Source organism: Streptomyces sp. NPDC002057 (genome assembly GCF_040296665.1).
In the GTDB taxonomy this organism is placed as follows: domain Bacteria; phylum Actinomycetota; class Actinomycetes; order Streptomycetales; family Streptomycetaceae; genus Streptomyces.
This window is the reverse complement of sequence record NZ_JBEOXR010000024.1, coordinates 1-56,926: the sequence shown is the minus strand read 5'-3', so window position 1 is coordinate 56,926 and position 56,926 is coordinate 1. Positions and strand designations below refer to the sequence as shown.

General features: G+C 73.6%; 49 protein-coding genes and 1 pseudogene (1 of these 50 cut by a window edge). 22 read left to right on the top strand and 28 right to left on the bottom strand.

Annotation, left to right across the window (positions count from 1 at the left end; all coding sequences use genetic code 11):
* Positions 1–569: the 5' portion of a TIGR04282 family arsenosugar biosynthesis glycosyltransferase gene (locus ABT129_RS19935; protein WP_351902874.1), read on the bottom strand. It extends 94 nt beyond the left edge of the window; only the first 569 of its 663 coding nucleotides appear in the window; its start codon is at positions 567–569; its stop codon lies off the left edge, out of view.
* Entirely contained in the window at positions 566–1,243 is a 678-nt protein-coding gene (locus tag ABT129_RS19930; RefSeq protein ID WP_351902871.1) for a glycosyltransferase family 2 protein, read from the bottom strand. Before ABT129_RS19930 ends, ABT129_RS19935 begins: the two co-directional genes overlap by 4 nt.
* A 134-nt stretch (positions 1,244–1,377) precedes the next feature.
* On the opposite strand from ABT129_RS19930, the gene ABT129_RS19925 reads away from it, so the two are divergent.
* The gene (locus ABT129_RS19925; RefSeq protein WP_351902868.1) at positions 1,378–2,112 is read left to right on the top strand and encodes a response regulator transcription factor; all 735 of its coding nucleotides are present in this window, start codon (positions 1,378–1,380) and stop codon (positions 2,110–2,112) included.
* Complete coding sequence (locus ABT129_RS19920; protein WP_351902865.1) at positions 2,109–3,221, top strand: sensor histidine kinase; 1,113 nt, start codon at positions 2,109–2,111, stop codon at positions 3,219–3,221. Before ABT129_RS19925 ends, ABT129_RS19920 begins: the two co-directional genes overlap by 4 nt.
* A 23-nt stretch (positions 3,222–3,244) precedes the next feature.
* On the opposite strand, the gene ABT129_RS19915 is transcribed toward ABT129_RS19920, so the two are convergent.
* Positions 3,245–4,405, bottom strand: a complete 1,161-nt coding sequence (locus ABT129_RS19915; RefSeq protein ID WP_351902862.1) for an NAD-dependent epimerase/dehydratase family protein — start codon at positions 4,403–4,405, stop codon at positions 3,245–3,247.
* Positions 4,406–4,542: 137 nt separating this feature from the next.
* Between ABT129_RS19915 and ABT129_RS19910 the strand changes: the two are divergent.
* Positions 4,543–4,824, top strand: a pseudogene (locus ABT129_RS19910) (DM13 domain-containing protein); the annotation flags it as partial.
* An 81-nt stretch (positions 4,825–4,905) separates the two neighbouring features.
* On the opposite strand, the gene ABT129_RS19905 reads toward ABT129_RS19910, so the two are convergent.
* Positions 4,906–5,553 carry an HdeD family acid-resistance protein gene (locus ABT129_RS19905; protein ID WP_351902859.1) on the bottom strand — a complete coding sequence of 216 codons (648 nt, stop codon included), beginning with the start codon at positions 5,551–5,553 and terminating at the stop codon, positions 4,906–4,908.
* 290 nt (positions 5,554–5,843) lie between these two features.
* On the opposite strand from ABT129_RS19905, the gene ABT129_RS19900 reads away from it, so the two are divergent.
* Positions 5,844–6,416 carry an antibiotic biosynthesis monooxygenase gene (locus tag ABT129_RS19900; RefSeq protein WP_351902855.1) on the top strand — a complete coding sequence of 191 codons (573 nt, stop codon included), beginning with the start codon at positions 5,844–5,846 and terminating at the stop codon, positions 6,414–6,416.
* A 335-nt stretch (positions 6,417–6,751) separates the two neighbouring features.
* Positions 6,752–8,152, top strand: a complete 1,401-nt coding sequence (locus ABT129_RS19895) for a sulfatase family protein (RefSeq protein WP_351902852.1) — start codon at positions 6,752–6,754, stop codon at positions 8,150–8,152.
* Between the two features lie 103 nt (positions 8,153–8,255).
* Here ABT129_RS19895 and ABT129_RS19890 read toward each other — a convergent pair whose 3' ends face one another.
* The gene (locus ABT129_RS19890) at positions 8,256–8,810 is read right to left on the bottom strand and encodes a helix-turn-helix domain-containing protein (protein ID WP_351902849.1); all 555 of its coding nucleotides are present in this window, start codon (positions 8,808–8,810) and stop codon (positions 8,256–8,258) included.
* A 191-nt stretch (positions 8,811–9,001) separates the two neighbouring features.
* Between ABT129_RS19890 and ABT129_RS19885 the strand changes: the two genes are divergently transcribed.
* Together ABT129_RS19885 and ABT129_RS19880 are read left to right on the top strand one after the other, a co-directional pair.
* A complete protein-coding gene (locus ABT129_RS19885) occupies positions 9,002–10,126 on the top strand; it encodes an aryl-sulfate sulfotransferase (protein WP_351902846.1) in 1,125 nt (374 codons plus the stop codon).
* Positions 10,123–11,505 carry a uracil-xanthine permease family protein gene (locus ABT129_RS19880; RefSeq protein WP_351902843.1) on the top strand — a complete coding sequence of 461 codons (1,383 nt, stop codon included), beginning with the start codon at positions 10,123–10,125 and terminating at the stop codon, positions 11,503–11,505. The genes ABT129_RS19885 and ABT129_RS19880 overlap by 4 nt, the downstream gene beginning before the upstream one ends.
* A gap of 30 nt (positions 11,506–11,535) precedes the next feature.
* On the opposite strand, the gene ABT129_RS19875 is transcribed toward ABT129_RS19880, so the two are convergent.
* The 16 genes from ABT129_RS19875 to pgfA all read right to left on the bottom strand — a co-directional run bounded on the left by ABT129_RS19875 (position 11,536) and on the right by pgfA (position 28,316).
* A complete protein-coding gene (locus ABT129_RS19875) occupies positions 11,536–12,174 on the bottom strand; it encodes a contact-dependent growth inhibition system immunity protein (protein WP_351902840.1) in 639 nt (212 codons plus the stop codon).
* Between the two features lie 8 nt (positions 12,175–12,182).
* Positions 12,183–12,542, bottom strand: coding sequence for an RNase A-like domain-containing protein (locus tag ABT129_RS19870; RefSeq protein WP_351902837.1), 360 nt, complete (start codon positions 12,540–12,542; stop codon positions 12,183–12,185).
* Between the two features lies 1 nt (position 12,543).
* Entirely contained in the window at positions 12,544–12,891 is a 348-nt protein-coding gene (locus tag ABT129_RS19865) for a WXG100 family type VII secretion target (RefSeq protein WP_502981821.1), read from the bottom strand.
* Positions 12,888–13,298, bottom strand: a complete 411-nt coding sequence (locus ABT129_RS19860; protein ID WP_351902834.1) for a WXG100 family type VII secretion target — start codon at positions 13,296–13,298, stop codon at positions 12,888–12,890. The genes ABT129_RS19865 and ABT129_RS19860 overlap by 4 nt, the downstream gene beginning before the upstream one ends.
* Positions 13,299–13,334: 36 nt before the next feature.
* Positions 13,335–13,973 carry a hypothetical protein gene (locus tag ABT129_RS19855; protein WP_351902831.1) on the bottom strand — a complete coding sequence of 213 codons (639 nt, stop codon included), beginning with the start codon at positions 13,971–13,973 and terminating at the stop codon, positions 13,335–13,337.
* Positions 13,974–14,010: 37 nt separating this feature from the next.
* Positions 14,011–14,667 (bottom strand): hypothetical protein, encoded by a 657-nt coding sequence (locus ABT129_RS19850; RefSeq protein WP_351902828.1) that lies wholly within the window; start codon positions 14,665–14,667, stop codon positions 14,011–14,013.
* Positions 14,668–14,677: 10 nt separating this feature from the next.
* Positions 14,678–16,636 carry an RNase A-like domain-containing protein gene (locus ABT129_RS19845; protein ID WP_351902825.1) on the bottom strand — a complete coding sequence of 653 codons (1,959 nt, stop codon included), beginning with the start codon at positions 16,634–16,636 and terminating at the stop codon, positions 14,678–14,680.
* Between the two features lie 211 nt (positions 16,637–16,847).
* A complete protein-coding gene (locus tag ABT129_RS19840; protein WP_351902822.1) occupies positions 16,848–17,600 on the bottom strand; it encodes a tRNA-dependent cyclodipeptide synthase in 753 nt (250 codons plus the stop codon).
* Positions 17,601–17,724: 124 nt separating this feature from the next.
* Positions 17,725–17,934: a Trm112 family protein gene (locus tag ABT129_RS19835; RefSeq protein WP_351902819.1), complete on the bottom strand. Its 210-nt coding sequence runs from the start codon at positions 17,932–17,934 to the stop codon at positions 17,725–17,727.
* On the bottom strand, positions 17,843–18,880 hold the full coding sequence (locus ABT129_RS19830) for a hypothetical protein (protein ID WP_351902816.1): 1,038 nt from the start codon (positions 18,878–18,880) through the stop codon (positions 17,843–17,845). The genes ABT129_RS19835 and ABT129_RS19830 overlap by 92 nt, the downstream gene beginning before the upstream one ends.
* A gap of 5 nt (positions 18,881–18,885) precedes the next feature.
* A complete protein-coding gene (locus tag ABT129_RS19825) occupies positions 18,886–19,581 on the bottom strand; it encodes a class I SAM-dependent methyltransferase (protein WP_351902994.1) in 696 nt (231 codons plus the stop codon).
* Positions 19,582–19,685: 104 nt separating this feature from the next.
* Positions 19,686–20,993: a condensation protein gene (locus ABT129_RS19820; protein ID WP_351902813.1), complete on the bottom strand. Its 1,308-nt coding sequence runs from the start codon at positions 20,991–20,993 to the stop codon at positions 19,686–19,688.
* Positions 20,993–25,231 (bottom strand): alpha-(1->3)-arabinofuranosyltransferase domain-containing protein, encoded by a 4,239-nt coding sequence (locus tag ABT129_RS19815; RefSeq protein WP_351902810.1) that lies wholly within the window; start codon positions 25,229–25,231, stop codon positions 20,993–20,995. Before ABT129_RS19815 ends, ABT129_RS19820 begins: the two co-directional genes overlap by 1 nt.
* Entirely contained in the window at positions 25,228–25,947 is a 720-nt protein-coding gene (locus tag ABT129_RS19810; RefSeq protein WP_351902807.1) for a class I SAM-dependent methyltransferase, read from the bottom strand. The genes ABT129_RS19815 and ABT129_RS19810 overlap by 4 nt, the downstream gene beginning before the upstream one ends.
* Positions 25,944–27,146 (bottom strand): glycosyltransferase family 4 protein, encoded by a 1,203-nt coding sequence (locus tag ABT129_RS19805; RefSeq protein WP_351902804.1) that lies wholly within the window; start codon positions 27,144–27,146, stop codon positions 25,944–25,946. Before ABT129_RS19805 ends, ABT129_RS19810 begins: the two co-directional genes overlap by 4 nt.
* 216 nt (positions 27,147–27,362) lie before the next feature.
* Positions 27,363–28,316, bottom strand: coding sequence for a cell envelope lipid trafficking protein PgfA (pgfA, locus tag ABT129_RS19800; protein WP_351902801.1), 954 nt, complete (start codon positions 28,314–28,316; stop codon positions 27,363–27,365).
* A 181-nt stretch (positions 28,317–28,497) separates the two neighbouring features.
* On the opposite strand from pgfA, the gene ABT129_RS19795 reads away from it, so the two are divergent.
* Both ABT129_RS19795 and ABT129_RS19790 read left to right on the top strand, forming a co-directional pair.
* Complete coding sequence (locus ABT129_RS19795; protein WP_351902798.1) at positions 28,498–28,650, top strand: hypothetical protein; 153 nt, start codon at positions 28,498–28,500, stop codon at positions 28,648–28,650.
* Positions 28,647–29,861: a PucR family transcriptional regulator gene (locus tag ABT129_RS19790; RefSeq protein ID WP_351902795.1), complete on the top strand. Its 1,215-nt coding sequence runs from the start codon at positions 28,647–28,649 to the stop codon at positions 29,859–29,861. Before ABT129_RS19795 ends, ABT129_RS19790 begins: the two co-directional genes overlap by 4 nt.
* A 73-nt stretch (positions 29,862–29,934) precedes the next feature.
* Here ABT129_RS19790 and ABT129_RS19785 read toward each other — a convergent pair whose 3' ends face one another.
* Positions 29,935–31,074 (bottom strand): SGNH/GDSL hydrolase family protein, encoded by a 1,140-nt coding sequence (locus ABT129_RS19785; RefSeq protein WP_351902991.1) that lies wholly within the window; start codon positions 31,072–31,074, stop codon positions 29,935–29,937.
* A gap of 212 nt (positions 31,075–31,286) precedes the next feature.
* Between ABT129_RS19785 and ABT129_RS19780 the strand changes: the two genes are divergently transcribed.
* Positions 31,287–31,835, top strand: coding sequence for a YciI family protein (locus ABT129_RS19780; RefSeq protein ID WP_351902792.1), 549 nt, complete (start codon positions 31,287–31,289; stop codon positions 31,833–31,835).
* 174 nt (positions 31,836–32,009) lie between these two features.
* Positions 32,010–33,323 carry a hypothetical protein gene (locus tag ABT129_RS19775; RefSeq protein WP_351902789.1) on the top strand — a complete coding sequence of 438 codons (1,314 nt, stop codon included), beginning with the start codon at positions 32,010–32,012 and terminating at the stop codon, positions 33,321–33,323.
* 249 nt (positions 33,324–33,572) lie between these two features.
* Here the strand turns inward: ABT129_RS19775 and ABT129_RS19770 are convergent, their stop codons facing one another.
* Positions 33,573–36,947 (bottom strand): pyruvate carboxylase, encoded by a 3,375-nt coding sequence (locus tag ABT129_RS19770; protein WP_351902988.1) that lies wholly within the window; start codon positions 36,945–36,947, stop codon positions 33,573–33,575.
* 328 nt (positions 36,948–37,275) lie between these two features.
* Between ABT129_RS19770 and ABT129_RS19765 the strand changes: the two genes are divergently transcribed.
* From ABT129_RS19765 to ABT129_RS19755, 3 genes are all read left to right on the top strand, one after another.
* Positions 37,276–38,487, top strand: coding sequence for a 4-hydroxybenzoate 3-monooxygenase (locus tag ABT129_RS19765; RefSeq protein WP_351902786.1), 1,212 nt, complete (start codon positions 37,276–37,278; stop codon positions 38,485–38,487).
* A 156-nt stretch (positions 38,488–38,643) separates the two neighbouring features.
* The gene (locus ABT129_RS19760; protein ID WP_351902783.1) at positions 38,644–40,374 is read left to right on the top strand and encodes a methyltransferase; all 1,731 of its coding nucleotides are present in this window, start codon (positions 38,644–38,646) and stop codon (positions 40,372–40,374) included.
* A 264-nt stretch (positions 40,375–40,638) separates the two neighbouring features.
* Positions 40,639–41,223 (top strand): snapalysin family zinc-dependent metalloprotease, encoded by a 585-nt coding sequence (locus tag ABT129_RS19755; protein ID WP_351902780.1) that lies wholly within the window; start codon positions 40,639–40,641, stop codon positions 41,221–41,223.
* Between the two features lie 103 nt (positions 41,224–41,326).
* Here ABT129_RS19755 and ABT129_RS19750 read toward each other — a convergent pair whose 3' ends face one another.
* A complete protein-coding gene (locus ABT129_RS19750) occupies positions 41,327–41,788 on the bottom strand; it encodes an RrF2 family transcriptional regulator (protein ID WP_351902777.1) in 462 nt (153 codons plus the stop codon).
* Positions 41,789–42,019: 231 nt separating this feature from the next.
* On the opposite strand from ABT129_RS19750, the gene ABT129_RS19745 reads away from it, so the two are divergent.
* Positions 42,020–44,716 carry an FAD/NAD(P)-binding protein gene (locus ABT129_RS19745; protein WP_351902985.1) on the top strand — a complete coding sequence of 899 codons (2,697 nt, stop codon included), beginning with the start codon at positions 42,020–42,022 and terminating at the stop codon, positions 44,714–44,716.
* Between the two features lie 316 nt (positions 44,717–45,032).
* Complete coding sequence (locus tag ABT129_RS19740) at positions 45,033–45,767, top strand: DUF4232 domain-containing protein (RefSeq protein ID WP_351902774.1); 735 nt, start codon at positions 45,033–45,035, stop codon at positions 45,765–45,767.
* Positions 45,768–45,807: 40 nt separating this feature from the next.
* Here ABT129_RS19740 and ABT129_RS19735 read toward each other — a convergent pair whose 3' ends face one another.
* Positions 45,808–46,650: an SDR family oxidoreductase gene (locus ABT129_RS19735; RefSeq protein ID WP_351902771.1), complete on the bottom strand. Its 843-nt coding sequence runs from the start codon at positions 46,648–46,650 to the stop codon at positions 45,808–45,810.
* A 63-nt stretch (positions 46,651–46,713) separates the two neighbouring features.
* Here ABT129_RS19735 and ABT129_RS19730 point away from each other — a divergent pair, with 63 nt between their 5' ends.
* Positions 46,714–47,061, top strand: a complete 348-nt coding sequence (locus ABT129_RS19730) for a winged helix-turn-helix transcriptional regulator (RefSeq protein ID WP_351902768.1) — start codon at positions 46,714–46,716, stop codon at positions 47,059–47,061.
* A gap of 189 nt (positions 47,062–47,250) precedes the next feature.
* Positions 47,251–47,532 carry a flagellar protein gene (locus tag ABT129_RS19725; protein WP_351902765.1) on the top strand — a complete coding sequence of 94 codons (282 nt, stop codon included), beginning with the start codon at positions 47,251–47,253 and terminating at the stop codon, positions 47,530–47,532.
* Between the two features lie 234 nt (positions 47,533–47,766).
* Here the strand turns inward: ABT129_RS19725 and ABT129_RS19720 are convergent, their stop codons facing one another.
* A complete protein-coding gene (locus tag ABT129_RS19720; RefSeq protein WP_351902762.1) occupies positions 47,767–50,601 on the bottom strand; it encodes a tetratricopeptide repeat protein in 2,835 nt (944 codons plus the stop codon).
* A gap of 158 nt (positions 50,602–50,759) precedes the next feature.
* Between ABT129_RS19720 and ABT129_RS19715 the strand changes: the two genes are divergently transcribed.
* The 3 genes from ABT129_RS19715 (at position 50,760) to ABT129_RS19705 (ending at position 54,238) form a co-directional block, all read left to right on the top strand.
* On the top strand, positions 50,760–50,936 hold the full coding sequence (locus ABT129_RS19715) for a hypothetical protein (RefSeq protein ID WP_351902759.1): 177 nt from the start codon (positions 50,760–50,762) through the stop codon (positions 50,934–50,936).
* Between the two features lie 426 nt (positions 50,937–51,362).
* A complete protein-coding gene (locus tag ABT129_RS19710) occupies positions 51,363–52,013 on the top strand; it encodes a DUF4360 domain-containing protein (RefSeq protein ID WP_351902756.1) in 651 nt (216 codons plus the stop codon).
* A 158-nt stretch (positions 52,014–52,171) separates the two neighbouring features.
* The gene (locus ABT129_RS19705; RefSeq protein WP_351902753.1) at positions 52,172–54,238 is read left to right on the top strand and encodes a SpoIIE family protein phosphatase; all 2,067 of its coding nucleotides are present in this window, start codon (positions 52,172–52,174) and stop codon (positions 54,236–54,238) included.
* Between the two features lie 193 nt (positions 54,239–54,431).
* On the opposite strand, the gene ABT129_RS19700 is transcribed toward ABT129_RS19705, so the two are convergent.
* Complete coding sequence (locus tag ABT129_RS19700) at positions 54,432–55,166, bottom strand: TetR/AcrR family transcriptional regulator (protein WP_351902750.1); 735 nt, start codon at positions 55,164–55,166, stop codon at positions 54,432–54,434.
* 124 nt (positions 55,167–55,290) lie between these two features.
* Between ABT129_RS19700 and ABT129_RS19695 the strand changes: the two genes are divergently transcribed.
* Positions 55,291–56,514, top strand: coding sequence for a saccharopine dehydrogenase family protein (locus tag ABT129_RS19695; RefSeq protein WP_351902747.1), 1,224 nt, complete (start codon positions 55,291–55,293; stop codon positions 56,512–56,514).
* 76 nt (positions 56,515–56,590) lie between these two features.
* On the opposite strand, the gene ABT129_RS19690 is transcribed toward ABT129_RS19695, so the two are convergent.
* Positions 56,591–56,926 (bottom strand): DUF4394 domain-containing protein (locus ABT129_RS19690; protein ID WP_351902744.1); only part of this gene is annotated, 336 nt, incomplete at its 5' end.

Sequence of the window (56,926 nt, the reverse complement as noted above, 5' to 3'; positions counted from 1 at the left end):
GCCGCCAGGGCCGCCACGTCCCGCGCGTCCTGCGCGGTGTCCACGTCACGCAGGACGGGCAGGAGGCCGGTCCTGAGCCCCGCCCGGCGCAGCCGCTCGTACTGGACGGCCCCGGTGTCGGGCCGGGACATCGGCACGCCGAGCAGCAGACCGGGGTCGGGGGAGGCGAGCCCGAGGCCCCAGAAGCCGCCGTCGGCGGCCGGGCCGAACCAGGCGTCGCACGTCTCCCACTCCAGTGCGCGGCCCAGGAGCGCGGGGGTGATCTGCGGGGTGTCCATGCCGATGAGGAACGCCGGTCCCGGGCAGCCCTCGAACGCGGCGGCGAGCCGTACGTCGAGACCGCCCGCCACCTGCGGGGCGACCACGAAGCCCGCGGGCAGCCACGGGCCGGGCTCTCCGTCGAGGACCAGGACGTGCCGGGCCGCGGGCACGGACGCGGCGACCGCGAGCGTGTCCGCGAGCGCCGCCTCGGCGAGGGCGGCGGCCTCGGCCGGTGTGAACGGGGGAGTGAGCCGGGTCTTCACCCGGCCCGGCACCGGCTGCTTCGCGATGACGAGGAGCGTGGTCACGGGCGGCCCCCGCCCACGGCCGCCGGCTCGTCGAGCACCCGCCGCATGTCGTGCACGGCCTGCCAGGTGCCCTTCCACGTGCCCGTGACCTTGGAACGGCCCGAGCGCGGAAGGTACGGCACGTCGACCTCGCGCACCCGCCACCCCGCGTCGGCGGCCCGCACGACCATCTGCAGCGGATAGCCGCTGCGCCGGTCGGAGAGGCCGAGGCCGAGCAGCGCCTCGCGGCGGGCCGCCCGCATCGGCCCGAGATCGCGCAGCCGCAGCCCGGTGCGGCGGCGCAGCAGCCACGACAGGGCGAGGTTCCCGGCCCGGGCGTGGGCCGGCCAGGCACCCCGCACGGTGGGACGGCGCCGCCCGAGGACGAGCTCCGCGGCGCCCTGCGCCACCGTACCGACGAGCCCGGGCAGCAGGCCCGGATCGAGGGAGGCGTCGCAGTCGCAGAAACAGACGAACTCGGCCTCCGAGGCCAGCAGTCCGGCGTGGCAGGCGGCGCCGAAGCCGCGCCGGGACTCGTGGACGACGGTGGCCCCGAGCCCGGCGGCCAGCTCGGCCGAGCCGTCGGTGGAGCCGTTGTCGACGACGATCGGCCGCCAGCCGGCGGGGATCCGGGCAAGGACCCAGGGCAGGGCCTCGGCCTCGTCGAGACAGGGAAGGACGACATCTACGCTCATGGGTGTCACGTCCTCACCGTAGGAACCGCCGGGCCCTCCGGGGCCCTTCCACTCCTTACGAAACGCGGACGTCGCCCCACGTACCCCCTGGTGGCCGTGGCCGCGCGGGAGCGGCGGGTGCGAGGCTGTCCGCCATGAGCGAGCGCGAAGAGCCGGCGGGCACCGCCCGGATCCTGGTGGTGGACGACGACCCGACGGTGGCCGAGGTGGTCACCGGGTACCTGGAACGGGCCGGATGCGCCGTCGAGCACGCGGCCGACGGACCCGAGGCCCTACGGCGGGCGGCGGCGCGGTGGCCCGACCTGGTCGTGCTCGATCTGATGCTGCCCGGCCTGGACGGCTTCGAGGTCTGCCGCCGCCTCCGGGAGGCCGGGCCCGTCCCGGTGATCATGCTGACCGCCCGTGGCGACGAGGCGGACCGGATCACCGGCCTGGAGACCGGGGCCGACGACTACGTCACCAAGCCCTTCAGCCCCCGGGAGCTGGTGCTGCGCGTCGAGTCCGTGCTCCGGCGGACCAGGACCGCGGCCGCGGCCCCGGCCGAGCGCCGCGCCGCGCTGCGGTCCGGTGACCTCACGGTGGATCCCGCGACCCGCAGGGCCACCCGGGCGGGCGGCGAACTCGCCCTGACCCTGCGGGAGTTCGACCTCCTCGTGTACTTCCTGGAGCACCCGGGCGCGGCGCACACCCGGGAGGATCTGATGCGGCACGTGTGGGGCTGGGACTTCGGGGACCTCTCCACCGTCACCGTCCACGTCCGTCGGCTGCGGGCCAAGATCGAGGACGACCCGGCGAGGCCCCGCCTCGTCCAGACCGTCTGGGGCGTCGGATACCGCTTCGAGCCGGGGCAGGGGGAGAGCGCCGCGTGAACGACGTCCTGCTCATCGCGGCCTTCGCCCTCGGGGGAGCCGTCTGCGCCGGAGCGGCGGGCGCGGTCGTCCTGCGCCTCGTACGCCACCGCTCCGTGGCCGTCTCCCTCACCGTGGTCGCGGCCGTCACCGTCACGGCGATGCTCGCCGGCACGCTCGCCGTCGCTCGGGCGATGTTCCTGTCCTCCCACGACCTGTGGGTCGTGACCGTCGTCGTCGCCATGGCGGCTCTCGTCTCCCTCGGCACCGCGCTGGTCCTCGGCCGCTGGGTCGTGGCCCGGAGCCACGCCCTCACCCGCGCGGCACGGGAGTTCGGCGACGGCGGCCGGTTCTCCGCTCCCGAGGGCGCCGCCACCGCCGAACTCGCCGCGCTCGGCCGCGAACTGGCCCTCACCAGCGGTCGCCTCGACGCCTCCCGGCAGCGCGAACGCGCCCTGGAGGCGTCCCGCCGGGAACTCGTCGCCTGGATCTCCCACGACCTCCGCACCCCGCTCGCCGGGCTGCGGGCGATGGCGGAGGCCCTGGAGGACGGCGTGGCCGCCGACCCCGTCCGCTACCACCGGCAGATCCGCGCCGAGACCGACCGTCTCACCGCCATGGTCACCGACCTCTTCGAGCTCTCCCGCATCCACGCCGGCGCGCTGACCCTCACGCCCAGCCGCGTCTCCGTGTACGACCTGGTCGGCGACGCGCTGAGCGGGGCCGACCCCCTCGCCCGCCGGAGCGGCGTCCGGCTGGTGGGCGGCGCGGTCGAGGCCGTCCCCGTGGAGGTGGACGGCGGGGAGATGACCCGGGTTCTGGCGAACCTCCTGGTCAACGCGATCCGTCACACCCCCGCGGACGGCACCGTCGCGGTGGCGGCCGAGCGCAGGGACGGCGCCGTCGTCCTCTCCGTCACCGACGGCTGCGGTGGCATCCCCGACGCGGACCTGCCACGGGTCTTCGACACCGGCTGGCGCGGCACCGACGCCCGCACACCACCCGCGGGGGCGGGCCTCGGCCTCGCCATCGTCCGGGGCATCGTCGAGGCCCACGCGGGACGCGCGGAGGTGCGCAACGTGGCCGGGGGCTGCCGCTTCGAGGTGACCCTCCCCGCGGCGGCGGGCTGAGAGCGGACGCGGGGGAGCAGACGTCAGCCGGTACCGGTGACGACGCCGGTACCCCTGCCGACGCCGACGCCGGTACGGGTGACGCCACCGACACCGCCGCCGCCCCCTGTCCCTGGCGCCCGCTGTCCGACGGCCGACGAGGCACGCTGCCCCGCCACGGCGAACTCCGCCATCCCCTCGGTGAAACCGACCTCCGGCCGCCAGCCGAGGTCACCGCGCAGCCGGGAGGAGTCCGCGGTGATGTGCCGGACGTCGCCGAGCCGGAACTCCCCGGTCACCACCGGCGCCGGGCCGCCGTGCGCCGAGGCCAGGGCGGCCGCCATCTCGCCGATGGTGTGCGGCTCGCCGCTGCCGGTGTTGTACGGGGCGAGCCCCCCGGTCGGCGGTCCGGCGGTGGCTGCCAGGGCGAGCACGTTGGCCGAGGCCACGTCCCGGACGTGCACGAAGTCCCGGCGCTGACCGCCGTCCTCGAAGACGCGGGGCGCCTCGCCCCGGGCGAGCGCCGAACGGAAGAACGAGGCCACGCCCGCGTACGGGGTGTCCCTGGGCATCCCCGGGCCGTACACGTTGTGGTAGCGCAGCGACACCGCCGTCCCTCCCGCCGACCGCGCCCAGGCGGCCGCCAGGTGCTCCTGGGCGAGCTTCGTCGCGGCGTACACGTTCCGGGGGTCCGACGGAGCCTCCTCTCCCACCAGTTCGGGCAGCAGCTCGGATCCGCACCGCCCGCAGCACGGCTCGAAGCGGCCCGCCGCGAGGTCCTCCCGGCGACGGGCGCCCGGCCGGACGGGGCCGTGCCGGGGGCACTCGTACCGCCCCTCCCCGTACACCACCATCGAGCCCGCGAGCACGAGCCGCCGCACTCCGGTCTCCGCCATGGCGGCGAGGAGGACGGCGGTGCCCAGGTCGTTGCAGCTCACGTACTCCGGGGTGTCGGCGAAGTCCTGGCCGAGGCCGACCATGGCGGCCTGGTGGCAGACCGCGTCGACCCCGCGCAGCGCCGCGCGGACGGCCGCCGGGTCGCGCACGTCGGCGCGCACGAACTCCGCCGCCGGTGGTTCCGGGGCGATCGGGTGCGCGCCGGGGAGCAGCGCGTCGAGGACGACGGGCTCGTGGCCGGTCCCCAGGAGGGCGGTGACGATGTGGGAGCCGATGAACCCGGCTCCTCCGGTGACGAGTACACGCATGGCCCGGACGCTACGGACCCGCACCGGCTCCCGGGGCGGACCGCGCCGGGCCGTAAGACTTCCGTCATCCGCCCGGACTTCCGGGGCGCGGTGGCGGTCGCGTTGGACGGCCGGAGGAGAGCGCGCGTTCAGGAGGTGTCGTGGACGGCACCCACACGCTCCGGCTGGAAGGCCTGGACACGAGCAACGGGCCCGATCTGCGCGTTCTGTTGAGCGACGCGCCGGTCAAGGAGGGGAGGTCCGCCCGGGGCGTCTTCGACGACGGCGCGCACGTCAGCCTGGCCAGGCTCGAGGGGAACAGGGGAGACCAGAACTACCCGCTGCCCTCGGACGTCGACTGGTCCGCCTACCGGAGCGTCAGCATCTGGTGCGACCGGTTCGACGTCTCCTTCGGCGCGGCGGAGATCGTCCCCGCCTGAGGCCGGCCGGCCACCGTGTGTCGCCGCGGACCCGCGACGTGATCCGACCGTGCCGCCGCGCGCATGCCCGCGGGCCGACCGTCAGAGGGTCGGGCCGGAGGTGCCCCGGCCCGGGATTCCCGCCCTGCGCAGGGCCGAGCGCCAGCTGAGGGCGACCGCGGTCTCGGCCAGGCCGAGGAGGACGAGCCACAGACCGAGGAGCCTGGTCAGCGCGCGGGCCGACTCCGTCGGCAGCGCCAGGACCACGATGCCCGCCACGATGCCGAGGGCCGCGACCGCCATGACGACGCCGCGGTGCGGCATCTCCTTGGCGGCGATGGCGGTGTACAGGGTGAAGATGCCGGACACCAGCCAGACGGCGCCGACGATGAGAGAGAGCGCGGCGATCGTCTGCAGCGGGTTCCTCAGACACAGCACCCCGCCGAGGACGCACAGGACGGCCACGATCAGACCGGGCACGCGGTCCCCGCTGTCGCGGCCGAACGCGGCCACGAAGCGGAAGCCGCCGATCACCAGCAGGTACAGCCCGATGAGTACGGCGAGGACGTGCAGCGTAGCGTCCGGCCAGACGAGCAGCAGCACGCCCGGCACGAGTGTCGCCAGCGCGGCGCCGAGGAGCCACATCCAGGACCGGCCCAGACGCTCCAGCTGGTCCGACGCGTCGACCCCGGGGGCTGGGGGCTCCCCGCCCGGTCCGGCATGGGGTGCGGGGCCCTGTGACGTGGTCATGCGTCCTCCTCCGCTCGCCCGGGTGGACGCCTCCCTCGCGGTGCTCGGAGGCGAGGACTCCTCTCGCGGTGCCCGGAGGCGCGAGAGGCCTCTCGCGAGGGCCGGAGGCGGGCGCACGCGGGGCTTCGTGACCAGTGTGCACCCTTTGTCCCTCCGTCGCCTCACCTCGTTCCGAGGGTGGCGGCGTCCCCGATCCAGGTGGCCGCGGAGCCCGGCGGCGGAGCGCGGCGTCGCCGTGCCGGACGGCGCGTAGAGTGGGGCCGGGCGCGGTGTGATCATGAGGAGTATGGGTGACCGCCGTCAGCCTGGAGCACGCCACCGTCCCCGCCGACACCGGGGAGGTGACCCTCCTGATAGCCCGCCGCGTGGAGCCCGGCCACGAGGCCGCCTTCGAGCGGTGGGCCAAGGGGATCCTCGACAGCGCGGCCGCCTTCCCCGGCCACCTGGGGTACGGCTTCTTCCGCTCGTCCGGTGGCGACGCCCCGTGGTTCCTCGTCCACCGCTTCCGGGACGCGCGGGCATGCCGGGCCTGGCAGGAGTCGCCCGAGCGTGCCGCGTGGTTCGCCGACTGCCAGGGGCACCACCACACCGAGGTCGCCCGTCGTGAACTGACCGGCATGGAGACATGGTTCGCCAAGCCGGGATCGACACGGCCCGCTCCTCCCCGGTGGAAGATGGCGATCAGCGCGACCCTGGCGATCTACCCGATCTCCGTGCTCGGCAGCCTCTTCCTCGTGCCACACCTGACCCCGCTCCCGCTCCTGCTCAGCAGCGCTGTCGTGGCCTGCGTCTTCAACGTGCTGATGACGTACGTGGCGATGCCCGCGGTCAGCCGACTCCTGCGCGACTGGCTCACCCCCTAGCGTCCGGTGCCGGGCGCCGACGCGGCCACCGCCTCGGGGATCAGCGCTCCCTATTTCATCTGCCGTACATGGAAACGGAGTTGGGACGCCCCTAGTGTCGTGGGCATGGCATCAGGAACCCTGACCGGGCGCCGCCACGTCGATCACGGGCGTGCGGCGAGCGCCCTCTGTACGGTCGCCCAGGCGCGCTGAACGCCTTCTTCCCCGCGGGATCCCCACCCGGCGCCCTCGCCCGGGTCCCGTCGCACGCCCTCTTCCCCGAATCCCGGGCCGCCGGCCGCAGCCGACGGCCCGTCGTGCCCCGTACGCCGACGCGCCCAGGAGGAACGGACCCCATGAGTGAGAATCGACGTCCACCGGTGAGCCGCCGCGGTTTCCTCGGCGGTGCCGCCGTCGCCGCGGCCACCGCGCTGCCCGGCCTCGCCCAGATCGCCGCGGCCGGCCCCGCCGCCGCGGCGGCCCGCCCGAACATCCTGCTGATCGTCACCGACGACCAGCCCAAGCAGACCGAGTGGGCCCTGCCCAAGACCGTCGGCTGGCTCGCCGACCAGGGCGTACGGTTCACCAACGGCCATGTCACCACCCCGCTGTGCTCCCCCTCGCGCTCCAGCGTCTTCTCCGGCCGGCACGCCCACAACCACGGTGTGCGCAACAACCAGGCCTCGCACGTGCTCGACCAGAGCACCACCGTGCAGCGGTACCTCCAGCAGGCCGGCTACCGCACCGGGCTGTTCGGCAAGTACCTCAACGCCTGGGCGCTGGAGGACAACCCGCCGCACTTCGAGGAGTTCGCCCTCCTCCAGCCCGGATACGTGAACGCCCGGTGGAACATCGACGGCACCGTCAAGACGATCAACAACTACACCACCACCGTCATCAAGAACCGCACCCTGACCTTCCTCGACAAGGCCGCCACCGACACCAGGCCCTGGTTCGCGTACGTCACCCCGTACGCCTCCCACGGTCCGCGCACCCCCGAGGCGAAGTACGCGGGTACCGCCGTACCCGAGTGGAACGGCAGGCCCTCGGTCCCGGAGGGCGACCGCAGCGACAAGCCGGCCTACATCAAGGACGCCACCGGCACCCTCGCCGACGGCAAGGCCATCCGTGCCGAGCAGCTGCGCACCCTGCTCTCCGTCGACGACGCGGTGCAGGCGTTCAAGGACAGGCTCCAGGCCCTGGGGCAGCTGGACAACACCCTCGTCATCTACATCGGTGACAACGGCTTCAGCTGGGGCGACCACGGCTGGACCGCCAAGTCGGTGCCCTACCGGCCGGCGCACGAGGTGCCGTTCTACCTCTCCTGGCCGGCCGGCGGACGGGGCGCGGGGACCGTGGACAACCGCGTGGTCGCCAACATCGACATCGCGCCGACGATCCTCGACGCCGCGGGCATCACCCCGGCAGCGCCCCAGGACGGCCGTTCCCTGCTCTCCTCCTACGACCGCGACCACCTGCTGGTGGAGTGGTGGAAGCAGGGTGCCGGCGCCGGCGGGGTGCCGACCTGGTCCTCGTACGTCGCCAAGGACAAGCAGTACACCGAGTACTACGACCTGACGACCGACGCGAACGGAACCGTGTCCGGCACCGGCCAGGTGAAGTTCCGTGAGTACTACGACCTGACGAACGACCCGCACCAGCTGACCAACAAGCTCCACCAGGCCACCCCCGCCCAGGAGCAGGCCCTCGGCATTCCCGCCCTGGCCGCCCGGCTCGCCGCCGACCGCGTGTCCTGACCGCTCCACCACCGCCCCGGCCGGGCATCCGCGCGAGCGCGGGTGTCCGGCCGCCCCCCTGCCGGGCACCGCCCGCCGTGCGAAGCCGCCGGCTTCGGCCCCGTCAGGACCCCAGTACCTCCACGTGGTCGCCGATCGCGACCACCAGGACCCGCGAGCCCGGCTCGGTGGTCCGCCAGCGGTGCCGGACACCGCCGGACAGCAGCAGGCTGTCCCCGCGGGCCAGCCGGTGGATCCGGCCGTCGGCCTCCACCTCCGCCGCGCCGTCCGCCACGTACATCAACTCGTCGTTGCGGTGCCGGAACTCGCGGTCCGCCTCGTGCTCGCCGACGAACTCCAGGGCGTGCAGCTGATGGCGGCCGCGGACGACGGGCCGGACGCGTGCCTCCCGGTCGAGGCCGCTGTCGTCACCGGCCCGCACCAGATCGATCGTGCGGGACTCGTCCGAGGCCGCGAGCAGCTGCACCGCCGTGGTGCCGAGCGCGTCCGCGATCCGCTGCAGCGACCGCATGCTGGGCCGCGCCCGGTCGTTCTCGATCTGGCTGAGGAACGGGGACGAGAGCCCGCTGCGCTCGGCCACGTCGGCGAGCGTCAGATCGAGCGCCCGCCGCCGTCGGCGTACGGCGGCACCCACCCGGGGTGTGTTCACGGCCTCCATGGATGTCCCGTCCTTCCCCCACCCCGCGGCACCGTTCTCCCTGGTCGACGGCGCCTGACGGCACCTTACGCGCCCCGCGCCGGGAACCCGGAGACGGTTTCGCACTGCCGACACACGCACGTCACATAACAGCCCTACCGTCAAAGTCGATTGATCCCATCAAAGAAACTTTGACGCTCTGGAGCGCCGACATGCCCCCGATCGACCAGAACTCGCGCCGCCGACGCCCCACCGGCCTCATCGCCTGCGACGAGACGGCCGTGTACGACGGCCTCACCCTCTACGCGCCGCTCACCGGCACGGGAGAGGTCTACCTCGTCGACATCCACGGCCGCACCGTCCACCGCTGGGACCTGCCCTACCGGCCCGGCCGCCACGCCCGGCTGCTCGCCGACGGCACCCTCGCCTACAACGGCGTCCTCCCGGACGAGCGGGCCCTCTTCCCCATGTGGCACAAGTACCGGGGCGGTGTCATGCTCCGGGCGGCGCCCGACGGATGCGTCCTCCGGGAACACTGGGATCCCCTCCAGCACCACGACGCCCACCACCTCGACGACGGCCGCGTCCTCTACACCGCCCTGGAGCCCCTGACCGGGGAGGACGCCGCGACGGTACGGGGCGGCGTACCCGGTTCCGAAGCCGCGGACGGCATCGTCTGGGCCGACACCATCAGGGAAGTCGGCCCGGACGGCGAACTCCTCTGGTCCTGGCGCGCCGCGGAGCACCTCGACCCCGCGTCGTACCCGCTCCACGAGGCGTACGCCCGGGAGCACTGGCCCCTGATCAACAGCGTCACGCCCCTGCGGGACGGCAACATCCTCGCCAGCCTCCGCAGCGTCTCGGCGGTCGTCGTCATCAGCCGCGACACCGGTGAGATCCTCTGGCGCAGCCGCCCCGGCACGGTCAGCCAGCAGCACGCGCCCACCGAACTGGACGACGGGCGGCTGCTGGTCTTCGACAACGGCGTCTTCCGCCCCGGACACGACGTCCCCTTCTCCCGAGTCGTCGAGATCGACCGGACCGGCGGAGACGTCGTGTGGGAGTACCACGATCCCGCCCGCGAGTTCTTCTTCGCGCCCTTCATGGGTTCCGCGCAGCGGCTGCCCAACGGCAACACCCTCGTCACCGACTCCCCGTCCGGACGGCTCTTCGAGGTGACGAAGGACGGCTATCTCTGCTGGGAGTACGTGGTCCCCCACTTCGCCGGCTACGAGGAGAGCGAGGTCCGGGGCCTCTTCCCGTCCGAGCCCAACGCGGTCTTCCGCGCCTACCGTTACGCGGCGGCCGAGATCCCGTGGCTGGAGGCGACGGCATGACGACCACCAGAGACACCCCGTCCGGCACCCCCTCGGCCCACCCCGACACCGCCCCCGGCCACCCCGCAGAGGCCGTCGACGCGCCGGTCCCGCTGCGGCGACTGGCACCGCTGGCGGCCCAGCACGTCCTGGCGATGATCGCCGCGCCCGTCTCCACCGTCTTCCTCGTCGCCGGCACCCTGAAGATGCCGCCGGCCGCCACCGCCTCGCTGCTCAGCGCCGTCCTGCTGCTGTGCGGCGTGGGCGCCCTGCTCCAGTCCCTCGGTGTGTGGCGGATCGGCGGCAGGCTGCCGTTCGTCATGCTGCCCGGTGGCGCCGCCACCGCGCTGTTCCTCCAGATCGCCCAGGAACACGGCGCCGCGACCGCCACCGGCGCCGTCCTCCTGGCGGCGGCCCTGCTGCTCTCGGTGCTGCCCCTGTACGCCCGGGTCGTACGGCTCTTCCCGCCCCTGGTCATGGGGGTGACCGTGCTGCTCATCGGGATCGCGATGATCCGGGTCGCCGCCCGGCTCATCACCGGCCCGGACGGCACCGGCGAACCGCGCGCGGTGCTCCTGGCCGCGCTCACGGTCGCGGCGACCGTCGCCGCGTACGTCCTCCTGCGCGGCGTCTGGCGCCAGACCTCCGTCCTCATCGGGATGGCGACGGGAACCGTCGTGGCGGTGACCACCGGCCTCGGCACCTTCGGTCCCGCGGCCGGAAGCGGCTTCGCCCTGCCGGACCTCCTGCCGTTCGGAGCGCCCCGGTTCGATCTGCTCGCCGCCCTGCCGCTGCTCGTGTTCAGCCTCACCACCTTGGCCGAGATCACCGGACAGACGGTGCTCAACAGCGAGACCGTGGGCCGGACTCCCGCCCCCGAGCGGGACGTCCCGCGCGTCGCCCGCGCCGACGCGCTCGTCTCGATGGTGGGCGGGCTGTTCGGCACGTCCCTCATGGTCACCAGCGCCGAGAACATCGGCATCGGCCGGCTCACCGGAGTCCGCAGCCGCTTCGTGACCGCCGGGGCGGGAGTCCTCCTCGTCGTCCTCGGCCTGGCCACTCCGGTGTCCCGCGCCCTGGCCGGCATACCGGAGGCCGTCGTCGGCGGCTCGTCCCTCGTCGTCTACGCCGTCATCGCCGTGATGGGGGTCGAGATGCTCCGCAGGGCCGACCTGTCCGGCACCGGCACCGGCGGCCTCACGGCGGCGCTCGCCCTCACGGCGGGACTCCTGCCGCTGCTCACGCCGAACCTGTACGAGGGGTTCCCCGGCTGGGCCCGTACGATCCTGGGCAGCGGTGTCGTCGCCGGCACCCTGACGGCGGTCCTGCTCACCGGGCTCCTACGCCCCTTCCGCGGCCACCGCCCACGCGGAGCCGACGCGGACGAGGGAGGACGCTGAGGACACGGGGCCGAGGCGGAACCCCACCCGTCAGCCGCGCAGCCGTACCGCGAGGACCGCGAGCCAGGCGCCCGGGGTGTACGGCACCGGAGGCTCGACCTCCGAGCCCAGCGTCACCAGGGCCACGGCCAGGGCGCCCTCGTCGAGACCCAGGGCGAGGAGGCCGTGCAGTTCCCCCGTCAACTGGGCGACCAGGCCCGGATCGGTCCCCTCCAGGTAGTCGGTGAGCGCGGACTCGTGGTCGCCGAACTCCTCCGGCATGTCCTGTGTGAACCAGCCGCCGAGCAGCTGCGCCAGCTCGGGGAAGCGGGCCCGCCACTCCCACGGCGTCGCGGGCGGACCGGGCGGCGGGGCCCCGCCGGTCGCCAGGCTCTCGTCGAGCCGGTCGGCGAGGCCCGTGAGCCACTCCCCGACCTCCTCGGACGGCAGCCCCACGTCGGGCATCCGGTAGTACTCGCCGAGCCGCAAGCGCAGCCGCCCGGGCGGATTCTCCGCCAAGGCGCGCAGCTGCTCGGCGGCGACGGCCACGGCCCAGGGCCGGGTGCGCCAGCTCTGCCGCAGATAGCCGGCCAGCGCCTCGGGCGCGTGCGGGCCGAGGCCCAGATGGGCGCGGACGACCTGGTCGAGCTCGCCGTACTTGCGGTCGTGCTCGGCGGGGTTCAGGGACACGGGTGCCTCTACAGCTCGACGGGCAGGGAGGAGTGCACGGTGAAGGGGAGCGCGCCCGGCTCGCCGGATCCGGCCCGCAGGAGCACGACCCGGGCCGCGCGCACCGGGATCGGCTCCTGTCCGGCCAGCGCCATCCCGCCGGTGAGCAGGGTCCCCACCGGATCGGGCCGCGAGGGCCAGGCGGCCTCGATGACGAGTCGTCGCCGGGTGGACTGGGCGAGCCAGCGGTGGATGAGCTGCTCGTTCAGGGCGATCACCTGCTGGGTGGCCCACTGGGCGGTCGCCCGGTCCGGGAAGGTCGCGGCCCGGTCGGCGCGGGCGCGAGGTGCGGGAGGGAGCCCGAGCGGCGTGGGAGGTGTCGTCGTCATGTCAGGCCCCGCCCCAGCCGCGCAGCGTCGCCCGATGGGCGGCGGAGTAGTTGGCGTGCCCGGTGGCGGCGATGGCGTGCAGCCACGTCTGGGCGGCCTGGAGGTCCTCCATCTGACGGTCCCAGCGGTCGAGTTCGTCGACGAAGGCCTCGCGGGCCTCGCCCTGCCAGGCGAGGACGACCGGCACCGCACGGTCGTAGAGCGCGGTCAGGCGCTCGTTGAGCGTCTTCAGGATGGTCTCCAGGTCCCCTGCGATCTCGCGCAGCGCGACCAGGTCGACGGAGATCGAGCCGTCGTCGTTCACGTTTCCCCCTCTCTTGCGGACGGTGGCGGACTTCGGGTCGTTCACATGTCGCTGATCCTGCTGGTCGGCGCGGCTCCGCCGCCGGGGCCCGCGCCGCCCGGCCCCTCGCCGGACAGGCCGCGTACCTCCGCGTCGACGTCGACCTTCCGCGACTCGGCCCGGAACTGCCGCAGCGCGTCCAGCTCCTGACGCGTGAATCCGTCCCGGCTCATCCGTACGGCCTGCGCCAGGACCCCCAGGATCTCCCGGACCCGCACGGCGTCCGCCCCGGCCTCCCGGTGCAGCTTCCGGTACGCCGTCGCCGCCTCGCTGCGCCACCGTGCCTCGGCCCGGTCGACGATGGCGTCCATCCTGCGCACATGACCGTCGATGTGTGTCCGCATGGCGTCCAGGTCGTCCGCGAGGCGCTTCAGCTCCTCCGCGGACACGTCGAGGTTCGGGTCGGTGGGCACGGTGGCGGCTCCTTCCGAAGAGAGTGGGCGAGGGGGTCAGTGCTGCTCGGCGAAGTGGGCGTGGACGGCGTCGAGGAGCAGTCGCAGCCGGGCGCTCGTCACCGACGGCATGACAGGCGCGAAGGCCTGGTCGAGCTCGGCGGGCGAGCGGAACATGTAGAGGACCCGCTGCAGCTGGCCGGCGAGATCGGCGATCCGGCCGTGGCAGTCGGGGTGGTCCATCGCGACCAGCGCACGTGCCGCCGCCTCCGGGTCGCTGCCGTACTCACCGGTGGGCAGCTGCGACGCGAACTCGTTGACGACGTCGAAACGGGCGAGAGCCTCCCACTGCGCGAGCGGCAGTTCGTCGTAGCCCGGGCAGACGCCGAACCAGGGGTCGCGCACGAGCTCCGCCAGGGAACGCAGGAAGGCGTCGACGGGTTCGTCGCCGGCCGCCCGGGCGAGCCGGTCGCGGCCGGCGGCCGGCCGGTCGCCGAACCGCTCCGTGCCGTACTCGTCCGCCAGGGCGTCGAGGAGCGCGGCCACCGTGCCGAAGGGCATCACCCAGGCGAGGGCGTGCGAGTCCTGCATCAGCCGGGAGAAACGCTGGAGCTCGTCCTCCAACGGCGCGGCCCCCGGATTCCGCGAGGCCACGGCGAGGTCGACGAGACGGGCCAGCGCTCCGCCGGTGGGCACGGTGGCGGCTCCTTCCGAAGAGAGTGGGGGAGGGGGGTCAGTGCTGCTCGGCGAAGTGGGCGTGGACGGCGTCGAGCAGGTAGCGGACGCGCGCCTCGGTCATGTGGGGCATGACGTGGGCGAAGGCGGCATCGAGTTCGGCGGGTGTGCGGAACAGGTACAGGAGCCGCTGCAACTCCCCTGCCAGGTCGCCCAGTCGCTCGTGGCAGTCGGGATGCTCGCTGGTCAGGATCTCGTCGACCGCTTCGGCCACGCTGTCGTACTCGCCGGAGACCATCGACGAGATCACGGCCGAGGACAGCGAGAATCGCGCGCCGGCCTCCCAGCCGGAGAGCGGCAACTCCGTCATGTCCGGGTACAGACGGAGCCTGGGATCACGCATGATCGCGGCCAGCGCGTGCAGGAACTCCGCCGGGGGTTCGTCGCCCGCCGCCCGGGCCAGGTCCCGGCGGTACCTGGCGGGCCTGTCCTCGAACGCCTTCGTGCCGACCTCATCGGCCAGCAGATCGAGCAGCGAGGCCAGCGCGTCCGGCGGCATCGCCGCCGCGGTCGCCCTGGAATCCAGCAGGAAGCGGGCCATCCGCTGGAGTTCGTCCTCCAGCGGTGCGGCCCCCGGATTGCGCGACGCCAGGGCGACACGCAGGAGGAGCCCCACCGCGCTCGATGTGAGGAAGTCCTGGTGCTTCGAGGTCATGGTCCGCATGCTACGGGGGGCTCGGGTAGGCGGTCCGGACGTAGAACGTGCCGGAATCCGGGGAGTAGGCGAGAAGCAGCTTCACGCTGTGCACCTGGGTGGGCTGGACGCCGAAGCCATGCGCGTCGAAGTCGGAGCGCAGCACGGAGGTTCCCGTCACGACGTTCGCCCCGTTCGCGTCCTGCACCGTGATGATCTTGAGCTCCGGCGCGGAGGCGGTCCGGAACGTTCCGTTGGCGACCCGCTGCTTCTGCTTCTCCATCCAGTCCTCGATCGTGCGGATGTTGTCGGGGTCGTTCAGCGCGGCTTGGACGGATTTCTGGGCCACCGGCAGATTCGGGAAGGCAGAGGAGTCGACGCCCTGGTCCCGCACCCGTACGTTCAGCTGCTCCGGGGTGAGGCCGACGTGCTTGTCGATCGTGTGGGCGTCATGTCCGGGCCTCATCGTGAAGGGCGGCGGGGGCTGGAAGGGGTTGGTCTCCCACTCCATCGACGCGAGGTCGATGCCGAAGCGGTTGTTCGGGTCACGGGACTGCTCGTTGAGCGGGACGATCGAGCGGTTGAACTCGAAGAGCGAGCGCGCGCCGAACGCCTCGGCCCTCGCCGACTGCGACTGGAAGGTCGGTACCGCTCGCGAGGCCTCCCGCAGCGGTTCGAGCAGCTTCTCCACCACGTTGATCTGGGTCCGCAGCGCGGCCTCGTACGTGTCGACGGCCTTGTTGATCGCGGCCGTGTCGATGTTGAGGAGCACCGCGGCGAGCAGTCCCTTCGACAGCTTCCTGAGGCGGTCGAAGAAGTCCTTGATCGTGCCCTTGATGTCCCCGAGGTCGAGGATGACGACGGCCGCCTTGAACGCCCTGTACAGGATCCCGCGCAACTCGGTGCGGACCTTCTCGGCCGCTTCCGCGTACGAGCGGAGGGCCTGGGCCAGCATCTGGCCGGTGGTGCTGAGGACGGCGAAGACCGGCAGGCTGGTGCCCGCGCCGGTCGGCGGATCGTGCCTCCACTCGTAGCCGACGGTGTTCTTGCCCCAGGCCGTCGATCCCCACAGCGACGACACGAACTGGAGCATGGCCCCGTGCCAGTCCCCGTTGGCGTGGTTCGTGATGGAGTCGACGGTGGCGGTGAGCTGCCCCTGGACGATGCCGAGACCCGTCTGGTACGGGAGCCACGCCTGCGAGAGCTCGTTGACCCGGAGGTAGTGGGGGAGCGGCAGGATCTCCAGCGCCCGGCCGGTGCGCAGGGCTTCCTCGATCACGGTGCGCATCAGGGAGCCGGGGATGTCGCCGTCGTCGAAGATGTCGGCGAACTCGTCGACGGCGTTGCCGTCGCGGACGCCGAACGGCGGCGGAGCCGTGTACGCCGGCGGGGCGAAGAGGACCTGCGGCGACGCCTGCGGTGTGAAGGGCGGGTTGTTCGGGTGGGTGGCGGCGTCGGCCTGACGGTAGTTGTTCGCCGTGGTCGTGAAGCCGACGGCCGCGCCGCCGATGGCGACCACGGCCTTGCCGTGCACCTCGATGAGCAGGGAGGCGACCGCGGCGTACTGGGTGGCGAACTGGGCCGTGACGGTGCCGTTCCCGCCGACGCGGGCGTAGGAGGCGTGGAAGTCGAGGAACTGCACGAGGGCCCTGTGGAACGACTGCTGCTCGACGGCGAGGGCGGCCGACACCTGGTACAGATGGAGCGGCTGGACGTCGATGGTGCCGGGGCCCGTCCAGGGGCTGGTGACCGTGGGCGCGGACGGCGGGGGCAGCTGGGCCGGCGGCCCTGAGGGCGCCCCGGACGGCGGCGTGGGGGACGCGTTCGGGCTGGGCGACGGTGTCGGCTGCGGGCTCGGTGGTCCCGGCGGCTGTGTGGGGGAGGGCAGGTGCGTCGCGCCGGGTGTGGGCGTCGAACCGGGGCTGGGGCCGGTGGTGGGGCTGGGGCTCGGCGACGGTGTGGTGGTCGGGCCGGGCGAGGGTGTGCTCACCGGGCCCACCCGCCCCGCGGACGGCACCGGGTGCACATCACCGAACGTCGCTCCATCAGATCCCCCCGGCTCTGTCGAACTGGTCGCGAAGCTAACAGGCGAACGCGGCGGATCGCTGCGGATGTCGCACAGTTGACCGAAAAGGGCGGGTGTGGGGCCGGGTCCCGCCCAGGGGGCGGGCCCGGCATCCGGTGTCGGTCGCCGCCAGGCCCTAGCGGCCCTGGATGTGGAGGGAGACCAGCGTCAGGTCGCGGAGTTCGTCGGGGGCCCCGGGGTGCATCCCGGAGGCCATCTCGGCCAGGGTGCTGAATCGTCCGGGGTAGACCATGACGGGCAGGTCGCGGCGGGCGAGGCAGCAGAAGACGGCGAACTCCTCAAGGAAGTAGGCACTGGACGTGTCGATCCGCCGCTGACGCTCCACGGCGTCGGCCGTGGGGGAGTGCTTGGCGTGGTAGGCGCGCCCGAACGCCTCCACCGAGTCGCGGAAGGCCTCGTCCTTGGCGAACAGGGTGCGCAGGGCGTGGTGGAACTCCTCGTACTCCGCCGTCTCCTGGACCTCGCCGCACGTGACGACGGTGAGGTCGGTCGTCGCCCGGTGGGCGTCGAGGAGCGGCTGTCGGGCCTGGACGAACCGCCGGCCCAGATCGAGGGCGTGGGGGAGAGCCTGGTCCGGGTGCATGCCACGGGTCGAGGCCAGGGTGAGGCGGTGGATGCTGTCGCCGATCAGCACGGTGCAGCGGCTGAAGCGGCGCGAGACCCAGGTGAGCATGGACTCGAACTTGGCCGGGGTGAAGCTGCTGTTCTCCAGGCTGACGCCGAGGAAGCAGGCCTCGTGGTCGTCGAAGCTGTTCCGTTCGGACGCGGGGGAGACCGATTGGATCGAGGTCTTGTAGCGCGTCCGACGCTTCCCGTCCGGACGGGTGGAGGGGAGGGAAGTGGCAGGGAGGGCAGTGGGGTTGTCCACGGTGGTCTTCCGCCTGAGGGAGTGTTCTGCAACGGGTGGCCCCCCTGTGGGATGACCTCCGTCGCACAAACGTTCCTTCGGTCTTCGGTACGTGCGCGACGCCGGCCCCGGAATCCCCGCCTCCTCACTCGGCCGTCGAAGCCGCGTACCTCTCGTGCTCCTCGGCCGACACGCGTCGGCCGGAGGACGGCAGCAGCTGCGGGATGCCGTCCACGATGGGGTAACTCAGCCGCAGCCGGGGGTTATAGAGCGCGCCCTGGTCGGCGGGCAGTGTGAGCGGCCCCTTGTCGAGGGGGCAGGCCAGGATGCGCAGCAGGATCTTGTCGGCGTTCATGGGGGTCCTCGCTGGTCGATGACGGATGGTGCCGGTCTCGGTGGTGCGCCGCCGGTGCGGCCGTGTCCCCGGCCGGCGGGTCGTGGCGGTCCATGGCGAGCAGCACGGACAGGGCCAGTACCGTTCCCGCCAGGCGGAGGGCGAGCAGCAGCGGATCGTCCGGCAGCCTCTCCCCGAAGGCCAGCGTCCCCGTCACCGCGGTGAACAGGGCCGTCACCGTCGTACAGACGGGCACGATCAGCGACGCCCGGCACCGCTGGAGCGCGGTCTGCGACATCACGAGCCCCGCGCCGGCGGTGAACAGCAGCAGGTACGGGTAGGGCGAGCCGAACAGCGCCCGCGCCACCTCGCCCGCCCCTTCACCCGTGAGTCTGCCCGCCGCCCCCTTGATGGCGAGGGAGCTGACGCCGTACAGCAGCCCCACGGCCACGCCGTACCCGATGCCGTTGGTCGGCACCCGGTGGCGCCGCCGCGCGCGCCGCTCGACCTGCGCGTACAGCCCCACTCCCGCGGCGAGCGTGGGTACGGCCACCAGGACGACCAGGCCCCAGGGCGCCTCCCTTCCCACCTCGTCCCCCTCGCGTACCGACGCCACGACCATCAGCAGCGCGACGAGCACCGCACCGAGCGCGTGACGCTCCCGGCCGGTGGGCCGCTCGCCGAGGATGGTGGACGACAGCAGGAGCAGCAGGACGAGACCGGAGACGAAGATGCCCTGGGCGGCGGCGACCGGCAGCGTCCGGTAGACGACCAGCTGCGCGGTGAAACCGGCGGCGAGCGCCAGCGAACCGGCCATCCACAGGGGACTGGTCAGCAACGTGGCGACCACGCGCAGCGGCCGCCCGGCGGAGAGCGCGGGCAGCGTGCCGAGCGCCCGCTTCTCCAGGACGAAGCCGACGCTGTAGAGGACGTTGGCGATGAGCGCGGCGCCCACCCCCCACCACACGGGCGCTACCTCCGTCGGGCGTGCGCCAGGAGAATGGACGCCGCCGACGGCACGGCGCACGCGGCGCGGTCGATCAGACGCAGTCCGCGCGGCACGCCGTGGAACGGGGCGCCGGAGACGCGTACCTCCTCGAAGCCGGCGGAGTGCAGGAACGAGCGCAGGGCCCTCGCCGTGAACAGCCGCAGATGGCCGACCACTTCGGTCCCCGGGCGCCCGTGGATGCCCCGGAGGCTCACCTCCGAGAACACCGGCTGGACGCCGGCGAGGAGCAGCGCCCGGTTGTACCAGGCGGCGAGGTTGGGGGTGGAGAGCATCAGATGGCCGCCCGGGCGCAGGACGCGGCGCAGTTCGTCCATGGCGCGGTCGGGATCGACGAGGTGCTCGACGACCTCGCTGAACAGCACGGCGTCCGCGCATCCGTCGGCGAACGGCAGCCCGCCGTCGTCCAGTTCACCCCGTACGACGTGGGCGAGGCGCGGCCGGGCGCGGCGCAGGGCGTCCTGCGACCAGTCGACGCCCACGATCCGGTGCCCGGCGAGGATCGGTCCGGCGGTCGCGGCGGCGGTGCCGTCGCCGCAGCCGACGTCCAGGACGAGCGCGCCGGGCTCGCCGAGCGCCTCGGCCAACAGGCGTGCCTGCCGCCGGGTCCGGGCGTCGCCCGACGCCACGGGGACGGCGGGGTTCTCGTAGAAGGTCCGCAGGCCCGAGGGACCATCGGAGCCGGAGCCGGAGCCGGAGCCGGTCCCGGTCCCGGTCCCGGTCCCCGGACCACGGGTGTCCGTTCCGTCCGCACTGCCTTCGCGTCTCACAGCGCCTCCGCGTCCGTCGCCGCGAGGCGCGCGGCGAACATCCGGTTCAGTCGGCGGCCGTCCTCGTCGCCCAGGAGCGTCCGGGACCACCGCAGCACCAGGTGGAGCCGCCCCCCGGTCGACGCCGTCGTGAACGTCAGGCCGCGCGGCAGGGCGGCCGGGGCCGACACCCAGACGGCGGAGGCCCGGCCCGCGTCGCCGAAGTCCAACGGGTAGGGGATCCGGCCGAGGTTGCTGAGCAGCGTGGTGGATGTCCACGGGGCGGCGAGCCGTCGCGCCCCCCTCGTCAGCGCTCGGCGCGCGGCGACCGGGAGCACCGGTGCCGCGAGCATCGCGGCGCCGCGCCCCAGGGGCGGTCGTTCGAGCGCCTTGAGCGCGCGGGTGCGCTCCGCCGTGCTCCGCAGCAGGGTGCCGACGTCCGCGCCGGGTCCGACCTCGGCGGGTGCGAAACCCACCTCGACCAGCCGGGTGCCGTTGCCGATCGGCATGGCGGGGCCGCGGGTGCGGTCGTCGACGGGCATGGTGACGCGCAGGGGACGCTCCCGTGCCCCCTGGCGGCGGTTCCAGTCGGCGATCGTCAGGGCCGTGGCGACCATCAGCTGGTCGTTGACGGTGTACGAGGCGCCGGACGCCCGGCGGGGTACCGGGAGTTCGGTGACGAGCATCGCGTTTCCCGGTGCCGTGCCGGGGGTTCCGGCCGCGACCCGTGCCACCGCCGCCGCCCGGCGGCCCGTCCGCTCGGGCGCCGGCCCCGCGGGCGGACGGAGCGGCGGAGGGACCGGTGCGGCCGGGCGACCGCCGTAGACCTCCGAGGCCGTGGCGATGAGCCGCAGGGCGGCGGGCCCGTCGAGCGCGGTGTGGTGCACCGTCAGCACCAGGACACAGCCTTCGGAACCCGGCTCCTCCACCACTTCGAGCCGCAGGGGCGGTGCGGAGAGCAGCGACGGAGCCTCGGCGAGGGACCGCTGCCGGGCCAGCGCCAGTGCTCCGTGCTCCGGGGGCGGGAAGAGCACCACGTCACCGTGGGCGCGGTCGGTCAGCTCCCACTCGTACCGCCGTGCCAGCGGCCCGTGGTGCCGCTCCCGCATCAGCGCCCTGGGGTGCCGGGCGAGGGCCTGGTGGAACGCCACGCGCAGCCGGTCCGGCCGGACCCGGCCCGGGAGATGGAGCTCGATGTGCACGGTGTTCGGCTCGCGGGCGTCGGCGCAGTGCCGGGCGATCTCGTCGGGGACCGCGAACGGGACCCGTATCGGTGCTCGGCCCCGGGGAGGGCTCGGGACGTCCACCCGGTGCTCCGTGGCCATCAGTACCCCCCCTGCCCGGGCCGGTCGGGCCGGTCGGGGCGGTGCCGCGGCGGTGGGCCGTCGGCCCCGTGGCCCGTCTCCTCGGTCACCCGGGGGCCCGCCGACCCGGCGCGATGGGCGCCGGTCCGGGAGTCGCGCTCGCGCCCCACCGTCACCAGGGCGGCGAACAGGGCCACGAGGGCCAGGAGTTGTGCCGGCGATCCATACGCCCCCCGGCCCAGGGAGGTCGGCTCGCCGCTGCCCGTCAGGGCGGCGATCCCGGCCCCGGTCATCGCCGCGAAGGCGAGGGGGGCGAGGAGGCCCGGGCGCCGCCATGCGAGCACGGCGAGCACGGGCACGAGCGCCGCAAGCGGCCCCGCGACCACGACGCCGACCAGGGTGAGGACCACCGTGCCCAGGAGCAGACCGGGCGCGGGCGCCCCGCCGTTCAGGTCCCCGCCCGGCTCCGCCTCCGCTGCCGCGCGGCGGCGACCGACGAGCGCGAGTCCGGCGAGCACCACCAGAAGCCCTCCGGCGACCGCGAGACCCGTGTCGTACAGGCGGGCGGGCGCGTACACCAGCGTCACCGTGCCGCCCGCGCCGGCGGGGACGAGCCAGGCCTGCTGCCAGCCGTCCACGCGCAGCGGCCGCAGTTCGCGGCCGTCGAGCACGGCCTTCCAGCCCGTGTTGTGGTTCTCGTGGAGCTGGAGGTACGAGGCCTCGCCGGCGCCCACCCGCACGGTGCGGCGGTCGCCGCCGCCGGAGAAGGCCTCCACCGTCCGGGGGGCGGTGGCGGGTGCCCGCGGCTCACCGATCGACAGGTCGACGCGGGTGACCGCGAGCGGTCCGGCGTCACCGGCCTCGACGGTGTGGGTGCCGTCGCCCAGGGAGACCCGGCCGCCGTCGGCGCACAGGGAGACGGCGATCGGGCGTCGCTCCGTCAGGTCGCGCACCCGGCCCTCGGCCCGGGTCTCCAGGAACCGGCCGTCGACCGAGAGGACGGGGCCCTTCCCGCACGGCAGTGTGAACCTCTTCGCGGGGTCGGGCTGCGGCGCCCGGTACTTCTCCAGGGCCGGTACGTGCAGTTCGCTCAGGCCGACCGGCAGCTGCAACCGGGCGTCCGCCACCGGGTTGTGCAGCGTCAGCGGTGCGACGCGGGAGATCGTGACGTCCATCCGGTCGGTGACGACGGGGGTGAACCGCGCGACCCCGTTCTCGTCGACCGAGGCGATCGCGGCGCCGTCGGGCGAGCTGATCCGCACCTGCTCCGGCCGGCTCGCCAGTCCTCCGGCCGGAACGAGCACGATCTCGCCGACGGCGGTCTTCTCCGGCCAGGTCAGCCGGAGCACGGGCCGGTCTCCCGCGACCCACGCCGTGGTGAGGTCGCCGTCCGTGAGGTTGCGGGGGCTCAGGTTCGTGCCGAGCCGCGCGGTCGAGTCGGCGGTCACCACGATCTTGTCCCGTTGCCCGGTGAGGTCGAAGAGCAGGTCGTCGAGTTCCTTGCCGGGTACGGGAAGGGCGGAGGCCCGTACCGTGTGCTCGCCGGGCCGCGCCGCCGTGAACCGGCGGTGCAGCCCCACCTCGGCGGGCGCGGCGGAGAGCCCGCCGGGATCGCCGGCGCGGTTCAGCGTGTACACCACCGCGCCGGTGACCTCGCGGGGCGCGTCGGTCGGCAGCTGGAGCATCCGGGTCACCTGGACGCCGGGTACGGAGACTTCGGCGATTCCGGCGCCGGTCAGACCGGGGCGGCCTTGCTGGGAGGCGAGGACGGTCACCTTCAGCCACGTCGCCTCGCCCTCCGGCGCGGCGACCTGCTGGGTGCTGCCGTCGGAGCGCAACGGGCTGACCCGGCTGCCGAGGTCGGTCTCGACCCGAACCACCGTGGGCGCCGCGCGTACCTCGCCGCCGGCCAGCGGGGTGAGGTCCAGCGTCCCCGGGATCGCGGTGGGGCCGGTGAAGGCGATCCGCAGCCACTCGCCCTTCGGTGAGCCGGGCGAGCCCTCGGCCCAGGCGGTGTCCGGGTTGCCGTCGAAGGCGTTGACGGGGTCGTACTGGGGGAGGTGGAACAGCCAGTTGCCCACCGACGAGGCCGTCACCGACTCCGCGCCGCGCAGGACGGCGGTGGTCTGGTGGCGGACGCCGGAGACGGGCAGGATCTGGCGGGGCCGGGCCCCCGGGTCCTGGACGGCCTGCTCGGGGTTGCGCTCGTCGGCGGTGTACGTGTGGGACGTACCGGAGTTGACCAGGCCGAAGCGGGTGTCGGCGCGGCGCAGTCCGTCGCCGGCCGCGTAGAGCGAGGGCGCCTCGACACCGGGGTGGGCGTCGCCGGCCAGGACGGTCGGCCGGCCGGTCACGGCGCCCGACGCGGAGAGCGGCAGCAGGGACTCGGGTCCGCCGCTGACCACCGCCGTGGCCGCCACCGGGGTCAGGCGGGCCGGACCGGGACGCGGGGTCCCGGACGGAGGCGCGTAGATCTCGACCGCGCGCTGGCGCGGGTAGAGGCCCTCGACCTGCAGGGGCGTGTCGTCGGGGATGCGTCCGTCGGTCAGGAGCGGACCGAAGCCGGTGACCCGTCGGTACCCGGAGGCCTCCAGGGTCCGCTTCACCGTCGCCGTGGGCACGTGGCCGAGCTGGTCCGGGTCGAGGTCGTTGCGGACCACGACGTGGTGGAGCCCGGCCCGGGCGAGATAGGCCGCGAGCCCGGGAACCTCGCCGCCGGACGTCAGGGCCTGCTCGACGGCGTCCAGGGCGCGCCGGTTGCCGGGGGTGCCGAACGGCACGTAGTCGCGCTGCGCCCAGGGGGACCGGGCGAGGACGTCCAGGGGCTGGTCGATCGGCGAGCCCCAGGTGTAGATGCCGTGCGCGGTCGCCGGGACGACCAGGGCGCGGTCCCGGGGCGCGTGCTCGGCCAGCCAGTCGGCGGTCGCCTCCCAGTGCGTGGGCAGCTTCTTGAACGCCCCCGGCTGCAGGATCGTGCCGTTGAGGTACGGCCAGGCGAGGCCGGGCAGGACGAGGGCGGCGGCCACGGCGGTCCCGAGACGACGGGCCCGGGCCGGCAGCGAGCGGGGGAGACCGAGTGCGGTCAGGTGCATGACACCGAGCGCCAGGGCGAGGGCGAGCCCCGTCTGGAACTTGTAGATGTTCCGGAACGGCACCAGCGGTCCGTCCAGCCAGTCCTGCACCGTCGCGTGGAAGGGGGCGCCGAGCGCGCCCCCGTACCCGGCGAGCGTGATCAGCCCGGTGACCGTGACGGTCAGCACCAGCCAGCGCCGCTCCGGCAGGTCCCGCCGGGCGAGGCCGGCGAGACCGAGCGCCGCCGCCAGCACCGACGAGGCCACCACGAGCGCCGACGCGGCGACCGTCCAGCCGGCCGGCAGCCACGCCTCGCCGAAGTGGAGATAGCCCACCCAGTTCCCCGCGCCGCGGAGCGCCTCGGTCGCCGACATCGTCCCCGTCGTGGTCGCGGAGGTCTCCACGTACGGCATGAAGTTCTCCCCGTACGCCCCCAGGAGCAGCAGCGGGACGATCCACCAGGCCGTCGCCAGGACCACGCACGGCGTCCACCAGGCGATCAGCGCCCGCTTGCGGGGCCCGCCGGGGCGGGACAGCAGGTACAGGCCCACCGGTAGCAGGGAGGCGAGCGTGGACGCGGCGTTCACTCCGCCCATCAGGGGGATCAGCAGCGCGGAGCGCGCCGCGGCGAGCCGTGCGCTCGTCTCCGGACGCGTGAGCGGCAGCAGGACCCACGGCAGCATCGCGCCGGGGAGGGCGGCGGCCGAGGTGGAGCCGACGACGATGGTGAACGTCGGCCACAGCGCGTACGCCGCCGCGCCGAGGAGCCGCGAGGCGGGCGAGCCCACGTCGAACCGCTCGGCCAGGCGCAGGGCGCCCCAGAACGCGGTGGTGACGACGATCGACAGCCAGAGCCGTTCGGCCAGCCAGACCGGCAGCCGCACCAGGTCGGCGGCGGCGTGGAACGGCAGCATCGGGATCACGTAACCGATGTACTGGTCGGCGATGCCGCCGAAGCCGGCCCGGTCGTGCCACAACTGACCCAGGTCGTCGAGGAACTTCCACGGGTCGGTGACGACGCCCAGCTTCGTGTCGAACGTCATCCGGCCCGGCGAGACGGCCAGGAAGGCGAGGAGGACCGCCGCCCAGAAGCCGAACAGCGGGCGCCGCGACGACCTCGGCGGCGGCGCCGCGACGGACCCGGGACCGGGCGGGGCCGGCGGGCGGGCATGGACAGTGGTGGTCATGGGCACCGCCGAAGTAGAAGGAGGAGGTTCCACGTCGCGAACTCCCGGAGCACCGGCACCCGGGTGACGGCACCGGGGAGGACGGGCCAGTAGCGCGAGCGCGCGGAGACGATCTCGACGTCGCCCCGGCCCCTGACATGGCGCAGGGTCGGGCCGACACCGATCACGAACAGGTTCTCGCCCAGCCGGTGCTTGGCCGCCCGGCCGGTGCGCCGCTCGTAACGGGTCCGGGCCCGCTCGGCACCCAGGTAGTGCCAGGGCGCCCACTCGTGGCCGCCCCACGGCGAGAGCCAGTTGGTGTACGAGACGTAGATCAGGCCGCCGGGCCGGGTGACCCGTACCAGCTCGCTGAGGAACGTGGCGGGATCACGCACGTGTTCCAGGACGTTGGAGGAGAAGCAGACATCAGCCGCCCCGTCGGCCAGCGGCAGGAGATAGCCGTCCGCGACGACGGCCCCCGCTCCCCGGACGGACGCCAGTTCGGCGAGGTCGGGCTCGAACAGGTACCCGTGGGCGCCCCGGCGACGGAACTCCCGCGTGAAGTAGCCCCGACCGCCACCGACGTCCACGACGACCCGGCCGTCCAGCGGGACATGACGCTCCACCTGGTCGGCGGCGTCCCGGGCCAGGAGCTCGTACGCGGTGTGCGGATCGTCCTGCTCGCGCAGGAAGGCCCGGAAGAGCGCCAGCGAACGACGGAACGACGGATCCCTCACCTGTACGCGCCTTCCGCCGGCTCGCCCCGGCTGTCCGGGCGGGCGCGCTCCACCGCTTCCCGCGCGATGGCGCGGAACCGGCGCACCGTGCTCGTCCACCGGAACGCGGCGGCGTGCCGGGCCGCGGCCCCGCCCATGGCGTCCCGCCCCGCGGTGTCGAGCGCCAGCGTGCACCAGGCCGCGGCGAACGACGACTCGCCGCGGGCCAGGACTCCGGTGACGCCGTCCTGGACGGAGTCGCGCAGCCCCGGCACGTCGAAACCGAGCGTCGGCGTGCCGCGCGCGCCCGCCTCGGTCACGACGAGCCCCCACCCCTCGACGGCGGCGGGGTGCAGCAGGAGCCATGCCTCGCACAGCAGCCGGTGCTTCTCCTCCTCGGACACCTGGCCGGTGAACTCGACCCCGGCGCCCGCGAGTCGTTCGAGCCGGCCGCGCTCCGGTCCGTCGCCGACGATCACGAGCCGGCCGCCAGTCACCGGTCTGACCCGCTCCCACAGGCGCAGCAGAAGATCGATGCGCTTGTAGTCGACGAGTCGGCCGAGCGCGACGAACGTCGGCGTCGCCGAGCGCGGGAGCCGGGGCGCGGGCTCGTCGACACCGTTGTGCACGACGCGGATCTGCTCCGCCGGCACCCCGATCGCGTGGAGCGCGGCCTCGGTCGAGGGCGACACGGCGACCAGCAGGTTGCCCCGGTGGGCCCGGCTGAGGGCCCACTGCTCGAGGAGCCGGCCCGTACGGGCGACGAGCCGGGGGAAGCGCATCGCCCACAGATCGGTGTGGACGTGGTTGACCAGGCACACCGTCGGGCCGTCGTGCCACAGCGGCGACAGATAGGGCATGCCGTTGCACACCTCGACGAGCAGGTCGCACGAACCGACGTGCCGCGTGAACGCGGACCGGGCGCCGACGAAGTGCCCGAGCGGGCTCCCGGCGGAGACGACGCGGTACGGGCGCCGCGCGGCGTCGCCCCCGCACAGCAGGGTGACGTCGTGCCCCAGCCCGGTCAGCCCCGAGGCGAGCTGGTCGACGAGGAGTTCCGAGCCTCCCGCGGCGGGACTGCCCATGCCGCGGTGGGCGAGGAAGGTGATGCGCCGGGGCGGTTCGCACCGGAGGACCCGAGCCTGGACGCGCCCGACCACGGGCTGCTGGAGAGGGGGCGGGACGGGGGTGAGCCGCAGGGGCGGGACGTGCTGGGGCATGCGCGCTCCAACTCGTTCGGGTGGGGACGTTCGACGGGGAGGACTCGGCTGGGGGAGGGACGGGGGAAGGAGGGGGACGAAGTGGGCAGGGGTGACCGGGGTGGGGCCGTGCGTGGTGGGGACCGTCAGTCTTCGGCAGGTGATCCACGCGGGGCTACTCACCGGTATGACAACTTGGCCGCCGCTCAGGCGAAGCTATGCGTCGTCAAGTGAGCGTCAGGTGCGCACAGTCGGGACAATCCGCCCCCGCGCCACCAGAATCCCGCCGATCAGGGTGAGCAACCCGCCGAGCACCCCCGCACCCAGGGGAAGCGTGCTGCCGAGCAGCTCCAGCTTGCCGCCGTCCGCCGCCGCGAGGCGCACCTGCTGTCGCTGCGTGGGCTCGGTGAACGCGAGCTTCTCGCTGGACAGCAGCACCACGGCGTCCTTGTCCGCCTCCGGCGCGCGCAGGGTCTTCCGGGGGCCGATCGCCGCGTAGAGGATGCGCCCGGTGGGCTGGTCCACGACCAGCTCGATCCCGCTGTTGGCGTACCACTCCTCGGCGAGCACCTGCGGCCGCTTCGGGAGGCCCACCAGCTTGCCCGGCACCTGGCGCACCCCGGTCCGGGTGGGCGGAACGCTGCCGGTGAAGCGCACTCCCTCATGCCCCTGCACCGTGCCGGGGCCCACGTAGCGGAGCGGTACGACGGCGCCGAGCGTGCCGTCCCACCAGCGGTAGTCCCGCTTCTCGACGTCGAAGGGGAACTTCAGGTACGCCTCGCCGTCGAAGACGGGCGACTCGCCGCAGCAGTGCGCCGGCTCGTTCGTACGCCGGTCCGTCACCCACCGCTCCAGGGTCCACTGAAGGGAATCGCGGGTGTCGGAGGCGGGCAGCGTGGCGTCGATGTCCACCGATGTGGACACGTCCCAGACGGCGTTGCCGCTCTTCACGCCGTCGGCTACGTCACCGCGGACCTGCCGCGTGACGGTCAGCGGCCGGTCGTGCACCGTCCTGAGCCGAGTGGTGTCGAAGTAGCTTCCGGTGCCCGCGAAGACGGTCGTCGTGTCGACGTCGAGCGGGGTGCGCTTGGCCTCCGGCAGGACATGGGACACCAGCAACGGGGCGAGGACCAGCAGGAAAACCCCTGCTCCCAGCAGGATCAGGGACAATGGTGAAGCGGTACGGCGCATCCGGGACTCCTGTGGTGACAACTCGCACGGAGACGCACGGACCTCAGGACCCGGTCAAGCCCTTGTGACCGACGACGCTAGGCAGCACTTGACGGGATGTCAATGTCCTGTCAACACTGGCGGTCGGCTGTGGGGGCCGGCCGGGATGGGGACGTCTCCAACGAGGAGCTGACCCGACACCATGAGCAGACTGATCGCCGCAACAGGAACCGTCGTGATCGCCGCCGCGCTCGCCGTGGGCGCCGCCTTCGGGATCGTGGCCGTGCTCGACACCGTGCCCGAACAGCCGAACGTGCCACTGGTCACCTATGACACGGCCCCGGCGAGCCGATGACCCGACGCGTCTGGAACGACGTACCCCAACCGAAGGTGGACCGGTTCGCGGCCATCGTGCTGGCCGAGTCGGCCGATCTGGCGGGGGAGATCCTCCGCACGATCCGCCACGACTTCCCGAGGCCCCGCCTCACGGAGGACGAGTCCGGCGAGCCGAAGTCCCTCGCAGGGATCCGGCACGCCATCGAGGGCTTCGTCCAGCAGCTCGTCTCCGGGGAGGCCGACCCGTCCGTACCCGACGAGGTCTTCCAGGAGTTCGGCCGCGTGGAGGGGGTGAAGGGACGCAGCCTCAACTCGCTCCAGGCCGTCTACCGCCTCGGCGTCCGGCTCGCCTGGCGACGGTTCGCCGAGATCGGCCAGCAGGTCGACATCGCCGCACCCGCCATGTACGAACTCGCCGAATCCGGCTTCAAGTACCTGGACGGTCTGGTGGAGCAGTCGGTACGGGGCTACGCCGAGGCGGCGGCCCGACAGGAGGGCGAACGCCTGCGGCTGCAACGGAGGTTGATCGAACGGCTGCTGTCCGGCCACCACCCCGATCCCACCCAGACCCTCGGGGAACGCGCCGCGCGCATCGGCTGGGAGCTGCCGGCCAGCGTCGCCGTGGGCGTGCTGATCCGGCCCGCGCGAGAGGCCGTCGCCCCCGCCCTGGGCCGGGGCGTCCTCCTCGACATGGAGAGCGAACAGCCCCGCGTGGTCATCCCCGACCCCGACACCGCCGGTCGTGCCGACCACGTCCGGCGGGCCACGGCCGGCTGGTCCGGCGCGATCGGGCCGACGGTGCCGCTCGCCGTCGCGGTGGAATCCCTGCGCTGGGCGGAGACCGCCGTCCGGCTGATCGAGACCGGACTCCTGCCCCGCGGCGAGGTGCAGCACTGCACGGACCGCGTCGAGGAACTGCTCCTGCTCCCCTCCCACGAGCTCATCGACGCCGCGGCCGCACGCTGCCTGACCCCTCTCAACAGCGTCGGCCCCAGCCAGGCACGCCGTCTCGCCGACACCCTGCTCGCCTGGATCGAGACCTCCGGCGGGGCCCCGGAGGTCGCCCACCGCCTCGGCATCCACCCCCAGACCGCCCGCTACCGGCTGCGGCAGATCCGTGAACTGTGGGGCGACACGCTCGACGACCCCGACCGCCGGTTCGAGATGCTCCTGGTCCTCCGCTCCCAACGCCTGCGCGCCGAACCGCCCGCCGGCCCCGAACCGGGATAGACGAGCCGACCTCCGCGTACCGGGGGACGGGCTCGGTGTGCGGCGGGCCGCCTCCCCGCCGAGAAGGCGCTGATCAGCGGAAGGGACCGTCCTCCGCGAAGGCGTGGGCGGCGAAGCGCTTGCCCATCCGGCGGTACGCGGCGGCCGTGGGGTGAACGCCGTCGGCGAGATCGTCCACCTCGTCGGGGCCGAGCAGGTCGCGGCCGTCGAGATGGTGGAGGTGGGGATCGCGTGCCTGCCGTACCGACACGATCTTCTCCAGCTCGGCGCGGACCACCGCCAGCGACAACGCCCCGGCGGGCACCTGCGCCGGGTCGCCCAGGGCGATGATCCTCCCGTCCGGGCCCACCGTGGTCGGGCCGGGAGTCTCCTCGAGCGCCGGACAGCTGACGGGAGACATCAGCAGCAGCGGGGTGTCCGGGTGTCCGTCCCGGATCGTGTCCAGGAATCCGTGCACCGCCGGGCCGAACGACCGCAGCCGGAAGGCGGCGAGACCGACGATGTTGATGCCCACCTTGAGACTGATCAGGTCGGCGGGCATGTCGCGGATCGTCCGGGCCACATAGGGGTCGAGCAGCGCGTTGCCCGCCTGGCTGAGGTTGATCACCTCCACCCCTCCGAGCGCCGCGGCCACCACCGGCCACGTGCCGGTCGGGCCGTCGGCCTCGATGCAGTGGCTGATGGAACTGCCGTGGTGCACCCAGCGGCGCCGCCCGTCCGGCAGCGGCGGCAGCACGTCGCCGTCGGCGCGCAGGGCCACCAGCTCCGTGGGGGTCTGCGGCGGCAGCCACAGCTCGACGGTCTTCATGCCGACCGGCAACCCCGCGAACCGCACGACCCCCGGCTCACCCGGCACCAGACGCTGCTCGGCCCCGGGACCCGCCATCCGCAGCACGTTGCCCAACGGAGCCCGGCGACGCCCCGCGAGGGCGCCGTCCACCAGCAGCTCCAGCATCCCGGTCGGGCGGGGGTGGGGATCGCCGTCGAGCTGCCCCGTGAACGTGAGCACCTCGAACTCCAGCTCACGGGCGTCGGTGCGGAACACCAGCCGCACGCCCGAAGGCATCACGGTCACCCCGTCCACCGACGGATTCTGGTACTGCTCCCTCGTCCACGCGGGCAACCGGCGCGGCATCACACCGTTCGCCGTGACCTCCGCGTCCAGCGCGCCGCGCAACTCCACCGGCCCGCCCGTCAGCGGAACCTCCCGCATCGCCACCGCCACCGCTCCTTCCGAGACCACCCCGTGGTCGGGGATCGCGCACCCGCCTCCGCGTACCCCCACCGACCCCTGACACGCGTCCTTCGTACCACTCTTCGCCGACACGAACCCGGTGATCGGGAAAGGGCGCCGCGTGCGGAGCGTGAGGCCCGGTCCGCGAAAGCCTGTTGAGACGGTGCCGCACGTCGGAGAGGGTGAGGAGCATGGAGTTCTTCTGCTACCACCGCGACCGTCCCGACTCCCTCACCCTGCGCGGCGCGCTGCTGCACGAGCACTGGTCGTACATGGACCGGTACGCGAAGGAACTGATCGCCCGCGGTCCGGTCTTCGCCGCCGACGGCGAGACCCCCATCGGCAGCGTGCACATCGTCGACCTGCCGGACCCCGCCGCCGCCCGCGCGTTCGCCTTCGACGAGCCCAACTACCAGGCCGGCGCGTACCGCGACGTGCTGCTGCGCCGATGGCGCAACCTGCTGGGACGCACCATGTGGGAGTTCCCGGGCGGCCCGGCCGGCGACGACCGGTACCTGGTACTCGGCCTCGGCGGGGCCCGCCCCGTGGACCTGGTCCCGCCGCCCGGCCGGGACGGACTGATCGCGTTCGGACCCCTGCTCTCCGACGACGGCGCCACCTGGCTGGGCACGGCGGCGCTGCTCAGCGCTCCGGACCCGGAAGCGGCACGCGCCGTCCTCACCCCGGACGGGTACGCGGCCATCGAGGTGCACGGGTGGGAGTTCGGCGGGCGGCGATAGGGAGGAAGACGACCATCACGCCGCCGACGCCTGCCCGTTGACGTCAGCGTGCCGCGGACCCCGACGGCCGCGACACGCTGACTCGCATCGCCCCTCCCGAATGTGGGCAACACGGCGATCACCGCGCGCGTCCCGACTACCCTCAGCTGCCGGAAGCCACTTCGGGAGCGGGCGATGGACAACGAGATTCAGCTGATCAGCGACGGCGAGGGACTGGCGGTCATCGGGAACGTGGCGGACGTCGACCGCTTCCTCGTCTCGGAAGGACTGTCCTCGAAGGACCTCGGACTGCAACGGTTCACGTCCGTCGTCGGTACCGGGGCCGCGTTCGCGCAGACGGGAGTGGAGATCGCCGCAGAATCCGGTCGCTGGGTGAAGCTCACGGGGGAGTCGGCGCGACTCGTCAAGAAGTACGGGCTGAGGGAGAGTTCCAGGACGGGTCTCAGCACAGGTGTGGTGAAGGGGAACAAGGGCCAGATCAAGGGATTCGTCGAATTCGCGAAGGGGCCCCGGTCGCTGCTGAGCAACCCTGCGGCGCTCGCCGGCGCGGCCGGGATCATGGCGCAGATCGCGATGCAGCAGACCATGGACGAGATCACCGACTACCTCGCCATGATCAACGAGAAGGTCGACGACGTGCTCCGCGCCCAGAAGGACGCCGTGCTGGCCCGCATGATCGGAGTCGGCTTCGTCATCGAGGAGGCCATGATCCTCCGGGAGAAGAGGGGCAGGGTCGACGAGGTCACGTGGTCGAAGGTGCACTCCGCGCCGGCGACGATCGCGGAGACCCAGGCGTACGCTCTGCGTCAACTCGACGCGCTCGCGGAGAAGATGGAGCGCAAGGCCAAGATCGGTGACCTCGCCGCGGCGGCCAGGGAAGCCGAGTCCGCCGTCCGGGAGTGGCTCGCTGTTCTGGCCCGCTGCTTCCAACTGCAGGACGCGATAGCCGTACTCGAACTCGACCGGGTGCTGGACGCGTCCCCGGAGGAGCTGAACGGGCACCGCCTCGGTCTGAAGGCCGCCCGGCAGCAGCGGCTGGACCACATCGCGCGGAGCACCGAGCGCCTGGTGGCCAGGATGAACGCGGCGGCCGACACGGCCAACGCGAAGGTGTTGCTGCACCCGACCAAGTCCCCCGCCGTGGTCCAGTCGAGCAACCATGTGGCGACCGGCGTCCATGACTTCCACGGACGGCTCGGCATCGAGTCCGGTCGCCAGTCGTCGGAGGCGAGACGATGGGTGGCAGCCGCCGTCGAGGCGAGGGACAAGGCGCTCGAGACAGGAGCGAAGGGCGTCGGTGCCGCCAGGAGCTTCGGCAACGAGACCCTCGACCGGGCCGGCTCGGTGAAGGGCAGACTCTCCAGCGGGATCGCCGAGCGAACGCGCCGCCGACGCGGGGACGGGGCGGTACCCGAAGGAGAGCCGCGTGACGAGGAGGTGCGCGACGAGGAGGTGCGCGACCGGACGGGGCGCCGCGAAGAGGGCTGAGGCGGCGCCGACCCTCGGCCCCGCTCCCGCTCCGCGACACACGGCTCCGTGAGAGCCGCTCCGTGCCATGGTCGACGACACGGCCGAGGACGACCCCTCAAGAAGGAGAGGCCGACCTGAGGACCGGCGCGCGTCCGCCCTCCGGCCGGGAAGCCTGGCTTCGGCACCCCGGCCGTCACGAGTCCGCCCACCGGCCGGGACGCCTGGCCCAGGCGTCCCGGCCGTCCGGCATCCCGGCCGGTCAGCCGGTCACCCGAGCTCGACCAGAAGGTCCCCGCCCTCCACCTGCTGGATCCTGGTGATGGCCAGACGGGAGACGCGTCCGCTCCGTGGGGCGGTGATGGAGGCTTCCATCTTCATCGCCTCGATCGTGGCCACCGTCGCGCCCGCCTCCACCTCGTCGCCCTCGGCGACGGCCAGCGTGACCACGCCGGCGAACGGCGCGGCGACATGGCCGGGGTCGGACCTGTCGGCCTTCTCGGTCACCGGGAGGTCGGCGGCCGCCGTGTTGTCGCGCACCTGGATCGGCCGCAGTTGGCCGTTCAGAGTCGACAGGACGGTGCGCATACCGCGCTCGTCGGCCTCGCCGATGGCCTCCAGTTCGATCAGCAGCCGTACACCGGGCCCGAAGTCGACGGTGTACTCCTTCCCGGGGCGCAGCCCGTAGAAGAAGTCCTTGCTGTCGAGCACGCTGGTGTCGCCGTACGCCTGGCGGTGTGTCTCGTACGCCTTCGTCGGGCCGGGGAAGAGGAGGCGGTTCAGCGTCGCGCGCCGGTCCTCGGCCAGCCCGGTGCGGTCCTCCGCGGTCAGGTCCCGCATCGGCTTGGGGCCGGCGCGGCCTTCGAGGGCCTTGCTGCGGAACGGCTCGGGCCAGCCTCCGGGCGGCGTGCCCAGCTCGCCGTGGAGGAAGCCGATGACCGAGTCGGGGATGTCGAAGCGGTTCGGCGCCGCCTCGAAGTCCTCGGGCGCGACGCCGGCGCCCACGAGATGCAGCGCGAGGTCGCCCACCACCTTCGACGACGGTGTGACCTTCACCAGCCGGCCCAGCATCCGGTCCGCGGCGGCGTACGTCGACTCGACGTCCTCGAAGCGGTCGCCGAGGCCGAGTGCGACGGCCTGGGTGCGCAGGTTGGAGAGCTGTCCGCCGGGGATCTCGTGGTGGTACACGCGCCCGGTCGGCGAGTCGAGGCCCGCCTCGAAGGGGGCGTACACCTTGCGGACGCTCTCCCAGTACGGCTCCAGGTCGCCGACCGCCTGGAGGTCGAGCCCGGTGGGCCGGTCGGAGTGGTCGGTCGCGGCGACGATCGCCGAGAGCGACGGCTGGGAGGTCGTGCCGGCCATGGAGGCCACCGCGCCGTCCACCGCGTCCGCCCCGGCCTGGATCGCCGCGAGATAGGTGGCGAGCTGGCCGCCCGCGGTGTCATGGGTGTGGAGGTGCACGGGGAGGTCGAACTCCCGGCGCAGCGCGGACACCAGCGTCGCCGCGGCGGGGGCCCGAAGGAGGCCCGCCATGTCCTTGACCGCCAGGACGTGCGCCCCGGCGGCGACGATCCTCTCGGCCAGCCGCAGGTAGTAGTCCAGCGTGTACAGCTTCTCCGCCGGGTCGGAGAGGTCCGCGGTGTAGCAGAGCGCGACCTCGGCCACCGCCGTCCCGGTCTCCCGTACGGCGTCGATGGCGGGGCGCATCTGGTCGACGTCGTTGAGCGAGTCGAAGATGCGGAAGATGTCGATGCCGGTGGCGGCGGCCTCCTGCACGAAGGCGTCGGTCACCTCGGTCGGGTACGGGGTGTACCCGACGGTGTTGCGGCCCCGCAGCAGCATCTGCAGGGCGATGTTCGGCACGGCCTCGCGCAGGGCGGCGAGCCGCTCCCAGGGGTCCTCCGCGAGGAAGCGCAGCGCGACGTCGTAGGTGGCGCCGCCCCAGCACTCCAGGGACAGCAGCTGCGGGAGGTGGTGTGCCACCGCGGGGGCGACGGCCAGCAGGTCCTTGGTCCTGACCCGGGTGGCGAGGAGCGACTGGTGGGCGTCGCGGAAGGTGGTGTCCGTGACACCGATGGTCGGCGAGGCGCGCAGGCTCCGCGCGAAGCCCTCCGGCCCGAGCGCGAGCAGCCTCTGCCGCGAGCCGGCGGCCGGCGCGCCGGCGGGCACCGCGGGCAGCTTCGTGGCCGGGGCGATCAGCTCGGGCCGCGGGCCGTGCGGCTTGTTCACGGTGACGTCGGCGAGGTAGGTGAGCAGCTTGGTGCCGCGGTCGGCGGAGTGGCGCGCGGTCAGCAGGTGCGGCCGCTCCTCGATGAAGGCCGTCGTGACGCGTCCCGCCCGGAAGTCCGGGTCGTCGAGCACGGCCTGAAGGAAGGGGATGTTCGTGGAGACGCCCCGGATGCGGAACTCGGCCACCGCGCGCCGGGCCCGGCTGACCGCGGTGTCGAAGTCCCGGCCCCGGCAGGTCAGCTTGACCAGCATCGAGTCGAAGTGGGCGCTGACCTCCGTACCCGCGTGGGTGGTGCCGCCGTCGAGCCGGATGCCGGAGCCTCCCGGGGAGCGGTACGCGCTGATCATGCCGGTGTCCGGGCGGAAGCCGTTGGCCGGGTCCTCGGTGGTGATCCGGCACTGCAGGGCGGCACCGCGCAGGACGACGGACTCCTGGGCCAGGCCGAGGTCGGCGAGGGTCTCGCCGGCGGCGATGCGCAGCTGCGACTGCACGAGATCGATGTCGGTGACCTCCTCGGTCACCGTGTGCTCGACCTGGATGCGCGGGTTCATCTCGATGAAGACGTGATTGCCCGCGCGGTCGAGGAGGAACTCCACGGTGCCCGCGTTGCGGTAGCCGATCCGGCGGGCGAACTTGACGGCGTCGTCGCAGATGCGCTGCCGCAGCTCCGGGTCGAGGTTCGGGGCGGGGGCGAGTTCGATCACCTTCTGGTGGCGTCGCTGCACCGAGCAGTCGCGCTCGAACAGGTGGATGACGTTGCCCTCGCCGTCGGCGAGGATCTGCACCTCGATGTGGCGCGGGTCGACGACGGCCTTCTCCAGGAAGACGGTCGCGTCGCCGAAGGCGGACTCGGCCTCGCGGGCCGCCGCCTCGATCGACTCGCGCAGCGTCGCCGGGTCCTCGACCCGCCGCATGCCGCGGCCGCCACCACCGGCGACGGCCTTGACGAACACCGGGAATCCGATGCCCTCGGCGGCCGCCACCAGCTCGTCCACGTCGGTGGAGGGCGCCGAGGAACCGAGGACCGGGACGCCCGCCTCCCGGGCCGCTGCCACGGCGCTCGCCTTGTTCCCGGTCAGCTCCAGGGTCTGGACGCCCGGGCCCACGAAGGTGATGCCCGCCGCCTCGCAGGCGCGCGCGAGTTCCGGGTTCTCGGAGAGGAATCCGTACCCGGGATAGACGGCGTCGGCGCCGGCCAGGCGGGCAGCCCGGATGATCTCCTCCACGGAGAGGTAGGCCCGTACGGGATGTCCGGGCTCTCCGATCTCGTACGCCTCGTCGGCCTTCAGCCGGTGCAGAGAATTGCGGTCCTCGTGGGGGAAGACGGCTACCGTGCGGGCCCCCAGTTCGTAGCCGGCGCGAAACGCGCGAATCGCGATCTCCCCGCGATTGGCCACCAGTACCTTGCGGAACATCATGATCCCTTCACCCTGCCGGTGATGAGCTACGGGTCGCCGACACCCCCGCGTACGCGGTGCCCCTGAAGGGCACCCGCCCGCGTCGCGCCCGGCTTGTTCCGGCAACGCTAAGGGCTGCGCCGTGGCCTTCTGAAGATCCCACGACAGTGACATGGATCATCGCGACGCGGCTGTCTGTCCGAGGCGCGGAGCGGGTACCCGACGGGGCACCGGTCCCCTCGGCGCGGCGCCGCGTCCGGGCACGGAAGAATCCTTTTCGCATCATGTGGTGCATTCGGGTGAATGTGAACAGCCGCACACTTTTCAGTCCCTAAGATCCACTGGTGTGACAGAGAGTCAGTACGCCCGGTCCGACCAGGACTCGGCCGATGTGGTGATCCTCGGGGCCGGCCCGGCCGGCCTGGTCCTGGGAAACCTCTTGCTTCGCAACGGCATCGACTGCGTCGTGCTCGAACGCGCCGGTCGCGACCACGTCCAGAACCGGGCGCGGGCCGGCTTCCTCGCCGCCCACACCGTCCGGATCCTGGAACGCAACGGTCTGGACGGCGGACTGCGCCGACGCGGTCGGGAACACGGCGTCTGCGAGTTCCGCACCGAGTCCGGCCGCTTCCGCCTGGACTACCGGCTGCTCGGCCGCGGTGAGCCGCACACGGTCTATCCGCAGCACGAGCTGGTCGCCGACCTGCTGGCGCAGTTCGTCGACGCCGGGGGCCGGATTCGTTTCGGCACCGAGGCGGTCGCCGTGACCGGGGCGGACGGCCCCGCGCCCACGGTGACGGTACGGGAGGGGGACGGGCGCCCCGGGCGGTGGCGGGCACGGTACGTCGCCGCCTGCGACGGCCGCCACGGGGCCGGACGGCGCTCGCTCCCGCCCGGCGCGGTCCACCGCCACCACCGTGACCACGGCGTGTCCTGGCTGGGCCTGCTCGCCGAGGCGCCACCGAGCCTGGACGCCGTGGGATACGCGACCCACCCGCGCGGCTTCGCCGGGCACATGGCCCGCTCCAGCGAGATCACCCGCTACTACCTGCAGTGCGAACCCGGGACCCGGCCCGAGGACTGGAGCGAGGAGCGCGTCTGGGACGAACTCGACCTGCGCATGCGCGCGACCGAGTACGGACACCTCCGGCGCGGCGGGATCGTCCAGCGTGCCGTCGTCGACCTCGAGTCCGACGTGCTCGAACCGCTCTCCCACGGCTCGCTGTTCCTGGTGGGCGACGCGGCCGCCCTGATCAGTCCGTCCGCCGCCAAGGGCGCGAACCTCGCCGTGCTCGAGGCGGAGATCCTGGCCCGGGCGCTCACCGACGCCCTCGCCCACGGCGACCCCGAGCCGCTCGCCTCCTACTCGGATCGGTGCCTGGTCCACATCTGGCGGGCGCAGGAGTTCTCGCACTGGATGATCCGGCTCCTGCACGACATCCCGGAATCCGGGAGCGCCTCCCTTTTCCGCGAGCGTCTGCGCCACGCACGGATCGCCTCGCTGCGCACCTCGCGGACCCAGCAGGACTGGTTCGCCGAGAACTACGTCGGCATCTGACCGGCCTTCTCGCTCTTCCGCCCTCTTCGCCCCGTTCCGGGCCAGGCTCCGGGCCGCCCGTGCCCGCGCACGGCACGCTCCGGTGGCCGGGCCCGGGCTTCCTCCCTCACACACGGACAGGGAATGCTTCCCGAACATCCCGATCATCCCTTCACCATGCCCGCGTCCCCGACGACGGCGACCACCCGCGACGACGCGGAGCGGCTGAGAGCGACGGCCGGATTCGTCCGGGAGCAGGACACGTCCGTCCTGCTCTCCCGCGTGCTGCCCGGCCTCGACGGTCCCGAACTACGGGCGCTGACCGACCGGTGCCGCTTCTCGCACGCCGCCGTGCTCGTGTTCCCGACCGACGAGCACGCGCTGCGCAAGGACCTGGCGAGGTGCGGGCTGCCCGCCGACGGGCAGGCGCGACCCAGTGTCGTCGTGCGCGAACGTCTCGCCTCCCGCCACCGCCGCGATCCAGCCGATCTTGACGTAAGGATTCTCCGCCCCGCGGTCCGAGGGCCGGCGGACGAACACCGCGCGGTCGAGGTGTTCGCGCTGACCGTTCCGCCGGGTTCCGGGCTGTCCCGGATCGCCGCCGAGGAACGCCGTCGGGACCACGAGGCACACCTCGCCTTCGACGTGGAGCGGCCCGACCCGCTGGTGCTGCGCGGGTTGTTGGCGAGCTTCGCGCGGCACGGCGCGGCTGCCGACGGGGGCGGCTACAACCCGCACGAGGACGGCACGGTGTTCTACTTCACCGCCCCCGCCGACACGAAGACGGCGTACCGGCGCGTCGAGCTGTACGCGGGCGGCGACCACCGTGACGTACTGACCGAGCACCTCGGCGGGCCCCTCGCCTCCGCCGCGGACGCGCGACGGCCGGGCGAACCGGACCCGGCGGAGACGCTGCTGTGGCTGCTGACCGGCGCCTGGACCACCCAGGCCCTCGCGGCGTGCGCGCTGCTCCGGCTGCCGGAGGCCATGAACCGCCATGCGGGGGTGGAGGGTTCGCGGCTGGCCCGCGCGGTCGGCGCCCAGCCCCGGAGCCTGGCGACCCTGCTGAGGTACCTCGCCATGCTGGGAGTGGTCTCCGAAGGGCCCGACGGATTCCGCCTCACCGAAGTCGGCGCACTCCTGGACGCGGAGGCGCCGGGCTCGATGCGGCCGCTGGCGCTGATGTACGGCGGCCCCTTCTACCAGTCCTTCGCCCACCTGGCCCACACCGTGCGGACCGGACAGCCGGGCTTCGAGCACCTGTACGGCGAGAACCACTTCGACCACTTCGCCCGCGACCCCGAACTCGCCACCCAGTTCGACCGGTCCATGGTGTCGAGCGCCGCCATGTTCGACCCTCTCCCCGCGCACCCGGTCCTCACGGCGGCCGCCGCCGCTCCCGGCCGTCCCCGTACCGTGGTCGACGTCGCCGGAGGTACCGGGGAACTCCTCGGCCGCGTCCTGACCGCGCACCCCACCCTGCGCGGCATCCTCCTCGAACGCCCTCAGGTCGTCGCGGCGGCGCGTGCGCACCTCGCCGGCGCCGGTGTCGGAGGGCGGTGCGACCTCCGGGCGGGCGACTTCACGGAGGTACCCCCGGGCGGCGACGTCTACGTCCTGTCCCGGGTCCTGCACGACTGGGACGACGACCGGTGCCGGAGCATCCTGCGCCACTGCGCCGACGCCATGCCCCGGCACGCGGACCTCCTCATCGTCGAACGCCTCCTGCCGGCCGACGCAGCCCCGTCGCTCGCCACCGCGTGGGACCTCCACATGATGTGCAACACCGGAGGCCGCGAGCGCACGGCCGACCACTACGCCCTGCTGCTCGAAGAGCACGGCCTCGCACTCGCCGGCCACACCCCGCTCGCCCTCGGGGCGCACGTCCTCCACGCCCGCAGAACCTGACGCGAGGGCCGGGCCCGGAGGGCGACCCCCTCCGGGCCCGGCCGTCGGTGGGGCGGATGCGCGGCAACTCGATCCGGCTGCCGGGGAGTTGAAAAGAGGCAACTACATGACAGGTGCATGACGTGCGGGGCCGTGGGGGCCTATCGTCGGAGGGCCCCAGAGGTTCGGCACTCCCGACCGTCCCGGTCGGCCGAGTGCCGGCGCGCTCTTCCCCCGCTCTCGGTACCGCAGGGTTCCGAGCCCCCCACGAGTGAAGGAGCAGCAATGCCCCTCAGCACATGGCTGAAGGCCGGCACGACGGCCGCAGCGATCGTCCTCGCCACGGCGACCGCCGTGAGCGCCGCACCCGCGCCCGCACCGGAGTCGTCGGTGTCCGGCGCCGCGGCGGTGGTGACCCTCCGGTACGACGACAGCCGGGCCGGCGGCTGGGAGGCCGCGATCGCGGCCGGAGTCGCCTCATGGAACGCGAACGTCGACAACGTCAAGCTGGTCGAGGCCGCGCCGGGCGTCCGGGCCGAGATCGTCATCGTGGCCACCACCGGATGGCCCCAGGCCACCCTCGGGCCCGTCCGCCCGGGCCGGCAGGTCCGGGTCGAACTCGGGAGCCAGGCGGTGTCCCAGGGATACGACAAGACCCGCATCGCCGCCCATGAACTCGGCCACAGCCTGGGTCTCCCCGACACCAAGCCGGGCCCGTGCACGCAGCTGATGTCGGGTTCGAGCGCGGGTACGAGCTGCGTGAACGCGGTCCCGAACGCGACCGAGCAGGCCCGGGTGGAGTCCGCCTACGCCAACGGCGCCGCCCTGAAGGTTCCCACCGACGGCCGGATGCTCGTGGACATGCCCTGACAGGGCAACCGCTTCGCAGGGCGCCCGATCGAGCCGCACGATCGGGCGCCCGTCGGCCGTGCGCCGGAACCTCCCCGGCCGTACGAGTTCCTGACCGGCGACGCTAGGGGTACGTCCGCACGTCGTCGTTGTAGTCGCGGGCCCGGTCCCGTACGAGCTCCGGCAGTGTGCCCGTCGCCAGGTCGGCGAGGGTCGTGCCCTCCAGGACCTGGCGCAGACTCGTCCGCACGGCACGCCACACATCCGGCATGGGAGCCGCCGCACCCTGGTACTCCAGGCCCGTCAGCTTCAGGTCCCGCACGCTGACGAGTGGTCCGTCCATCGCGCGGATGACATCGGCGAGGGTGATCTCGGCGGCCGGCCGGGTGAGGGTGTAGCCGCCGTCGGGGCCCCGCACACTGCGCACCAGACGCGCCTGCCGCAGATCGCCGAGCACGACGAAGAGGAAGCGGACGGGGATGTCCTGGCGTCCGGCGACTTCCTCGGCCTTGAGGGGCAGGTCGGGGGAGCGGGCCAACTCGGCCATGGCCCGGATGGCGTAGTCCGTTCGTGCTGAGATCCTCACGCGCTCAATGTCTCACGTACGGCGGGAACCTCGCCCGCGGCCACTCTCAAGGGCTCGTCAACAGCGGACCGGCGCGGCGATGTTGTCCGGAAGCGGCATTCCACTCCACTTTGTTCATCGACATAGTGAACATTGGTCGTCCAGCCCGCCCCTGGTCCGGAGGTTTCCGTGGTGTCCGTCGTGCCCGTCGTGTCCTCGCCGTCCGCCGAGTCCGCCCGCCCTCGATCGACCGTGGCGGTCGTCGGCGCGGGCGCGGCCGGCGCGCTCGTCGCCGTCCAGCTGTGCGAAGCGGCGGCCCGACGCCGTATCCCGCTCGATCTGGTCCTCGTCGACCCCGCGCCGGAGGCCGGCCGGGGCACCGCGTACGCCACCGAGGTCCCCGAGCACCGGCTCAACGTGCCCGTCGGCGGCATGAGCTGCTACCCCGACGACCCGGGGCACTTCAAGCGCTGGCTCTGCCGGCACGGCGAGTCCACCGTCACCGCGGCGGACTTCGCCTCCCGGTACCGCTACGGCTCGTACCTCGCCGACACGCTCGGACGCGCCATCATCACGGCGCACGGCACGGTCTCCGTACGGCGGCTGCGCACCAGGGCGACGGGGTGCGCCGACGTCGACGGGGGGCGGCTGGAACTCCGGCTCGCCGACGGCGGCACGGTGACGGCGGACAGCGTGGTCCTCGCCACCGGGCCCGCGGCGGGCCGGGCCGGCTGGGCCCCGGCCGACCTGGTCGCCTCCGACCGGTTCGTCCCCCGGCCCTGGACGCCCGGCGCGCTCGACGCCGTCGGCGCGACGGACGACGTCCTCCTCGTCGGCACCGGGCTCACCGCCGTCGACCTCGCGCTCGTCCTCGACCGTCCCGGCCGCACGGTGCACGCGGTGTCCCGGGGCGGGCTGCTCCCCCAGCCGCACGCGGTCGCCCCGCTGCCCGCCGTACCGCCGCCGCCGGGCCTCGCCGGCCTCCCGTTCCACCGCCTCCGACGGGAGTTGACGCGGCACTTCGCCGCCACGCGTCGCGCCCACGGTGACTGGCGGCCCGCGTTCGACGGGCTGCGGCCCGAGATCGTACGGCTCTGGCAGGGTCTCACCGACGACGAGCGGGCGGAGTTCCTCGGCCGCGACGCCACCCGGTGGAACGTGCACCGGCACCGTATGGCACCCTCCACCGCCGAGACCGTCGCCCGGGCGCGCGCCGCCCACAGGCTCCGGGTGCACGCCGGCCGGGTCGCCTCCGCGACACCGCACGCGGACGGTGGCCTGATCGTCTCCCTCGCCGACGGCCGTGAACTGCGCGTGGCATGGGTGGTGGACTGTACGGGGCCCGGGCTGCGGGTCGACGCCGACGGCGACCCGTTGTGGAGCGGGCTGCTGGCCGACGGCCTCGCCGCACCCGGACCGCTGGGCATCGGCGTCTCCACCGACGGCGGGAGACTGCTCGACGCCCAGGGGCACCGGGAGCGGCCGCTGTTCACGCTGGGAGCGCCCCGCCGGGGCGAGCTGTGGGAGACGACCGCGATCCCCGAGATCCGCGCCCAGGCCAAGGAGGTCGCCGAGGCCGTACTCGCTCCGCTGACCGGCGCCCCCCGGTCGGTACGCCGCCGGCCCACCGACCAGTTCGGGCTGCCGCTCTCCACCCACGCCGCGGCCGCGGCGTCCTTCCGCTGCGGACTCGCCCGCGTGATCACGGTACGGGCGAAGGCGGCCGAGTCGTTCGCGCGGGCCACCGAACTGGACCCCGGGTTCGCGCTCGGGCACGCCGCACTCGCCCTGCTCGGTCACGAGTGCGGAGCGGACGTCGACGTCGCCCGGGAGCTGGCGGACGCCCAGCGCAGCGTGCGGGAACGCGGCGACGAACGGGAGCGGTCCTTCGTCGACGTCGTCACGCGCCGCGTCAGGGAGCACGAGGCCCACGCGGGCGCCACCGGGGGAGCGGGCTTCGGAACCGGTGACGGCGACACGGCGCTCGTCGACCACCTCGGCCGCTACCCCGCCGACGCGTTCGCCCTCGGCATCGCCGTCCCCACCATCGCCTTCTCCGGCGTCGTGGATCTCGACGGCTCACTCGCCCTCGGCCTGGTGGAACGGACCGCTTCCGCCTACGAGGGGCACTGGTTCCACACCTCGCTCCTCTCCTTCGTCCGGCAGGAACAAGGAAGGATCGACGAGGCCGGCGAGCTCGCCCGGGCGGCGCTCGCCGCGCAACCCGCCTCCGGACACGCCGTGCACGCCCTCGCCCACGTCCACTACGAATCCGGCGAGCACCGCACGGGCCGGGACTGGCTCGACGGCTGGATCGGCGGCCAGGGGCGGGGCGCCGTGCACCGGGCGCACTTCTCCTGGCACGTGGCGCTCCACGAGCTGGCCCTCGACGACACCGCGGCGGTACGCCGCCGCTGGTTCGCCCAGCTCGCCCCGGGCCAGGTGAACGGGGTGCGGGCCCTCGTCGACTCCGGATCGCTGCTGTGGCGGGCCCGCATGTCCCGGAACTGGACCGGCCGCGTCCCGGTCGACGGCGTGCTCGACGCGGTCGCCCGCGACCTGGTCGAACGCCCCGCGACCGCGTTCACGGCCCTGCACAGCGCCGTCGCCCTCACCGCCGCCGGAGACCTCTCCGCACTCCGCCGCCTGCGCACCCACGCGGCCGGCGCGGACCCGGTGCAGCGGGAGGTCGTCGTCCCGCTGTGCAGCGCGCTGGAAGCGGTCCTGGAGGAGGAGTGGCCCACCGCGGTGCGGGAACTGCGCGGACTGCTGCCCTCCCTGCGCCGCGTGGGAGGCAGCGCGGCACAGCGCGAGATCGTCGAGGAGACCCTGCTGTACGCGCTGGTGGAGGCGGGGCACAGCGACACCGCCCGGCACCTCCTCGAACAGCGCCTCGATCGACGCGCGTCCCCCCTCGACCGGCGCAGGCTGGCCGGGCTGAGCCTCTGAGGGGGCGCGCCGCAGCAGCGCGAACGGCCGGGTGGTCGGCCGGGCTCGCCGTCCGGGGCGGCGGCGCCCTCCGTGCACCGGACGGTCGCGTCGGTCCCGGAGGTGCTGGGCCGCCGGGCCCCCCTCGTAGACCGGTCCGCCCGCGGGGACGGACCGGTCGCCGGAGTGGTGACGTCGTGCCGCCTGTGTAACAGGCGTGTACCACAGGGGGGTTGGGCGGAACGGCCGGCCGGTCCGGACGGCTCTTGGTGTCCGGAGACGCTCGTTCCTGCCGAACAACCGCTGCCCGGCCCACCGAGAAACCGAGGAAGACGCCATGCGCGCTCACAAGCTGACCTTCGCCGCCGCCCTGGCCGTTGCCGCGTCGCTCTCGCTGACGGCCTGCGGCGGTGACGGGGGTACGGGCAAGGGTGCGGCGTCGGCCCCGTCCGCCACGGCGTCCGCGGCCGGTGGTGCGGACGCGGCCGGTCCGGACCAGGAGGCCGGGAAGAGCTCCGGCGGGAAGAGTTCCGGTGGGAAGGGGTCCGGCGGGAAGGGATCGGGCGGGAAGGGATCGGGTGGGAAGAGCTCCGGCGGGAAGGGGTCCGGCGGGAAGGGGTCCGGCGGGAAGGGGTCCGGCGGGAGCGACGGGACGGCCAAGTGCCGTACCGACGAGCTGGAGATCACCGCGATGGACCACACCATCGAGGGCGACCTCGACGGAACCGTCGCCGTGCGGCTGAGGAACCGCGGCAGCGGGGACTGCGTGCTGTCCGGGTACGCGGGTGTCGACCTGAAGACCGAAGCGGGCCCGCTGTCCGCGAAGCGCACGGGCGAGCCGGGCACCTCGGTCACCCTCGGGAGCGGGGAGTCGGTGGCCTTCGGCGTCAGCTACCCGATCGACAAGAAGGGCGGCTCCGGCGTGCGCGTCACGGGACTTCTGGTGACCCCGCCGAACGAGACGAGGACGGTCACCCTCGACTGGCCGGGCGCCGCCACCCTGCCCGTGACGGAAGGCCCCGGCTCGCCGGTGAAGGTCGGCCCGGTCGGCAGCGCGGGCCAGGGCGGCTGAGCTCTTCGGAGCCGTCACGGGGCAGGGGGAGCCGCATCGGCTACGCGCCGATCTCCGCCAGCCACTGGACCGGGGTACGGGGCGTCAGGCCGAGGAGTCGCTGGGCGGTCCGGTCGGAGCCGATGGCGTTGTCGGGGAGCGTTCCCAGGAACGCGTAGAGGCCCGCGACGCCGGCCGCCGCGCCGCCGCCGAGGAGGGGCGCCAGAACCTCGCCGAAGGCCGCGGGGGCGAGCGCCTCGTAGGTGACCTCCCGCCCCAGGTGGGCGGCGAAGGCGTCGGCGAGTCCGGGGCCCGTGACGCCGGGGACCTGGCCGACCTCGACCGTGCCGGTGACGTCCGGGCGGTCGAAGAGCGCGGCCACGGCATCGGCCACGTCCAGGTGCGAGGCCCACGACACCGCGTAGTCGGCCCCCAGCGGGTAGCGCAGGACGCCCTCCTCGCGGGCGCCGCCGACGACGGGCGGCAGGAGCAGGTTCTCCAGGAAGAGCCGCGGCGCGATCACCGCGTGGGAGAGGCCGCTCTCCCGGAGGCCGTCGACCACGGTCGTGACCGCCGCGTCGGCCATCTCGGGGGGCGTGCCACCGCTGGTGGAGAAGACGACGCGGGCGGGGCGGGCCTCGTTCAGGGCGGCGAGGACGTTGTGCGCGTAGCGCAGCCGGTCCTCCTCGCCGCCGAGGGGGAGGTGGACGAAGACGCCTTCGGCCCCGCGGTACGCCTCGATGGGCGGCTCGGCGGAGAGCAGGTCCACCGCGCGGACCCGCGCGCCCGCGACGACGGCGTCCTCGTTGCGGGTGAGGGCGGTCACGGACTTGCCCGCGGCGGCGAGGACGGCGACGACGGGGGCACCTTGGGCGCCGGTGGCGCCATGGATCACGTAGCTCATGGATCCATTAGTGCACACACTGCACCAGTTACTTCAACTGCACTAATGGAATAGGGTGACGGTGTGACTGTCACTTCTCTGCCCGAGTGCGGTGTCGCCCGCTTCCTGGCTCTGCTCGAAGGCCCGTGGGCCACCCTCATCGTGCGTGAGCTGCTGCACGGCCCCCACCGTTTCACGGAGCTGCGGGCGGCGCTCCCCGGCATCAGCCCGCACACGCTCACCAGCCGCCTGCGCCGCTTCGAGACGTACGGACTCGTCACCCGGACCGCGTACGCGGAGATCCCCCCGCGGGTCGAGTACCGGCTGACGCCGCTGGGCGAGGGGCTGGGACCCGTACTCGACACCATGGCCCGGTGGGCCACGTCGATCCCCGACCCCGCCCCGCCGGCCGAGGAGCCTCAGGAGCGCTGAGGCGGCCCGTACGCCTGGATCGCCGCGGCCGAACCCGTGCGAGGGCGTCTGTCGACCTCCCTGAGAGGGATACTCCGGCTCCGCCCCGAGGAGGGCGCACGCCGGGGATCTCCCCCTCGGGCGGCGGCTCGGCCCACCCGCGCGCGGGTAGAAACAGGTCGGCGGTAGTGGCGGATGACAGGAGGAGTGATGCCGGAGAGGAAGTGGCGGGTCTCCATCACCACGGTGGCGAAGATCGGGGCGACTGCGGGAGCCTTCATCGGCTTCTTCGCCGTGACCGGCGGTCTGGGCCCGCTCTTCGGAGCGGGTGCGGTGGTGACGGCGTCCATGGGCGGTGCGGCGGCCGGAGCGGCGGCCGGCGGCGGGCTGGGCGCGGGCGTCGCCGCGCTGTTCGGGCGGACCGGCGACGAGGACGCCGCCGGCTCCCAGGAGCAGCGGCCGAGCGGCGAGGAGGGGGACGGGAAGAAGTGATGGCCGGGTCCGGGGCCGGCCGCACGTGACGGTCGGCCCCGGACCTCAGCACGAAGGCGGGACCTCCGGGGCCGACCGTGAGTGACGGTCGGCCCCGGACCCTCACCACGAAGGCCGGACCTCCGGGGTCGACCGTGCGTGACGGTCGACCCCGGACACCCGCCGCCGAGGCACCGGCCACGCACCGCCGAGGGCGCCCCCCGGACACCCGCCGCCGGGTCCGGCCTCGGGTGATCAGCGCAGAAGCTCGGTCCGGGTGCGGTGCGCGTCGGCGATCTCCTCGGCTCTCCGGGCGGCCTCGGCGGCGGGCAGGGCGGCGTACCCCTCCAGGGCGGCGGTGACAGCGGTCCGGGCCCGGTCCAGATCCGTACCCGCCGCCAGCCTGACGCCGGCGAACGTGGCGAGCGCGTGGGCGGCCGGCGCGCCCAGGCGGGCCGCGGCCGTCCAGGAGCCCACCTCACCCGCGCCGAGGAGGGCCAGGGCCTCTTCCGTGACGCGCAGCGCCTCGTCGTGTCGGGCGAGCGCGGACAGGGCCATCGCCCGGTTCAGCGTGGCCCACGCGCGGACGGGCCTGGTGGTGGGGCCGCTCTGCCGCGACAGGAGCGCGAGGGCGCGGGTGGCGTCGTGTTCGGCCTGCTCGGGGGTGTCCGACCACGTCATGCCGGAGCGCAGCGCGAACAGGCCGGCATGCCGGGTCGTGAGACGTTCGTCGGCGTTCTCCGGGATCCGGCCGCAGAGTTCGAGGGCGCTTCGGAGGACCTCGACGGCTTCCGGCGTCCGCCCCGACCGGCCCAGCCGCACCGCGCGGTTGTGCAACTGGATCAGCCGCTCCGGTTCGACGGACGCGTCGCCGCCGCCGGATCGCGCTCCGTACAGGGCGTCCGCGCGGGCGTCGGCCACGGCGGCCGCCTCGTGGGCGCCGGTCTCGGTGAGGAGCGCCGCGTGGACGGTCAGGGCCGTCGGGTCCTCGGGGGCCAGCCGTACCGCCGCCTCGGCGTGCGGCAGACCGCCCTCCGGGTCGCCTGCGGACAGGTGCAGTGCCGCGACCCGGAGCTCCGTGTGCGCGCCGGGCGCCAGGGCGAGGGCCAGGCGAGCCGTCGCCAGCGCCTCTTCCGGCCGGCCGGCCGTCTCCTGGACCTCGGAGAGCAGCAGCAGGGCGTGGGACCTCGCCTCGCCGCTGGTCAGCTCCAGGGCGTGCCGTGCCGCCCGATCGGCCCGGTCCAGCTCACCCACGGCGAGCAGGCGGCGGCCCCACTCGTACTCCAGGGCCGCCTGCTGTTCGGCCGGCAACGCGGGTGTCAGCGCGTGGAGGCGGCTCAGCACGGCCGCGGCGGCCTCGCGGAGCGCGGGGTCGTGGCCCGGCGGCAGCAGACCGTAGAGCCGGCGCAGGACGTCGGGATCGGCCCCGGACAGCGCGGTGTACGTGGTGAGGGCGGCGCCGCCGGCCCGTACGAGAAGGTCCGGGTGGACGGAGAGCAGACCGTTCACATGCCGGGTGGCGAGGTGCGGGTGGTGCTGGGCGGCATCGACGAGGCGGGCCGTGCCCTGGGGGTCGAGCAGCCGGGGCAGCACGTCGGCGCACCAGGCCGACACGAGGGGCGCGGGGTCGTACCCGGGGCGGGCACCGCCGCCCAGCAGCCGGGCGAGCAGGTCCTCGGCGAGCCTGTCGGGCAGGAGCGGTTCGAGCAGGAGGCCGGGACGCGGGGGCGGGTAGCAGGCCGTATGGGCCTCCAGTGCCCGCTCCGCGCGCCCCGCGTCGCCGTTCAGGGCCTCCTGGAGGACCCGTTCGGCCTCGGCGTACGGGAGGGGTCCGCGCAGGGTGGCGACGAAGACGACCCGCTCCAGATCGACCGCCACGCTCCCGGACTCCGTCGTCGCGCGCCAGTGGGCCCGCTCGCGCCGCAGAAGCGCCGCCGTGGCCTCGTCCAGGGTGCCCCGGGTGCCGTCGAGGACCGCGGCCAGAGCGGCGGTGTGCAGGGCGAGGACCTGCTGGTACTGCGCGTCACGGAGGTCGGGGTCGGGCAGTCGGGGGGTGACGCGATCCAGCGCGGTGGAGAAGTCGTCCACGGCGGCGTGGAAATGGGCGAGGCGGGCAGGAAGGTCGTCGGCCAGGGGGCCCAGCTCCACGGCCTGGTGCGGGATGAACGAGGCGTCCAGTTCCTCGGTGACGCGTGACCACCATCCGCCCGTGCCGCGGGCCAGCAACAGGACGCGGACCTCACCGGGAACGAGCACGTCGGCCAGGGCCTGGAGCAGGTCGGTCATCGGCAGGCGGTCGGCGTAGTCGATGACCACCAGCGTCCCGGGCGACCCGCCCGGGGGAGGCCCTGACGACGGGCCGTGGCGAGGTCCGGACGATCGGTCGGTGCCGGGCCCCGGTGCTGGGACCGGTCCCCTGGCGCCGGGCGCGCGGGGAAGGGCTCGCCGGGGACGGACGGTGAGCGTCCGCCAGCCCGCCTCCCGGGCCGTCGCGGCGAACCGGAGGGCGAGCCGCGTCTTGCCCAGACCGCCGGCTCCGTGGATCAACCGCACGCGCCACTCGGGTCCGGGACCGTCACGCCACGTCTTCAGGGCGGCCCGCTCCACGGAGCGGCCGGTGAAGCGGACGACCGCGCTGTCGGCCGCGAGCAGCCGGCTCGGCGGCAGCGGGCCCTGGAGGGCGGAGTCCGTCAACGGCGTGATGTCGTAGGGGCGTTCCTTCTCCCGGTGGCCTTCGGGGACGGTGTCGACCGTGGGTCCGTCCGAAGGGAGCCTCTGGGGGCGGCGCGCGCCGGTGCGCTCGTACAACGCGCGCCAGTGGCCGCGACGCTCGCTCCACCAGAGCAGCTGCTGGGGATTGCGGGTGCGCGGACCGGGGCGGCCGTGCACTTCGGCGAGGAGCGGTGCCACCACCTTCCACAGGAGGTCGAAGGTCTGCGGTGCGTGCGCGCCGGATATCCAGTCGCTGAGCCGCTTGGGGTCGGCGCCGATCGCCGCTGCCGCCGCCGCGCGGCTCCGTAGCCCGCGGAGACGGGTGAACTCGGTGATCAGCGCGTTGAGTTCCGGTCCCACTCCCTCGGGATGCGTCATCCGGTCCGTCCGGAGGCATCGCCCCGGAGGCACGTCCGACCAGCGTCGTTCCGGGGGTTCGTCCGGTGTGTCCGGAGTCCGCGACCTGACGGGGTCACCGGCCGCTCCATGGGGCCACGGAGGTCCGCACCACGCGGACGGAGGACACGGAGGACACCATGGTCATCGAACTCCTGCGGGTGGCGGGGCTCTTGGGGCTGGCCGCGCTGATCGTGGTGGCGATCACCGCGATGTACATCGTCCGGATCGCCATCAAGGAAACCACGTCGGGGCACCGGGCGGCGGTGCTCCGGGCGGTCGCGGTCGTGGTGCGGTCGCTGCGCGGCCGCCGGTGAGGGGCGCGGGTGAGGGAGCGGCCGCCGCGGACGCGTGATGTCGGACGGTGCGCCTGTGCCTCATGGGGCTCGGGGGGCGCCATGCGCCCTTCCGCGCCAAAAAGCGGGCATTCCGCGCGGCGGTTAATGGCCGGGCGCCACCCTGCCTCGCCCCGCGCGGGCCTCTAGCATTCGACCAGCCCCGCTCACACCGGCGGGGCGGGTCGGGCAGATGTCATGCGCATGATAGTTCAACCATTGCCGGTTGGACTACCCCTCCGCGTACCGCCTGCCGTCCCGATCCACCGCACGCACCAGGTCTCCACCGCAGTAGGTACGTGACGGCCGCCGCCCCGACGCGTGGCGTGCCGCATCCCCCAGCCCGTGGCCGGACGCACCCGTGCGTCCGCGCCCGTCGGGAACCGAAGCACCGGATGGGAGAACACCATGAGAGCTCGCCTGCTCGTGAGCGGGGCGGTCGCCGCCCTGTTCGCCTCGGCCCTGCCCGCTCAGGCCGGCCCGTCGTCGATCGTCGACCCGCCGCCGGACCGGATCGTCATCGACATCGCCACGGTGAACGGCTCCGGCTGCCCCCTGGGCACCGCCGCCATCGCCGTGTCCGAGGACAACACCGCCTTCACCGTCACCTACAGCGAGTACCTCGCACAGGTGGGCGGCGGCGCCCCCACCACGGCGGCCCGCAGAAACTGTCAGCTGAACCTCCTGGTGCACGTGCCGCAGGGCTTCACGTACGCGATCGCCAGCGCCGACTACCGGGGCTACGCGTCCCTCCAGCGCGGAGCGAGCAGTACGGAGAAGGCCTCGTACTACTTCCAGGGCTCGCCGAACACCGCCTCCCGCACGCACACCTTCCGGGGTCCGTACGAGGACAACTGGCAGGCGACCGACGACACCGACTGGGCGCAGCTCGTGTGGGCCCCCTGCGGTGTGCAGCGGAACTTCAACATCAACACCGAGCTCCGGGTGAACGCCGGCACGTCGAGCCCGGCCACCACCAGCTACATGACCATGGACTCCACCGACGGTGACATCAGCACCGTCTACCACCTGGCGTGGAAGGAGTGCCCGGCCGGGTGACGCGCGCGCCGGCCGGGGCGCGCCGACGCGCCCCGGCCGCCGCACGACGGCGTCGCGCTCCGGGCGAACCCGAGTGCTCCGCACCGCGAGCGTTCCCCGGCGCATATGCCGATACTGGGGACGACGGCCGAGTGCGAGACGACCGGGATTCCACAGCGATGGCTCACAGGACGGCGGAAGCGACGAGCGGTGCCGCTCGGGACGCGGGCGGCTGGCTCGGCGCGCTTCCCGTGGCCGCGGTCGCCACCAGCAGGTCCGGAGCGATCGTGCGCTGGGACGGCACGGCGGAGAAGCTGCTCGGCTACGCCTTCCACGAGGTCAGCGGACGGCACATCGCCGATCTCCTGCACCCGGGAGTCGACCGGGGCCTGGGCCGTTCGCTGTGGGAGCGCGCGGTCTCCGGCCCGGGGGTGACGGGGAGCGTGACCGCCTGGCACCGCGACGGACGCCCCGTCGAACTGGAGGTGTGGGCGACGTCCGTTCCGCAGGACTCCCCGGGCGCCGGCACGGTCCTGGTCTTCGCAGCCGACGCGCACGCCGCCCGCGCCGTCCGCGGCTCCTCCGCCGTGTGGGACGGCATGTTCGCCCGCTCGCCGGTCGGGATCGCGGTCTTCGACAACGCTCTGCGATTCCTGCGCGTCAACCCCGCCCTGCAGGCCATGAACGGCCTGTCGGAGGCCGAGCACATCGGCCGGCGCCTGGCGCAGATCCTGCCCGACGTGAACGCCTCCGCCATGGAGGACGCCATGCGACAGGTCCTCGACCACGGCGAGCCGATCCTGGACTTCCGCCGCACGGGCCGCACCCCGGCGGACCCCGCCCACGACCGCGTGTGGTCCTGCTCCTACGTACGCCTGGAGGACGCGGACGGTCTGCCCATCGGCCTGACCGCCACCCTGATCGACATCACCGCGCAGCAGCGGGCGGAGGTCGAGGCGGCGGCCGGCCGGCGGCGCCTCGCCCTGGTCAACGAGGCCACGTTCAAGATCGGCACGAGCCTGGACCTGGAACGCACCGCGCAGGAGCTCGCCGACGTCTGCGTCCCGGCCCTTGCCGACGCCGTCACCGTCGACGTCCTGGACAGTCTCGCGGCGAACGGCGACATCGGCTCCGGACTCGTCGGCGGCGCCTCCCTGCGCCGCCTGGGCAAGGCGCCGGTCACCGGCTCCGCGATCACCGAGACGCTCGCCCCCCTCGGCCGTACCCTCGCGTTCCCGGGCAACGCGCCCTACACCCAGGCCCTCGCCGAGCGCCGCGTCTACCGCATCGCCCACCTGGACGAGCAGGCCATCGCCCCGGCGGCCCGGCACTCCAGCGCCCCGGCGAAGCTCCTGGCCCTCGGCGTGCACTCGTTCATGATGGTGCCGCTGCTCGCCCGCGGCACGGTCCTGGGACTCGCCACCTTCTACCGCAGCCGCCCGCTCGGCCCCTTCACCGAGGACGACGCGGCGCTCGTCGTCGAACTCGCCTCCCGCGCCGCTGTGTGCGTGGACAACGCCCGCCTCTACCACCGCGAACACGACACCGCCGTGATCCTCCAGCGCAGCATGCTGCCGCAGCACGTCACCCCGCCTCCCGGCATCGAGGTGGCCCACCGCTACCTCCCCGCCAGTGACGTGAACGAGGTCGGCGGCGACTGGTACGACGTGATCCGGCTGCCCGGGGGCAGGGCCGCCCTTGTCATCGGTGACGTCATGGGCCACGGAACCCTCGCCGCGGCGGTCATGGGCCGCCTCTCCGCCAGTGTCCGCGCCCTGGCCCGCCTCGACCTCGCGCCCGAGGAACTCCTCGACCAGCTGGAGGCCACGCTGGAGGACCTGGCCGAGCCGATGCTCGCGACCTTCTGCTACGCCGTCCTCGACCCGGCCGACGGTCACTGCCGCATCACCCGCGCGGGTCACCCGCCCCCGGTCCTGGTCGGCCCCGACGGCACCGCACGCCTCCTCGACCTGCCCGCCGGACTCCCGCTCGGTGTCGGCGGCGGCTCCTTCACCACCGTCGACATCACCCTTGAGCCCGGCAGCATCCTGGTGCTCTACACCGACGGGCTGGTCGAGGCCCGCGGAGACGACATCGACGACCGCCTCGACGCGCTCACCGGCCTCCTGACCCGGCCCGGACCCTCGCTCGACGGGCTCTGCGACACCCTCGTCACCCACCTGGTCCCGGCCTCGGCCGACGACGACATCGCCCTCCTCGTCGCCCGCCTCGCCCCCGCCCCCTGAGGGCCGACGCCCAGGGCTCGCGCCGCGTGGCGGGAGCGCAGGGCGTTGGCATAAGCCCTTGAGCCTGGGCCCGCGGGCCGCGATCCGGTGGCCGGGGCCCGGATCGAGGCACGGATCGGGACCCGGAACCGAGGCACGGATCGGGGCCCGGATCGCGGTCCGGGGTGCGGGAGCGTGCGGTGCCGGGGCCGCTTCAGGCGCCCGTGGTTCCGGGAGCGCGCCGCGCCCGTGCCCAGCTGAGCTGTTCCGCCGCGCTGTTCAACAGCGTGTCGAGGACGACGGGGTAGGCGCTGTGCGTCATCCGCCCCGCGAGGAGCCGTGCGGTGGCCGCGATGTGCGGGTGGGTGTCGGCGGGCAGGGCGGCGTAGGTGGAGTTCCACATCTCCTCGTCCGCCGCGCGGGCCTCGTCCTTCAGCACCATCGACCCGGCGTCCAGGGCGGCGAAGGCCAGACTGAGGTCGATGAACGCGTGGTAGACGACGACCGCGTCCGCGTCCGCGAAGCCCGCACCGCGCAGCAGGCCGAGGATCGTCTCGTCCACCGCGATCTCCCGCGGCCGGCCGGTGACCCGACTGGCGGTGAGCACCGCGGCCTGGGGGTGGTCGAGGTAGGAGGCGTGGATGGCCAGGCCGAGGGCCCGCAGGTCGGACCGCCACTCACCGGTGGGCGACCAGGAGTCCAGGGCCCGCCCGGTCAGCTCCTCGCCGATCGCCCGGGTCAGGTCGTCGAGCCCCGAGAAGTACCGGTAGAGGGTGCTGGGGTCGGCGCCGAGGGCCGCTCCCAGTCTGCGTGCCGTCAGGCCGGCGCCGCCGTGCTCTCGTAGCATCCTGAGGGCGGTCCGCACGATCAGCTCCTCGGACAGCACCGTGCCCTGCCGTGTCGGCCGGCGCCTGCGCCGTGCCGCCTCCGGCACCACCTGTTTCGCCACGACCGCTCTCCCCGCTGTCCGCCCGGCGTTCTTATGCCAACGTGATTGACCTTAATCGAACGTGTCCCGTTGCATCTGTCCCAGCCGCGGAGGCGACCGTCTCCGGCAACGAAAGGTGAGTGACATGCGCGTACTGCTCGTGGGCGCCGGTGGCGTCGGCACGGCCGTCACCCGGATCGCGGCCCGCCGTGACTTCCTGACCCACATGGTCGTCGCGGACTACGACCTCGCCCGCGCCGAGGCGGCCGTCGCGGCGCTCAAGGAGCACGGGGACCGGTTCAGCGCGAGGCGCCTGGACGCCTCCGACGAGGACGCGGTGCGGCGGGTGCTCATCGAGGAGAGGTGCGACGCCCTGCTCAACGCGACCGACCCGCGGTTCGTGATGCCGCTCTTCGACGCCGCGCTCGCGGCGGGCACGCACTATCTCGACATGGCGATGTCCCTGTCCGCTCCGCACGCCACCCACCCGTACGAGCGATGCGGGGTGAAGCTCGGCGACGCGCAGTTCGAGCAGGCCGGTGCGTGGGAGCGGTCCGGGCGCCTCGCCCTGGTCGGCATGGGGGTGGAGCCCGGCCTCTCGGACGTCTTCGCGCGGTACGCGGCCGACGAACTCTTCGACGAGATCGAGGAGATCGGCGTCCGCGACGGCGCCGACCTGACGGTCGAGGGCTATGACTTCGCCCCGTCCTTCAACATCTGGACGACCATCGAGGAGTGTCTCAACCCGCCCGTGGTGTACGAGAAGGACCGGGGCTGGTTCACCACGGCCCCCTTCAGCGAGCCGGAGGTCTTCGACTTCCCCGAGGGCATCGGCCCGGTCGAGTGCGTCAACGTCGAGCACGAGGAGGTGCTGCTCATCCCGCGCTGGGTCGACGCCCGCCGGGTGACGTTCAAGTACGGCCTCGGCGAGGACTTCATCGCCAAGCTGAAGACCCTCCACGAGCTGGGGCTCGACTCCACCACGAAGGTCACCGTCCCCTCGGAGCACGGGCCCGTGGCGGTCTCCCCGCGCGACGTGGTCGCCGCCTGCCTGCCGGACCCGGCGACGCTCGGCGACCGCATGACCGGCAAGACCTGCGCGGGCACCTGGGTCAAGGGCACCAAGGACGGCTCGGCGCGCGAGGTGTACCTCTACCACGTGGTCGACAACGAGTGGTCGATGCGCGAGTACGGGTCCCAGGCCGTGGTGTGGCAGACCGCCGTCAACCCCGTCGTCGCCCTCGAACTCGTCGCGAACGGCGCCTGGTCCGCCACCGGCGTCCTCGGCCCGGAGGCCCTGCCGCCCCGCCCCTTCCTGGACCTCCTCACCGCGTACGGCTCGCCGTGGGGCCTCCGCGAGGAGATCTGACGGCTCAGGCTCGCGCACCGCACGACAGAGAAGGCGGTCGGCAGGCCCGGGTGACCTGCCGACCGCGAGGGTGACGTCAGTTCTGGTTGAGGGGGAGGGCGACGTCGACGACCTGGCGGCCCGAGGGGAAGTCGCCGACCGGGGTGGCCCGGCCGGTGAGGACGTCGACCTTGTAGAAGCGCTGCTTGCCGCCGGTGTTCAGGGCCGCGAAGCCGCGGTTGGAGCCGTTGGAGGCTTCGTAGTAGATGTCGAATCCTGCCGAGGGGCCGGCGTTGACGCCGAGGCCGCCGGTGGGGGCGAGGGTGCCGGCGTTGGCGGGGGACTGCAGGGAGACGCGGTCGTTGGTGGTGTCGATGTCGAACAGTGTGGTCGCGGTGGCCGTGGCCAGGTCGTTGTTCGTGTACGCGGCGCC

Bases quoted from the DNA above. Each gene is read 5' to 3' on its own strand.
- ABT129_RS19930 (WP_351902871.1), bottom strand. From the start codon at position 1,243: ATGAGCGTAGATGTCGTCCTTCCCTGTCTCGACGAGGCCGAGGCCCTG.
- ABT129_RS19925 (WP_351902868.1), top strand. From the start codon at position 1,378: ATGAGCGAGCGCGAAGAGCCGGCGGGCACCGCCCGGATCCTGGTGGTG.
- ABT129_RS19915 (WP_351902862.1), bottom strand. From the start codon at position 4,405: ATGCGTGTACTCGTCACCGGAGGAGCCGGGTTCATCGGCTCCCACATC.
- ABT129_RS19905 (WP_351902859.1), bottom strand. From the start codon at position 5,553: ATGACCACGTCACAGGGCCCCGCACCCCATGCCGGACCGGGCGGGGAG.
- ABT129_RS19895 (WP_351902852.1), top strand. From the start codon at position 6,752: ATGAGTGAGAATCGACGTCCACCGGTGAGCCGCCGCGGTTTCCTCGGC.
- ABT129_RS19890 (WP_351902849.1), bottom strand. From the start codon at position 8,810: ATGGAGGCCGTGAACACACCCCGGGTGGGTGCCGCCGTACGCCGACGG.
- ABT129_RS19885 (WP_351902846.1), top strand. From the start codon at position 9,002: ATGCCCCCGATCGACCAGAACTCGCGCCGCCGACGCCCCACCGGCCTC.
- ABT129_RS19880 (WP_351902843.1), top strand. From the start codon at position 10,123: ATGACGACCACCAGAGACACCCCGTCCGGCACCCCCTCGGCCCACCCC.
- ABT129_RS19870 (WP_351902837.1), bottom strand. From the start codon at position 12,542: ATGACGACGACACCTCCCACGCCGCTCGGGCTCCCTCCCGCACCTCGC.
- ABT129_RS19850 (WP_351902828.1), bottom strand. From the start codon at position 14,667: ATGACCTCGAAGCACCAGGACTTCCTCACATCGAGCGCGGTGGGGCTC.
- ABT129_RS19835 (WP_351902819.1), bottom strand. From the start codon at position 17,934: ATGAACGCCGACAAGATCCTGCTGCGCATCCTGGCCTGCCCCCTCGAC.
- ABT129_RS19820 (WP_351902813.1), bottom strand. From the start codon at position 20,993: ATGGCCACGGAGCACCGGGTGGACGTCCCGAGCCCTCCCCGGGGCCGA.
- ABT129_RS19815 (WP_351902810.1), bottom strand. From the start codon at position 25,231: ATGACCACCACTGTCCATGCCCGCCCGCCGGCCCCGCCCGGTCCCGGG.
- ABT129_RS19805 (WP_351902804.1), bottom strand. From the start codon at position 27,146: ATGCCCCAGCACGTCCCGCCCCTGCGGCTCACCCCCGTCCCGCCCCCT.
- pgfA (WP_351902801.1), bottom strand. From the start codon at position 28,316: ATGCGCCGTACCGCTTCACCATTGTCCCTGATCCTGCTGGGAGCAGGG.
- ABT129_RS19795 (WP_351902798.1), top strand. From the start codon at position 28,498: ATGAGCAGACTGATCGCCGCAACAGGAACCGTCGTGATCGCCGCCGCG.
- ABT129_RS19790 (WP_351902795.1), top strand. From the start codon at position 28,647: ATGACCCGACGCGTCTGGAACGACGTACCCCAACCGAAGGTGGACCGG.
- ABT129_RS19785 (WP_351902991.1), bottom strand. From the start codon at position 31,074: ATGCGGGAGGTTCCGCTGACGGGCGGGCCGGTGGAGTTGCGCGGCGCG.
- ABT129_RS19780 (WP_351902792.1), top strand. From the start codon at position 31,287: ATGGAGTTCTTCTGCTACCACCGCGACCGTCCCGACTCCCTCACCCTG.
- ABT129_RS19775 (WP_351902789.1), top strand. From the start codon at position 32,010: ATGGACAACGAGATTCAGCTGATCAGCGACGGCGAGGGACTGGCGGTC.
- ABT129_RS19770 (WP_351902988.1), bottom strand. From the start codon at position 36,947: ATGTTCCGCAAGGTACTGGTGGCCAATCGCGGGGAGATCGCGATTCGC.
- ABT129_RS19760 (WP_351902783.1), top strand. From the start codon at position 38,644: ATGCCCGCGTCCCCGACGACGGCGACCACCCGCGACGACGCGGAGCGG.
- ABT129_RS19755 (WP_351902780.1), top strand. From the start codon at position 40,639: ATGCCCCTCAGCACATGGCTGAAGGCCGGCACGACGGCCGCAGCGATC.
- ABT129_RS19740 (WP_351902774.1), top strand. From the start codon at position 45,033: ATGCGCGCTCACAAGCTGACCTTCGCCGCCGCCCTGGCCGTTGCCGCG.
- ABT129_RS19735 (WP_351902771.1), bottom strand. From the start codon at position 46,650: ATGAGCTACGTGATCCATGGCGCCACCGGCGCCCAAGGTGCCCCCGTC.
- ABT129_RS19725 (WP_351902765.1), top strand. From the start codon at position 47,251: ATGCCGGAGAGGAAGTGGCGGGTCTCCATCACCACGGTGGCGAAGATC.
- ABT129_RS19720 (WP_351902762.1), bottom strand. From the start codon at position 50,601: ATGACGCATCCCGAGGGAGTGGGACCGGAACTCAACGCGCTGATCACC.
- ABT129_RS19715 (WP_351902759.1), top strand. From the start codon at position 50,760: ATGGTCATCGAACTCCTGCGGGTGGCGGGGCTCTTGGGGCTGGCCGCG.
- ABT129_RS19710 (WP_351902756.1), top strand. From the start codon at position 51,363: ATGAGAGCTCGCCTGCTCGTGAGCGGGGCGGTCGCCGCCCTGTTCGCC.
- ABT129_RS19705 (WP_351902753.1), top strand. From the start codon at position 52,172: ATGGCTCACAGGACGGCGGAAGCGACGAGCGGTGCCGCTCGGGACGCG.
- ABT129_RS19695 (WP_351902747.1), top strand. From the start codon at position 55,291: ATGCGCGTACTGCTCGTGGGCGCCGGTGGCGTCGGCACGGCCGTCACC.